We start from the raw sequence: 55210 nt of genomic DNA on the forward strand, positions 1-55210 counted from the left end.
CCGTAGACCGACTGGCCCCGCGTCAGCGTCTGCTGGCCGCGCTGGATGAAGCTATCAGCGAAAAACTGGACCCGGCGCACCACATCGACGCCGTCGAGAGCAAGCTGTTCGGCATTGGGGCAGAGAGCTACACCGTGGGCTCAAACGAGTTCTACATGGGTTACGCCACCAGCCGCCAGACCGCGCTGTGCCTGGATGCCGGCCACTTCCACCCAACCGAGGTGATCTCCGACAAAATCTCCGCCGCCATGCTCTACGTGCCGCGTCTGCTGCTGCACGTCAGCCGCCCGGTTCGCTGGGACAGCGACCACGTGGTGCTGCTGGATGACGAAACCCAGGCCATTGCCAGCGAAATCATCCGCCACGACCTCTTTGACCGCGTACACATTGGCCTCGACTTCTTCGACGCCTCCATCAACCGCATCGCGGCGTGGGTTATCGGCACCCGCAACATGAAGAAAGCCCTGCTGCGCGCGCTGCTGGAGCCTGTCGCCGCCCTGAAACAGCTGGAAGAAAACGGCGACTACACCGCGCGCCTGGCGCTGCTGGAAGAGCAGAAATCCCTGCCGTGGCAGGCGGTGTGGGAGATGTACTGCCAGCGTCACGATGCGCCTGCGGGCAGCCAGTGGCTGGACAACGTGCGGGCATATGAGGAAGACGTGTTGAGTCAGCGCGGGTAACTGCCCCCTCACCCCTGCCCTCTCCCCAAAGGGGAGAGGGAGCAAACCATCCCCTCTCCCCTTTGGGGAGAGGGTTAGGGTGAGGGGTTCAACCTCACCGCGATAACTGGAAATGAAAACTATGCAGACCATCACCACTTCCTGGTTCGTCCAGGGCATGATCAAAGCCACCTCTGACGCCTGGCTCAAAGGCTGGGATGAGCGCAACGGCGGCAACCTGACGCTACGCCTGGACGACGCGGATATCGAGCCATTTGCCGCCGATTTCCACCAGAAGCCGCGCTATATCGCCCTGAGCCAGCCGATGCCGCTGCTCGCCAACACGCCGTTTATCGTCACCGGTTCCGGGAAGTTCTTCCGCAACGTCCAGCTCGACCCGCAGGCCAACCTTGGCGTGGTGAAAGTGGACAGCGACGGTGCGGGCTACCACATTCTCTGGGGTCTGACGGACGACGCGGTACCGACATCCGAACTCCCGGCGCACTTCCTCTCCCACTGCGAGCGCATCAAGGCGACCAATGGCAAGGACCGCGTGATCATGCACTGCCACGCCACCAACCTGATCGCCCTGACCTACGTGCTGGAAAATAATTCTGATTTCTTCACCCGCAAACTGTGGGAAGGCAGTACCGAGTGTCTGGTGGTGTTCCCGGACGGCGTCGGCATTCTGCCGTGGATGGTGCCGGGCACCGACGAAATCGGTCAGGCAACCGCAACGGACATGCAGAAGCACTCACTGGTGCTGTGGCCGTTCCACGGCGTCTTCGGCAGCGGCCCGACGCTGGATGAAACCTTCGGCCTGATCGACACCGCTGAGAAATCCGCGGAAGTGCTGGTGAAGGTCTATTCCATGGGCGGCATGAAGCAGACCATCACCCGGGAAGAGCTGATCGCCCTGGGCAAACGCTTTGGCGTCACCCCCATGCAGTCGGCGTTAGATCTGTACCAATAACAACATCGCGCCCCGCTCATTGAGACGGGGCGAAAACCACCTGCAATCCCTACAACTAACTCAAGTCAGTGGAGTAAAAGCAATGAAAATAAAAGCAAGCTTGATCCTCACCGTTGCCGCTCTGGCGTTGTCCGGTTCCGCTTTAGCAGAAGTGAAAATCGCCCTGGTGGCGAAGTCCTTAGGAAATGGATTCTTCGAGGCAGCGAACGTCGGCGCGCAGGAGGCGGCCAAAGAGTTAGGCGATGTGAAAGTGATTTATACCGGCCCGACCACCACCACGGCGGAAGCGCAGATCGAGGTGCTGAACGGGTTGATCGCCCAGGGCGTGGATGCGATCGCGATTTCCGCGAACGATCCGGACGCCGTCGTGCCGGTGCTGAAAAAAGCGATGCAGCGAGGCATTAAGGTTGTGTCGTGGGACTCCGGGGTGGCGAAAGCCGGACGCCAGATCCACCTCAACCCGTCCAATAATGCCCTGATTGGCGAAACCAACGTGAAGCTCGCCGCCGACGCGCTGAAAGCGCTGAATGTCGAGAAAGGCGACGTGGCGGTGCTGAGTGCCACGCCAACCTCCACCAACCAGAATACCTGGATTGCGGAGATGAAAAAGGTGCTGCCGAAGTACCCGTCCGTCAATCTGGTGACCGTGGCCTACGGAGACGATCTCTCTGACAAAAGCTACCGCGAAGCGGTCGGCTTGCTGAAAACCTACCCCGAACTGAAAGTGATTGTTTCGCCATCGTCCGTGGGCATCGTGGCCGCTGCGCAGGCGGTGAAGGACCAGGGCAAGATTGGCAAAGTGTACGTCACCGGTTTAGGCCTGCCGTCCGAGATGGCGGGCGCGGTGAAGTCCGGCGCGAGCAAGAGCTTTGCCATCTGGAACCCGATCGACCTCGGCTATGCGGCAACCTACCTGGCGGATGACCTGGTGAAAGGCACGGCCACGAAAGGTGAGGCCAGCATGGGCAGACTGGGCAAAGTGAAGCTGGATGCTGACGGCAACGGCGCGATGGCCGAGCCGTTCGTCTACGATGCCAGCAATATTGATAAGTTCTCGAAAATCTTTTGATGCAATTTGTAGGCCGGATAAGCGTAGCGCCATCCGGCAAAAGGCGGGTGGCGCTGCCGCTTACCCGCCCTACAAATTCCTCTGTCCAGGAGAACTATCATGACCCCATTGCTACAGCTTTCTGGCATCACCAAGGTGTTCCCCGGCGTGCGTGCTCTTGAGAACGTGCAGCTTGCGCTGTGGCCCGGCAAAGTGACGGCGCTTATAGGCGAAAACGGCGCGGGCAAGTCGACGCTGGTCAAAGTGATGACCGGCATTTACCAGCCCGACGAGGGCGAAATTCTCTATAAAGCGATCCCCGTTCATCTCCCGACGCCGGAGTCGGCGCATAAAATGGGCATCACCGCCATTCACCAGGAAACCGTGCTGTTTGATGAACTCTCGGTCACCGAGAATATTTTTGTCGGTCAGTACCTTCACAAAGGCTTCCTGAAAAAGCTCGACTGGCCGGAAATGCACCGCCGGGCGCAGGCGATCCTCACGCGGCTGGAAGTGCAAATCGACCCGCGCGCGACGCTGAAAACCCTGAGCATCGCCCAGCGTCACATGGTGGCGATTGCCCGCGCGCTGTCGTTTGAGGCGCAGGTGGTGATCCTCGATGAACCGACGGCGGCGCTGTCGCAGCATGAAATCCTCGAGTTTTACCAGATTGTGGAGCGCTTAAAGCAGGAGGGCAAAGCCATCCTGTTTATTTCCCACAAGTTCGACGAGATTTTTGAGCTGGCCGATCACTACACTATTTTGCGCGACGGCGCGTTCGTCGGTGCAGGTGCAATAAATGAGATCACCGAGGAGCGCATGGTGTCGATGATGGTCGGGCGCGCCATTACCCAAACTTTCCCTAAAATCGACTGCGAAAAAGGCGAGACGGTGCTGGAGGTGAAAAACCTCTGCCATCCGACCGAGTTTGCGCATATCTCGTTCTCCCTGCGTAAAGGGGAAATCCTCGGCTTTTACGGGCTGGTGGGGGCCGGGCGTACCGAGCTGATGCAGGCGCTTTCCGGCGTCACGCGGCCATCGTCCGGGGAAATTATCCTCAACGGACAGCCCCGGCGCTTCCGCCAGCCTGCGGATGCGATCAAAGCCGGTATCGTCTGCGTGCCGGAAGAAAGACAGAAACAGGGGGCGATTATCGCCCTGCCGATTGCCCAGAACATCAGCCTGCCTCAGCTCAGCAAGCTCAATCCGAACGGTGTGCTGCATGACGACCGTGAATGGAAGCTGGCGGACGAGTACGCCAAACGCCTGCAAGTGAAAGCCTTCAGCTGGAAGCAGGCGGTGGAGACCCTCTCTGGCGGCAACCAGCAAAAGGTTGTGATCGGCAAATGGCTGGCGACGCACCCTGACGTGATTATCCTCGATGAGCCGACAAAAGGCATCGATATCGGCTCAAAAGCAGCCGTGCATCAGTTTATGTCCGAGCTGGTCAGTCAGGGGCTGGCGGTAATTATGGTCTCGTCCGAACTGCCGGAAGTGATGGGCATGGCGGATCGCATTATCGTCATGCACGAGGGGCTGATGGTGGCCGAGTACCAGGCGGGAGACGCGACGGCGGAAACCATCGTCAGCGCCGCCAGCGGTGCAAAACAGGAGGCGGCATAATGCTTAGCTCACTCTTAAAACACCGCGAAGCCCTGCTGGGCGCGGTGATTATCCTGATGATCGTCGCCATTGGCAGCCGCGTGCCATCGTTTATCGCGCCGGGCAACCTGGTGGAGATGTTTAACGACACCGCCATTCTGATCGTCCTCGCGCTCGGGCAGATGATGGTGCTGCTCACGAAAGGCATCGACCTGTCGATGGCGGCCAATCTGGCCCTGACCGGGATGATTGTCGCCCTGATTAATTTCCATTACCCGGACGTGCCCGTCTGGGCGCTGCTGATCCTTGCCAGCGTGCTTGGGCTGCTGATGGGCGCGATAAACGGCCTGCTGGTGTGGAAGCTGGGCATTCCGGCGATTGTGGTAACGCTCGGCACTATGAGCATCTACCGCGGAATGATCTTTTTGCTCTCCGGCGGCGGCTGGGTGAACTCAAACCAGATGGGTACAGATTTCCTCGGCCTGCCACGTGCGTCAGTGCTGGGCTTGCCGGTGCTGAGCTGGTGCGCCATCGCCGCGCTGCTGCTGGTGGGCTACTTCCTGCGCTACAGCCGCACCGGACGAGCGCTCTACACCGCAGGCGGTAATGCCACGGCAGCGTACTACACCGGGATCAACGCCGGAAAAATGCAGTTCATTAGTTTCTGCCTTTCCGGTCTGCTGGCCGGGTTCTGCGGCTACCTGTGGATATCGCGCTTTGCCGTTGCGTATGTTGACGTCGCTAACGGTTTTGAATTGCAGGTGGTGGCAGCCTGTGTGATTGGGGGGATCAGCACCATGGGCGGCACCGGGCGCGTGCTCGGCTGTCTGTTTGGCGCACTGTTCCTCGGGGTGATTAACAACGCCCTGCCGGTGATCGGCGTCTCCCCGTTCTGGCAGATGGCGATTTCCGGCACGGTAATTGTGATAGCGGTGCTGCTGAACGAGCGCGGCAATAAACGTAAAGGCCGATTGATACTGCGCGATGCGGCGCTGGCACGTCAGAAACTGGCGGTGAAATCATGAGCAAAATGATGACATCTGAAGCAATCAAACCCACTTCTGCGCCGGGCATCTTCCAGCGTCTGCTGTGCTGGGAGGGGTTCCTGCTGGCGGTGACGCTGGCGGTGTTTGTGGTGAACGCGCTCGCCTCACCCTACTTCCTCAATATCTGGAACCTCTCCGACGCGACGTTCAACTTCACCGAAAAAGCGATCATCGTGTTGCCGATGGCGATGCTGATTATCGCCAGGGAAATTGACCTGTCGGTAGCCTCCACCATCGCGCTCAGCTCCACGGTGATGGGCTTTTGCGCGGCGGCGGGCGTCGATACGCCGCTGCTGGTCTGCGTCGGATTAGGCGTCGGGCTACTGTGCGGGCTGTTCAACGGCATTCTGGTGACGCGCTTTAACCTGTCGTCCATCGTCATCACCATCGGCACCATGAGCCTGTACCGCGGGATCACCTACATCCTGCTCGGGGACCAGGCGCTGAACAGCTACCCGGAGAGCTTCGCCTGGTTCGGCCAGGGCTACGTCTGGGGCGCGCTGTCGTTTGAGTTTGCGCTGTTTATCGTGCTGGCCGCTCTGTTTGCCTTTGTGCTGCACCGCACCAACTTTGGCCGCCGCACCTACGCCATCGGCAACAACCCGACCGGCGCGTGGTACTCCGGCATCAACGTGAAGCGCCACAATCTGATGCTGTTCGCGCTGGTGGGACTAATGTCCGGCCTGGCGTCAGTGCTGCTTACCTCGCGTCTGGGCAGCACTCGCCCGACGATTGCGATGGGCTGGGAGCTGGCGGTGGTGACGATGGCGGTGCTCGGCGGCGTCAATATTCTCGGTGGGTCCGGCAGCATGGTGGGCGTGATTATCGCCGCCTTCCTGATGGGGCTGGTGACCTTCGGCCTGAGCCTGCTCAACGTGCCCGGCATTGTGATGTCGGTGATTATCGGCGCGATGCTGATCGTGGTGATTTCGCTGCCGATTATTACCCGCCGGATGATGCAGCGAAGACGGAATTAAATTGCCCCTCACCCCTGCCCTCTCCCCTGAGGGGAGAGGGTGAAAAGCCGCACCAAGCAGTCCCCTCTCCCCTCCGGGGAGAGGGTTAGGGTGAGGGGAACGGATTACCTCAAAAGCATATTAAGGAGAATTATCATGAGCTTTATGTTGGCACTCCCCAAAATCAGCCTGCACGGCGCGGGCGCGATCGGCGATATGGTCAATCTGGTGGCAAACAAGCAGTGGGGAAAAGCGCTGATTGTCACCGACGGCCAGCTGGTGAAGCTGGGCCTGCTCGACAGTTTGTTTTCCGCGCTCGACGCCCATCAGATGTCGTATCACCTGTTCGATGAAGTATTCCCGAATCCGACGGAAGCGCTGGTGCAAAAAGGCTATGCGGCATATCAGGATGCAGAGTGTGATTACCTGATTGCCTTTGGCGGCGGCAGCCCGATTGATACCGCCAAGGCAATCAAAATCCTCACCGCCAACCCCGGTCCGTCAACCGATTATTCCGGCGTCGGCAAGGTGAAAAACGCGGGCGTGCCGCTGGTAGCGATCAACACCACCGCAGGCACGGCAGCGGAGATGACCAGCAACGCGGTGATCATCGACGCCGCGCGTCAGGTGAAAGAGGTGATCATCGACCCGAACATCATCCCGGATATCGCCGTGGACGATGCCAGCGTGATGCTCGATATTCCGGCCTCCGTAACCGCCGCAACCGGCATGGACGCGCTAACCCACGCCATTGAAGCTTACGTCTCCGTGGGCGCACACCCGCTAACCGATGCCAACGCGCTGGAAGCCATTCGCCTGATCAACCTCTGGCTGCCGAAAGCGGTCGAAGACGGTCACAACCTGGAAGCGCGCGAGCAGATGGCCTTTGGGCAGTATCTGGCGGGCATGGCGTTTAACAGCGCCGGGCTGGGGCTGGTGCATGCTCTGGCGCACCAGCCGGGCGCGACGCACAACCTGCCGCACGGCGTCTGCAACGCCATCCTGCTGCCGATCATCGAAAACTTTAACCGCCCGAACGCGGTCGCCCGATTCGCCCGTGTGGCACAGGCGATGGGCGTTGACACGCGCAGCATGAGCGACGAAGCGGCCAGCATGTCCGCCATTCAGGCGATTCGCGATCTGAGCGCCCGGGTCGGCATTCCGTCCGGATTTAGCCAGCTCGGCGTCACCAAAGCCGATATTGAAGGCTGGCTGGATAAAGCGCTCGCTGACCCGTGCGCGCCGTGCAACCCACGTACCGCCAGCCGCGATGAGGTCCGCGAGCTGTACCTGGAGGCATTATGATCCGCAAAGCGTTTGTGATGCAGGTAAACCCGGATGCGCACGAGGAGTATGCGCGCCGCCACAACCCGATCTGGCCTGAGCTGGAAGCGGTACTGAAAGCCCACGGCGCGCACCACTACGCCATTTACCTCGACAAAGCCCGCAACCTGCTGTTTGCGACAGTGGAGATTGAATCGGAGGAGCGCTGGAACGCGGTGGCAAACACCGACGTCTGCCAGCGCTGGTGGAAACATATGGCTGACGTTATGCCGTCTAACCCGGACAACAGCCCGGTGAGTGCGGAGCTGAACGAGGTGTTTTACCTGTACTGAGCCATGGCCCGGCATATTGTGTCGGGTCGCGTTATTTAACCGGCCAGTTATAAACAGCGCTATTACCGTTGTCGTCGATTAACTCCCCCTGCACCTGCCCGGAGAAGGGGGCATTGGCGGCAAAGGCGTAGCGCTTCTCCCCGAAGGGGGCAACCATCATGTCGGGTAGTTGTGTCACCGGATACAGCTTTTCGCCTGCCTTAAAGTTAATGCCCGCAAAAGAGACAAAGTAAGGCGAATCATTATGACAAACCAGCACAGAACCCTCGCGATGAAAGGTTAATCGCGCCCACGCGCTTTCTGGATTGTTGAGCGACGCCGGACGCCAGAATATTTTCATCTGTGTATTCATCGTCAGCACCATGCTTTGTTGTTGTGTGGCAACACTTCCGGTAGGCGGGATTTCATAGATGTTCAGCCAGAATGCCGATTCCCGGTCAGTGGGCATACGCGCTTTGTTGTGCATGATACGTAGCCCTTGTACGCCCTTAGGCTCCAGACGAAACAACGGCGGCACCGCAACAAACGGCGTTTTAACACTTCCCGGTTCGCGATTGATATCGCCATCATCCACCCAGGTTTGCACGACTACCGGCCACGGATTGGTATTCACCAGCATCAGACTCTGTTGCGCTTCGCCTTCATGAAAAATCACACGCGTTGCGGAGGCAATAATGCCCGCTGCGCAGGGCCAGGACACAAGCATCCATAGCAATAACAGAGAAATACGCATCATTGCACTTTCACCCAAACATACGCCCTGGCATCTACCTTACCGGCAGCGATCGCCTCGTCAGGTAAACGCACCAGTGAAGCATTAAAGTTAATCAGGTAGTCCTGGGTATTCCCTGATCCTGCAATTCGGGTTGCCCCTACATTGACGGGATACCAGCCACCGCTATTGCCCGTTGCGCAACTGGTGGTCGTACAGCGATCCCAACCGAGGAACTGGCGAACTATACCGTCGCTGGCATTAGCAATCTGTATCCCTACTCCCCTTGCCATACCGGTTTGTCCGTAATTCTCGGAAAGGAGATGGCTCACCCCGCCGCTGCTGTTTACCAGCCCAAGAGTTTGCGCGGCGAGAAAGCTTTCGTAAGGCACCTGTAACCCCAGCGCCGTCTGGTTTTGCGCCACACCGCCGACGGCTGTATTTTCACAACGAACCGTCACGCTGAAATTGGCTTGCGCCGCTTTGCCGCTTTCCAGCTCAGTTCGCGAAATAGAAGGGAACACGACCACAAGCGTGACGTTTTTCGCCACGCACGTAGCGATGGTGGTCAGCGTTGAGACAGGTGCCGTTCCCATGTTTAACGCCATCCAGTTATCGTAACCCCACCCGGTGTAACTGGTTGCCGAGTCTCCGGAATCACAGTAAGCATCGTTATTTTTACTGCCCGGCGAACAAAAACTGACGTAGCCATTGGGCTGATTACAGCTATAGCTGCCGCTACTCACCGGAGCGCCACACCAGGTTCCGGCTCCCGTGTTGGTGGGAACATCTGCGCTGAGACGAATCGCCTCGGCGCGAATGGGGCTAAAATCCTTGACCCGAATATAAATTTTTTTGCCATCGTCTGAGACCGCGTAACGGGTCATCGGTATCCGTTGATAATTTCGGGTAAACACAGTGCCTGAGTTAAGGTGCGTTAAACGCACCCCGACTTTTTTAAATAAGGTGCCGTAAACATTCGGATTACCGCTTGCCTGCCCCATATCCCAGTAGCCGCCGTAACGGTCATCCCCGTTAGTGGCAATGATTTCGAAGATGTTATTTTTATCGCTAATATCGCAGACCCACAAAATATTATCGGGGCTGCTATAGAGCGGATTATCAGAGAAGCGCACCACGCTACTAGCCAAAACTGTACCTTCCGGCTGAACGTCAATGCTGCTGACATTGATACGCCCCAGCGCAAGCCCTGTCCCCATTCCGTCCTCTTCGGTGTGCTCGAATTTTGGCCCTTTTTCGCACTGGGCAAACGCCGCCACGCTCATCAGGCAAAATGCCGCGACGACAAAACGTAGTCTGTTCATGATTTCCTCCCTGGTGGGCTTAACGGCAAGGCAACGTTAATACCCGTAACGGTTCCGACGGCTGCGTATTTTGCCAGGCTATTCGACAGCTTTCCTGCTGGGCCTCCCCCCACTTAATCCGCAATATGCCTTTCTCGTCGCTGGCGCGAAAATAGAGCTGACTCGCCTGCCCCATCATGCCAATGCTGTTGTCATACTCATCGTAAACGGCGGCCCCCATCGGGATAACCTCACCTTTCAGCCTCTGCGCAGTGATCAACATGGCCTGTCCCTGAAGCGTGGTGTAGCGCAGGCGAACCATCGCCCCGGCGAATGGCGCAACACGCTGAACCGATGTCTGGAGTTCCACATCGTCGGCCATGTCTTGCGGGTCCAGGCTGACAGTATTGAACTGATAAGGCACCAACGATGGTGCAAGCGCATAGCCAAACGCGTTCACCTGTGCCCCTTGCCCGCCGGATATCCGTGCGCCATCCGCACCGGGTGCTTCAATTAATGCGAAGGTGTCACCAAGATACGGTCCCGGCGTGATACCTCCACGATGCAATACCAGTGCCCCCTGTAACGATGCCGACGCCTGCCAGTAATCGCTGGAGGAAGACCACGACGCGCCGCCGCTGGCCCAAGGGAAATTCTTCTGAAAATTTGCTCCCCAGACGGACTGCTCCCCGCGATCGTTTGTGGCGTAGTTGAGGCTGTAGCTCAGCGGATCGCGCTCACCCATCACCCCGCTAAGCGTCGACTGATAATCTCCGCCGTCATCATCACTATGGTTAGCGCTAATCGAAAGCATTGGCGAGTAGCGACTCTGCCCAAGCGGAATAGAAAACGATAATGACCACAGCGTTTGCGTTTTTGCCTGCCAGGCGTCGCTCCAGTCGACGGCGTTCCCCATGCCGTTTTGTGAAGATGGGGTGATTCGTCGGGTGCGCGCCGCCGTAAGGTTCACCGATATGCCGTAGGCAAATGCCTTACTCCAGCTGGCCTGAAGCTGCTTATCGCGGCTTTTCTGGTCGCGATAGTCCTGTGAAGAGAAGGAAAGATTAATATTACCCAACCAGTCCAGCGCCTGGCTGGCCGAAAGCTCAACCCTGGAGCGCTGCCGCCAGGTGGAGGATTGCCACTCCTCATTATGCGCAGCGCGTGAACCGAGCACATCGTACAGCTCAGCATAGCCGCCTGTAGAGTAGCGGTAGCCCGCCAACGCAACCGACGTCCCCGTCTGTGGAAAATGTTTACTGTAGTTGAGCCTGGACATCCAGCCGGTTTGGTAATCGTCGCTGTTCAGCCGTGCGCGCGAGAAAGTGCTGTCCATCCCCCATGCGCCCAGCGTGGAACTGTAAACGCCGCCGAGCATAAACGCCTGATAGCCGTTTGCCAGTTGATTGCCCGCATTGATAGTGAGCGCATTCGTTACCCCGTGCTGCCAGACAATTTCACTGAATTCGTCATTGTTGCCCACGTCCCGCACGCGCCCCACTGTCGCACTGTATTCCGAAAACCCCGCGCGCATGGATTCCGCCAGCGCGGAAAAGGGTACGTTAAACGTACTTTCACTCCCATCCGCTTCCGTGACAATGACGTTCAGATCGCCTGCGTAATTAGTGGGATAAAGATCGTCAATCGCAAACGCACCGGGCGCGACCGTGGTTTCATAGAGCGTGTTGTTGCCCTGGCGAATGGTTACTTTGGCGTTGGTTTGCGCAATCCCACGCACCACTGGCGCGTAGCCGCGCTGAGATTCCGGACGCATTCGGGTATCGGAGGTGAGCTGCACGCCGCGAAAGCTGATCCCGGAAAAAAATCTGCCGTCGGTGTAGCCTTCGCCAATCATCATTTCACTGCGCAGCGGCACAATCGCTCGCTGGACATAGCGCCGCGTTGTTGTCCAATGGCTGCCCAGATCGCTGTCATAGTTGAGCGCAGACTGCTGACGATAGCGCCACAGTCCCAGATTTAACCCGCCATTCAGGTTCAGGTAAGTGGAGTCTGTCGTGCCACCGCCATCCTGCTTTTGCGTGACGTGGTACTGGTTAGCCATGTAGTTGAGAAAGAGCATACTTTCTCCGGACTCCAGGCTCTCTTCACGTATTCCTCCTCGCGGCAGTTTATCCAGCAGGGTTTGTGGTACCGAAAAATCAACACGCATTTGCGACATCACGCTGCTCACCGTGATGCCGGGAAAAAGCGCATTGTCCGGACGATAGCAGCCTTCTCCAGGCTCTTCCGGCAACGATTTCAGCCCAATCTTTTTTAAGGTACCCCAGCTAAAACACGGCATTACGCGATGTTCCACGGCTGTAAATACGATGTCATCCCTCGCGGCCAGCGTACCGTTAACATATAGATCCAGTGTATAACTGCCGGGCTTGATCATTGAATCCTGGTTTAACTGTTCAATATCAACCTTATTCAGGCCAGACCCGCGAAGTAGCGACGCGTCAAAGACATACGCTTCTTGCGCTTGCACGAAAGAGGCGCTGATTAACGTCAGCGTCGAGACAAACAGACAACACCGGGGATACGCGCGATGTCGGAGCATAAAACCCTCCCTGCCCACTCTTTCCATGTCGACGTCTAGCGAGGCAGCGTGAAGGTGTGGCTCACCGCCGTGCCATAATCATTCATGGCGTAAACCGTGACAGATGTGGCCACCGGATCGGTTAAAACCCAGCGTGTGTCGCCAAATGGTGGAATCATCACCGATTGGCCAACCGCCGTAGATTTCTCACCTCGGGTTAACAGCGCGTTGCGCAGTGAAATATGCCATGGCGTAGGGTTTTGTAACGTCAGCATATTTCCTTTACGCTGCACCTGAAGTTGCGTCAGAGCCTGACTGGCGTCGCCGCGCAGACCGGGCGGGCGATAAAATACTTTGAGCCGGCTTTTTACAATCAATGCCAGGCGATTCTGTGCAAGATCGGACGATTTAATGGCGGGATATTGCAAATAATTAAACCAGAACACGGACTCGCGATCCTGTGGGAGCTGTTGGGTCTGCCCTGTAAATTTTAGCCGCAGCGCATGACCATTCAGCGCATTAATCCGAAATATTTGTGGCGTGACGATAAAAGGTGCATCCGCTGTGTCTGGCGTTGAATCTGGGTTATTTTTATCCAGCCACACCTGCACCAGCATCGGTGTATCACCATTGTTAGAAAATTCTACAACCTTATCTTTTGCATCAGCAGAATAAATTATTCTATTACCTTTAAGAATAACACTGGAAGATGCTATGTTCGATATAAAAATAGAAGACAAAAATGCCATTACAGCAATAAAACAGCATTTATTAGTGTACAGCATATACACCTCCCTAATTAATAGGGAATAAATGGCGCTACGTTAAGTAGCGCCTAAAAGAGTTACAAATAGGTAATTGCGAACTGTGCTTGCGCTTCTACTGCTCCGGCCGTAGCCCCGCCAGCAGAAGAGTAGTAACGTGCAGCCATATCAAAGGAGACAGAGTCTGGACCGCTCGTTCCACCTACCGTCTGCATAGACGTTTTTGCTATGCCGCTGGTGAAGTCCAGCTCGGTCGTGCCTTCAAGTAGCTGAATAGCAACGTTCGTCGCCGGGCTTGCCGCCGCGATATTTTTTAGGTTGTTACCGTCCAGATAATTACTGACAAAACGTACGCCTGCCGAAGATGACGACGTCGCAGTAACATCGCAGCCGCTCAACGTCACAGTGAAAGGCGTTTGCCCTGCGCTGGACCCCGCGGCCGTCAGCTCGCTTTTACTGACGGCAGGCAACAGGACAACCGGATAAGAATCGGTGCCATTAATTTTTATGGTACAGGTTTGATCGGTAACTTCTCCTAAAAAACGTACGGTATTATTTGCATAGACAGCGCCACTTACTCCGACAGATACAATAAATGCTACCAGCACTCTTTTTTTCATTTTTATTGTCTCCTTTACATGCCCTTATCGTTATAAGAGCCAATGCGCGAATAATGATTATTTCTTAGAACAAACATACCCCTATAAAAATTATGTGTAAATATATTTCAGAGGTTAACAAATCATAAAAATAAGCAGCCCTGCGAAAAAACAAGGTAATCACACATAAATTCCATGAATAACAAAAATAGGTTAACAGGATAAAGTATCGCCATTAAACGTGACGTCTCCCACCTAACCCAATGAATTCTCGCATAAACGAACAATTAGTCTTTCATATTTATTTATAATCCAAATGATTAAATATTCTAAAAACTGTATTAAACTTAAATTAAAGTACAAAGAACAATTCACGCCATAAATGATTTAATGGTCGAATATATTTAATATGGATATTTTGTTTTATGATCTTAGTCTCATTTTATCGCCCCGCTGTCGTCTTACCGGCAGCGGGTTTGCCGCTGTTTAGCTTTGTTCCGCCACCAGCAGCGCGTGCGTATCTGGCTCCAGCGCCTTAAAGATATGCGGCTGGTCAGCGGGATAGCAAATGTAATCCCCCGGGCCGAGCTCTTCCGCCGCGTCGATCAGGCCGACCATCGCCCGCCCCTGGGTCACGATAATATGCTCAACCGACCCTGGCGGATGCGGCTGGGAAATACGGTCTGCCCCCGGCTGAGTCAGCAGCAGGTAGATATCACGACGCGCCCCCGGCGGACACGCCGCGAGCAAAATCGCCTCGTAGTTCGCCTGCCCGGCGACAACTTTTGTGCCCTCGCCGCGGCGGATCACCTGCGTGACGGGCTGCTGTGGCTCCAGTAACCGGGCAAACGGAATATCCAGCGCCACGCAAAGCGACCAGAGCGTTTCCAGGCTAGGGTTGCCGTTGCCAGACTCCAGTTGTGAAAGCGTGGATTTAGCGATCCCGGCACGGCGGGCAATTTCCGCCAGCGAAAGTCCGGTTCGCAGGCGTTCGCGCACCAGGCTTCTGGCGATTACGCTGATTGGCTGCGTCATAATAACGGCCTCATTCTCTCTATAACGAACGAATCGTTCGCCTTGTAAAACGTTTTTGATGCGTTCATTATAATGGAAATACGTTCGATATGGCTAAAATGGTATGAAGAATCATCTCTCTTGCCTGAAAGGCGACACGATAAAAGCGATCGTCCTGGTCTGCCTCGCGGTGGGCGTGGTCGGCATGTCTTATGGCTCACTGGCGATGGCCTACGGCTTCCCGCTGTGGGTGCCGTTTGTTCTCTCCCTCACGGTGCTGGCAGGCGCATCCGAGTTTATGTTTATCGGCATCGTGGCGAGCGGCGGCAATCCGCTGGCGGCGGCCGCAGCCGGTTTACTGGTAAACGCGCGCCATGTGCCGTTCGGCGTGACGGTGCGTGACCTGGTGGGCAAGCGCGGCCTGAGCTTTCTGGGCTGTCATATCATGAACGATGAAAGCGTGGTGTTTGGCCTGTCGCAAAAAACCGCCGAGCAGCGTAAAGCGGCCTACTGGCTGTGCGGGTTAGGCGTGGCAATCATCTGGCCGCTGGGCGCGGTGCTGGGGGCGATGGTCGGCAAGCTACTGCCAGACCCGGAAACCATCGGGCTGGACGCGGTGTTCCCGGCGATCCTGCTGGCGTTAGTGGTGCCGGCATTTAAAAACCGTACCACGCTGATCCGCGCCTGTAGCGGCGCGGTGTTGTCGCTGGCCGCCGTACCGTTTGCGCCGGTTGGCCTGCCGGTGCTGCTCTCTTTGCTCGGCCTTGCCGCGAGGAAAAAATAATGGAAAACATGACGGTCTTTATTCTCGGCATCGCCATTCTTTCTGCCGGAACCTATCTGATGCGTCTCGGCGGGGCAAAACTCGGCAGCCGGCTGGCGCTTTCTGAACGGTCGCAGGCGCTGCTTTCAGATGCGGCTACCGTTTTGTTGTTCTCCGTCGCGCTGGCGACAACGTTTTATGAAGGGGACCATTTTGCCGGGATGGCGCGCGTGCTGGGGGTGGGGTTCGCGGTGTTTTTGGCCTGGCGCAAAATGCCGTTAATTGTGGTGATCGTCGCGGCGGCGGTGGTGACGGCGCTGCTGCGTCTGGCGGGCATAAACTAAAAAAGCGCCCCAGGGGCGCTCTTTCGACGGTACTGCGAAATTATTTGTTCAGTTCAGCGGTCATGTGTACGCGGTTACCGGTGAATGCCTGAGTAATTTTGTAGGATGACGCGCCCGCTTCCTGAGCCTGTGCGGCGATTTTAGCTTCTGCACCGTCCAGCGTAGAGGCGGATGCGGTCACAGTCTGCGCAGCGAAAGAACCGAAAGATGTTGCCAGAGCGATTACTGCGACAAAAGTTTTGATGCTTTTCATGAGATAAATCCTTTCGTTAAGTTGTTTAGATAAGGCGCCGTGCCTTGATGAGATAAATATTAGACCTCATCATGAACAACTAAAAGCGGAAGGATTTGCTATACTCATTCAAAATTACTGATCAACTATCAATCGCTGCGGATGGGTGTAAATAGTTGCTCTACCCGGCTTGCAGAACCCCACCAGCGTCAGGTTGCAGCGCTCCGCCACTTCCACCGCCAGCGTGGTTGCCGCTGACACCGCAAACAGAATTTCCACGCCGCACATGGCGGACTTTTGCACCATCTCATAGCTGGCGCGGCTGGAGACTAACGCCGCGCCCTGCTGCCAGACGTTGCTTTCCCGAGCGCGGCGACCTAACAGCTTATCCAGCGCGACGTGGCGGCCCACATCTTCATGACCGCCGGCAATGTTGCCTGACGGCAATATCCATGCCGCCGCGTGGGTACAGCCGCTGAGCTGACCGATGGGTTGCACGTCGTTCAGGTGCTCAAGCGCCCGATCAAGGTGCGCCAGATTGAACGTCTGGGTGAACGGCAGCGGGATAATGGGTTTGCCGATATCGTTAAGCTGTTCAACGCCGCACACGCCGCAGCCGGTACGTCCGGCCAGCGCCCGGCGGCGCTCTTTCAGCCCCATAAAGCGGCGGCTGGAGAGTTCGATTTGCACTTCAAGACCATTACAGGCATGAACCACATCCATGCCGTAGATCTCCTGCGGATGCGCAATGATGCCTTCCGAGAGGGAAAAACCTATGGCGAACAGCTCCAGATCTTTCGGCGAGGCCATCATCACCACATGCGAAATACCGTTGTAAACCAGGGCAACGGGGACCTCTTCCGCCAGAAAATCCGGCGTGGCATGTGAAATGTGAGGCGGTCTGTGTACCGACAGTTCCACAATGCCCGCAGGCAGTGGCGACGCGTGGGTAGCACGGTTTTGTTTAAACACGACGGTATTCCTGAACAACCACGGAAGTGAGCCTGCTATTGCACCACAAACAGCGGACCTTACGCATAGTATGGATCAACTTTTCAGCATCCATTCTCCTACTCAATTCGGAGGGGTGCAACCGGTCATCTGCTACACACCCTTAACATCCGCAGAGAGAAATGTGATTGATATCACACTTTATAATCAATGCCGTGATAATACGTTCACTTTGTTTTAACGCCGTTGGAACAGGCGTACCGACATTGTGGTATTCTGGGCTTATCCCTCGGAGAAATGAGGGATTAACGCAAATTTTTCTCCTTTGCGGTTAATTCTCAACCGCAAAGTAAAACTACATAGCAATGTCGTAATGAACCAAGGAGTGACCCATGCAGGTCAGCAGAAGGCAGTTCTTTAAGATCTGCGCTGGCGGTATGGCAGGCACCACGGCGGCGGCACTGGGCTTTGCGCCCGGCGTAGCGCTGGCGGAAACTCGGCAGTATAAACTGCTGCGCACCCGCGAAACCCGTAACACCTGTACGTACTGCTCCGTCGGCTGTGGGCTGTTAATGTATAGCCTCGGCGACGGTGCGAAAAACGCCAAAGCATCTATTTTCCACATCGAAGGCGATCCGGATCATCCGGTCAACCGTGGTGCGCTGTGTCCGAAAGGGGCCGGTCTGGTAGATTTTATCCACTCCGAAAGCCGCCTGAAGTTTCCTGAGTACCGCGCTCCCGGCTCTGACAAATGGCAGCAAATCACCTGGGAAGAGGCGTTCGATCGCATCGCTAAGCTGATGAAAGAAGACCGCGATGCCAACTTTATTGCGAAGAATGCCGAAGGCACCACCGTTAACCGCTGGCTCTCCACCGGCATGCTGTGTGCTTCAGCGTCCAGTAACGAAACCGGCTATTTAACCCAGAAATTTACGCGCGCACTCGGTATGCTCGCGGTCGACAACCAGGCGCGTGTCTGACACGGACCAACGGTAGCAAGTCTTGCTCCAACATTTGGTCGCGGTGCGATGACCAACCACTGGGTCGACATCAAGAACGCCAACCTTATTGTGGTGATGGGCGGTAACGCCGCTGAAGCGCACCCTGTCGGGTTCCGCTGGGCGATGGAAGCCAAAATCCACAACGGCGCGAAGCTGATTGTGATCGATCCCCGCTTTACGCGTACAGCGTCAGTGGCGGATTTCTACACCCCTATTCGTTCAGGTACTGACATCACTTTCCTGTCAGGCGTATTGCTGTACCTGATGACCAACGAAAAATATAACCGCGAGTACACCGAAGCCTATACCAACGCCAGCCTGATCGTGCGTGAGGATTACCACTTCGAAGATGGCCTGTTCAGCGGTTATGACGCCGAAAAACGCAGGTACGACAAAACCAGCTGGAACTACGAGCTGGACGAAAACGGCTTTGCGAAGCGCGACACCACCCTGCAACACCCGCGCTGCGTGTGGAACCTGCTGAAAGAGCACGTGTCCCGCTATACGCCAGAGGTTGTCGAAAACATCTGTGGGACGCCGAAGGCGGACTTCCTGAAGGTGTGCGAGTTGATTGCGGAAACCAGCGCGAAAGATAAAACCGCGTCGTTCCTGTATGCACTCGGCTGGACGCAGCACTCCATCGGCGCGCAGAACATCCGCACCATGGCGATGGTTCAGTTGCTGCTCGGCAACATGGGGATGGCAGGCGGCGGCGTTAACGCCCTGCGCGGTCACTCCAACATTCAGGGTCTGACCGACCTTGGCCTGCTGTCTCAGAGCCTGACGGGTTACATGAACCTGCCGAGCGAGAAACAGACTGACCTGCAAACCTATCTGACGGCCAGCACGCCAAAACCGCTGCTCGAAGGCCAGGTAAACTACTGGGGCAACTATCCGAAGTTCTTCGTCTCGCTGATGAAAGCCTTCTACGGCGACAAGGCGACGGCGGAAAACAGCTGGGGCTTTGACTGGCTGCCGAAGTGGGACAAAGGGTACGACGTCCTCCAGTACTTCGAAATGATGCACCAGGGCCAGGTCAACGGCTATATCTGCCAGGGCTTTAACCCGGTGGCGTCGTTCCCGAACAAGAACAAGGTAGTCGAGTCTCTGTCGAAACTGAAGTACCTGGTGACGATTGACCCGCTCAATACCGAAACCTCGACGTTCTGGCAGAACCACGGTGAGTCGAACGATGTCGACCCGTCGAAGATTCAGACCGAAGTGTTCCGTCTGCCGTCCACCTGCTTCGCGGAAGAGAACGGCTCTATCGTCAACTCTGGCCGCTGGTTGCAGTGGCACTGGAAAGGTGCGGACGCCCCGGGCATCGCCCTGAACGACGGCGAGATCCTGGCCGGTATCTTCTTACGCCTGCGTAAAATGTACGCGGCTGAAGGCGGCGCAACGCCTGAGCCGGTGCTGAACATGACCTGGAACTATTCGACGCCGGAAAACCCTGCGCCGGAAGAAGTGGCCATGGAGAGCAACGGTAAGGCGCTGGCGGACGTTATCGACCCGGCGACCGGCACCGTGCTGGCGAAGAAAGGCGATCAGCTCAGCACCTTCGCACACCTGCGTGACGACGGTACGACGTCAAGCGGCTGCTGGATCTTTGCCGGTAGCTGGACGCCGAAAGGCAACCAGATGGCCAACCGCGATAACGCCGACCCGTCGGGCCTCGGTAATACGCTGGGCTGGGCATGGGCATGGCCGCTTAACCGCCGCATCCTCTATAACCGTGCCTCTGCTGACCCGCAGGGCAACCCGTGGGATCCGAAGCGTCAGCTACTCAAGTGGGACGGCGCGAAATGGGGCGGCGTGGATATTCCGGACTACAGCACTGCCGCACCAGGCAGCGATGTCGGGCCGTTTATCATGCAGCCTGAAGGGATGGGGCGACTGTTTGCTATCGATAAGATGGCGGAAGGTCCGTTCCCGGAACACTATGAGCCGTTTGAGACGCCGCTGGGTACTAACCCGCTGCACCCGAACGTGGTCTCTAACCCGGCAGCCCGTATCTTCAAGGGCGATTTTGAAGCGCTGGGTAAAAAGGACAAGTTCCCGTATGTCGGCACCACCTACCGTCTGACCGAGCACTTCCACTACTGGACCAAGCACGCGCTGCTTAACGCCATCGCGCAGCCGGAACAGTTTGTGGAGATCGGCGAGAAGCTGGCGGACAAGCTCGGCATCGCCCATGGCGATACCGTGAAGGTCTCCTCTAACCGCGGCTACATCAAAGCCAAGGCGGTGGTGACCAAGCGTATTCGCACGCTGAACGTTCATGGTCAGCAGGTGGATACCATCGGCATCCCAATTCACTGGGGTTATGAGGGCGTGGCGAAGAAAGGGTTCATTGCGAATACCCTGACGCCGTTCGTCGGTGATGCGAACACGCAGACGCCGGAGTTTAAGGCCTTCCTCGTGAACGTGGAAAAGGTGTAACGGAGACGACTTATGGCTTATCAATCTCAAGACATTATCCGTCGTTCCGCGACTAACGGTTTCACGCCCGCGCCTCAGGCGCGGGACCACCAGCAGGAAGTGGCGAAGCTTATCGACGTGACCACTTGTATCGGCTGTAAAGCCTGTCAGGTGGCTTGTTCAGAGTGGAACGACATCCGTGACGAAGTGGGTCACAACGTCGGGGTGTACGACAACCCGGCGGACCTGACCGCCAAGTCCTGGACGGTAATGCGTTTCTCGGAAGTGGAACAGAACGACAAACTGGAATGGCTTATCCGCAAAGACGGCTGTATGCACTGTGCGGATCCGGGCTGCCTGAAGGCGTGTCCGTCAGAAGGGGCTATCATTCAGTATGCCAACGGCATCGTCGACTTCCAGTCTGAGCAGTGTATTGGCTGCGGCTACTGCATCGCGGGCTGTCCGTTCGACGTGCCGCGCATGAACCCGGAAGACAACCGCGTCTACAAATGTACGCTGTGCGTTGACCGCGTAAATGTCGGTCAGGAGCCAGCCTGCGTGAAGACCTGCCCAACCGGCGCTATCCACTTTGGCTCTAAAGAGGATATGAAAACGCTGGCGGCAGAGCGCGTGGGCGAGCTGAAAACCCGTGGTTACGATAACGCGGGCCTGTACGATCCGGCCGGGGTTGGCGGTACGCACGTGATGTACGTGCTGCACCACGCCGACAAGCCGAATCTGTACCATGGCCTGCCGGAGAACCCGGAAATCAGCGCCACCGTGAAGTTCTGGAAAGGTATCTGGAAACCGCTGGCCGCGGTCGGTTTTGCGGCCACCTTTGCAGCGAGCATCTTCCACTACGTCGGCGTTGGTCCGAACCGCGCGGAAGAGGAAGACGATAACCTGCATGAAGAGAAAGACGAGGTGCGCAAATGAGAAAACGTGACACCATCGTGCGCTACACCGCGCCGGAACGCATCAACCACTGGGTCACCGCCTTCTGCTTCATGCTGGCGGCGATAAGCGGGCTGGGGTTCTTCTTCCCCTCCTTCAACTGGCTGATGCAGATACTGGGCACGCCGCAGCTGGCGCGCATCCTGCACCCGTTCGTGGGTGTGGTGATGTTTGCCTCGTTTATCATCATGTTTTTCCGCTACTGGCACCATAACCTAATCAATCGGGATGATATCTTTTGGGCGAAGAATATTCGTAAGATCGTCGTCAACGAGGAAGTGGGTGATACCGGGCGTTATAACTTCGGCCAGAAATGCGTATTCTGGGCGGCGATTATCTTCCTGGTCCTGTTGCTGGTGAGCGGCGTGATCATCTGGCGTCCGTACTTTGCGCCTGCTTTCTCAATCCCGGTGATCCGATTTGCGCTGATGCTGCATTCATTTGCCGCAGTGGCGTTAATTGTGGTTATCATGGTGCATATCTACGCCGCCCTTTGGGTGAAAGGCACCATTACCGCGATGGTGGAAGGATGGGTAACCAGTACGTGGGCGAAGAAACATCACCCGCGCTGGTACCGTGAAGTCCGCCAGAAACAGGAAAAGTCATCTGAATGAGTATTCGCATAATCCCGCAAGATGAGCTGGGGTCGAGCGAGAAACGCACGGCGGATTATATTCCGCCGTTGTTGTTCCCCAGACTCAAGAACCTCTACAACCGCCGCGCAGAGCGTCTGCGCGAGCTGGCAGAGAACAACCCGCTGGGCGATTTTCTGCGTTTTGCCGCGCTGGTCGCCCATGCGCAGGAAGTGGTGCTATACGACCACCCGCTGCAAATGGATCTGACCGCACGCATCAAAGAAGCCAACGCGCAGGGCAAGCCGCCGCTGGACATTCACGTTCTGCCGCGCGACAAGCACTGGCATAAGCTGCTGCATTCGCTGATTGCCGAGCTGAAGCCCGAAATGAGCGGCACGGCGCTGGCGGTCATTGAGAACCTGGAAAAAGCCTCAGAGCAAGAGCTGGAAGAGATGGCGAGCGCGCTGTTTGCCTCCGACTTCTCGCTGGTGAGCAGCGATAAAGCGCCGTTCATCTGGGCTGCGCTGTCGCTCTACTGGGCGCAAATGGCGAGCCTGATCCCGGGTAAAGCCCGCGCTGAATATGGCGAAGCGCGCCAGTTCTGCCCGGTGTGCGGCTCGATGCCGGTCTCCAGCATGGTACAGATTGGTACGACGCAGGGGCTGCGCTACTTGCACTGCAACCTGTGTGAAACCGAGTGGCACGTGGTGCGCATCAAGTGCAGCAACTGCGAACAGACCCGCGATCTGAACTATTGGTCGCTGGAAAACGAAGACGCGGCGGTGAAAGCCGAAAGCTGCGGCGACTGCGGGACCTACCTGAAGATTCTGTATCAGGAAAAAGACCCGAAAGTCGAAGCGGTAGCCGACGATCTCGCCTCGCTGATCCTGGACGCGAAGATGGAGCAGGAGGGCTTTGCCCGTAGCTCGATCAACCCGTTCCTGTTCCCGGGGGAAGGGGAGTAATTTCCACTAAAGCCCGGCGAGCCTCTATGCAACCGGGCAATTTACTGCGATAGGGCTGGGATGACATGTTGAGGGTCGTTAGCAATGGCGCGCAATAGCGCTTTAGCGGGGCCTGTAGGTGAGCGTCTGCCTTGTTCCCAGTTACGCAACGTATCAACGCTAACTGAGATTAAGTTCGCGAATTTACTCTGCGACAACCCGGACGCCTGACGAATTTCTTTTATTTTCATCGCATCAATTTGAAACGTACGCGACGGCTCTCGTTGGCCTTCGGCAATTTCGTTGATTTGCGCAATGCTTTGGGTTAATCGCTCAAACAGCGCCTTATCCATTTACCACCTCTCAATCATCTTTTTCAGTATGGCTTTTTCACCCGCGGAGAGGTCATCTTTGATCCCTTTGCGATAGATGAGCAGCAACCTGATTTCACACTCACGCGTACGGTGAAAATAGATAACTCTGACTCCACTACGCTTTCCCTTACCGCCAGCAAGCCAGCGAATCTTTCGCAAGCCTCCCGTATTCTGGATCAGATCGCCGTAATCCGGTTGCGTTGCCAGGAATATTTGGAACCTATGATATTCGTCGTCATCCAGTAACGTTTTGACGTCTTCTGTAAAAATATCCGTTTCAATGAATAGCATAAATCATACGCCATTGGCTTATAGTAGCAAACATCCAATGTACGTCAATGACGTACCCCTAGCTGATTACGTTAATGGGATACGCTGAATAAAGCGAAGTATAATTCCTGCTACGTTGTGTATTTGCGAGCCGCTTTCCAGACGACTGCTACTCCTCCTCGTTCCCGCCCTCTTCATACGCGCCATACGGCTTCGCAGGCAGAACGATATAGGTGCCTTCAAACACCGCGCCTGGCGTTTCATCGCCGAACAGCTCAACCTGCATTTGTACGCGTGCTTTACGCCCACGCGCCAGACGGTCGAGATCGCCGCCCAGTGCACCCAGGTCAGCTACCGCGCTCGGCTTGCCGCTGATCGGCGCGCTGTAGCGGATATGGGCATCGGCCAGAATAATGGTGCCGCCGAGATGACGTTCGCGCAGCATCAGCCAGATCAGTCCCCAGCCGGTGAGCGTGGCGAGTGAAAACAGGCTACCGGCAAACAGGGTATGGTGTGGGTTCTGGTTGCCGGTTTCCGGCATGGTGGTAATAAATTTTTGCCCGGTATATTGCTGAATACGCACGCCCATTTTTTCACTGAGCGGAATGTGCTGATACCACGCCTGCTGGAGCTGCCCGCACCAGTCGGCACGATGGAGAATATCGTCCAGGGTGGCGATGGGTTTGATCATCAAAAAGTGACGAATCGGCGTAGTTTGCGGGGCGGTGATTTCCCCCTGATTCACGAAACCAAGCTTGGCAAAGAACTCAACGGCATCTTCACGGGCGCTACAGGTGACGCGCTTGACCCCTTCCTGACGGGCGACGGATTCCAGCGTCATGGCCATCAGCGTTCCAAGGCCTTTGTCCTGCACGGAGGGGTGAACGGCCATAAAGCGGATTGAAGCTTCGTTGTCGGCATTGATATACAGACGCCCCACGGCAACGAGGTTGCCCTCTTCATCAACCACCATCTGGTGGTGCGCCATCGCGTCCCAGGCGTCGCGTTCAGACCCTTTCGGTTGATGCAGTGGCTTGCGCAGCATTTCCCAGCGGAAATGGTAATAAACCTCTAACTCTTCTTCCGTTTGCGGTACTCGAAGGTGATACATAGCTGTACTCTCTCTTGTTACCCGCGGCCAGGCCGCCAGTTGGCTCATACCTGGAGCCAGAATGTGACGGGGCCATCGTTCACCAGCGAAACCTGCATATCCGCAGCGAATCGTCCGGTTTGTGTATTCATGTCCTGTTGGCGACAGCGCTCAACAAAGTACTCGTAAAGGGCTTCTGCGCGATCCGGTGCCGCGCCCTTCGAAAAACTCGGCCGCATGCCGCGTTCGGTATCCGCAGCCAGCGTAAACTGGGACACCACCAGCACGCTGCCGCCCGCCTGCTGAACGTTCAGGTTCATCTTGCCTTCCGCATCGCTGAAAATGCGGTAGCCCAGCACGCGCTCACACAAGCGGTTGGCTTTTTGTTCGTCGTCATCCTTTTCGACACCCAGGAGCACCAAAAGTCCTGGGCCGATTTCACCCGTCACCTCATCCGCCACGGTGACGCTGGCACGGGTTACGCGCTGAATCAATGCAATCATGGTTGGTCTGCTTCTTGTTGTTTTTCAGCTTCTGCTGCTTTTTTAAGTTCGCGGTAGACCCCGAGAGTGACAGTTATTTCGGCGCCAAGCAAGACGATGCACCACGTCCAGTAGACCCAGACAAACAAAATGGGGATCACCGCCAGTACGCCGTAAATCAGCTGATAAGAGGGGAACATGGTGATATAAAGCGCGAATCCTTTCTTGCCCAACTCAAAGAGCAACGCCGCGACCAGCGCACCCACCACGGCATCCCGGTTGGGTACACGCGTAGTTGGCACCACGCTATAAAGCAGCCAGAACGAAAGCCACGATAAAATCAGCGGGAAGATGCGCAGCACGTTATCGATCACGCTGTTTAAATCGCTCGCCCAGCGCAGCGAAAGAAGGTAGGAGCTGATCGCCAGGCTCGCCCCCGCCAGCAAGGGGCCGAGGGTTAAAATCATCCAGTAGACGGCAAAGGAATAGACCTTTGGGCGGACTTTTTTGCTCCGCCAGATAGTGTTGAGCGCACTGTCGATGGAGTACATCAGCAGCAGCGCGGTAACAATAAGCCCACACGCCCCCACCGCCGTCATCTTGCTGGAGTTAGCGACAAACTGTTCAATGTAGTTCTGGATCACATCGCCGGTGGCAGGAATAAAGTTTGCGAAAACAAAATGGCGAAGCTGCATGCTCACATCGGCAAACATCGGAAACGCCGAAAAAAGCGCAAAAATTACCGCCACCAGCGGAACCAGCGAAAGCAAGGACACGTAAGCGAGATTGCCCGCCAGCGTGGTCATGTTGTCCTCATCAATGCGATGCCAGAGGAGTTTCAGCCACGCCCTCAGCGGGCGCGTGTGGTGATTGGCTTTTTGATGAACGGTTTTTAGCATAACTGCTTCGCAAAGTAGTTCGGTATCGTCTCTTTTCCGGTCACCAGAATGGAGGTGATACCTAACTGATTAGCCCCTTCTATATTATCGGCGTTGTCGTCAAAAAAGACCGCATCCGCTGCCGTGAATCCTTCTTCCTGCAATACCGCCTGATAGATGCGCGCCTCAGGTTTACGCATCCCCATCTCCTGGGAGAGATACACTTTATCTGCCGCCGCGTGAATTTCCGGGTATTCATCCGGCCAGAAGGTGGTATGCAGGCGGTTGGTATTAGACAGCACGACAACGCGATGCCCCTGCTCGCGCAGCTTGTGCATGATGTCGATCACTTCGGGGCGGATCGCGACAAATATAGCCTGCCAACCGTGGGAAAATTGCTCGTAGCTTAACGAGAGACCCATTTCCTGACAGAAACGCTCTGCGAACGCTTCGTCGCTGATCTCACCGCGCTCGTGCAAATGGAAAGTCTCACCCATCGCGAAATTCTGCTTTAACGTCGCCAGCGGAACACGGCTAAAATCGCTCCATGCGCCCAGCACCCGGTTAAAATCGATATCGACGATTACATTTCCTAAGTCAAAGATATAAAGCATGTTTATCTCCTTTCGCCGTGGAAAAGTAACTGTAGCGGGAAAGAGAAAGTTTAGCTATGCGCCAGATTCAGCTTAGAGAAAGGAAAGGCCCGAATCGCAATATCGGGCCATAAGACGATCAGCCAGCCTGCTGCTCTTCTCCGGAATTCACTTCGACAACCTCAACCTTGCTGGATTTTAGGTGACTTTGCAGCGCCGGGCCGGGCAGCTCATCGGTGAACAGTGCCGTCGCCTGCGCCACGTTGCCAATTTCAACCGCCGCGGAGGCGTGGTATTTCGTATGATCGGCCGCCAGTAAAATGTGGCGGGAGTGGGCAATCATGGTTTTCACCACGCTGGCTTCGTTAACGTCAAATTCCATCATCGCGCCGTCGTGCTCTATCGCCCCCACGCTGGTCACGAGGTAGTCCGCCCGGAAGCCAGACACAAACGCCGTTGCCGCAGGCCCGATAATGCCGCCGTTATGCGGGCGCAGCGTACCGCCAGGTACCATCACCTCAAAACGCGGGTTCTTATAAAGAATGTGCGCCACCCGCAGGCTGTTGGTGATGATGCGCAGATGATTATGATTAAGCAGTGCCCGGGCAACGTGCTCCACGGTCGTCCCGATAGTGATAAAGATGGTCGAGCCATCCGGGATATAGTCCGCAATCGCTTCGGCAATCGCCCGTTTCTCTTCGGTAAGCGAAACTTCACGCTGTTCGAACGCCGTATTGACCACGCTGGATGCCCTGCCCGCACCGCCGTGATGACGGGTGATCAGCCCCTGCTCGCTGAGCTTACGGATATCCCGGCGCACGGTTTGCGTCGACACATCCAGCAGCTGCGCCAGTTCATCAATGTTCATATAGCCGCGATCGGCAATCAGCGTCAGCAGCTGATCGTGACGCGGGTTGCCGGTCAGTTCGGTAAGGCTCATGGGCTGTCCTCTGAAAACCATCACGCCCCGCATTTTATACAAAAAGTGACAAAAAAGAGCGGGTTTGATCACAGTCGGGTATACCCGCGCGCCCGCCGGGCTTTGTGCATTTCAGTGCTGCGACGGCGCTGGCAAAACGCACGGCGTCTGCGGCGGGCAATTTCTGCCCCAGGCTGACCGCCAGCGCACCGTGGAACACGTCGCCCGCGCCGGTGGTATCAATGACGTTCACTTCAAAACCAGGCTGATGACATAGCGCGCCGTTTTCCAGCCAAAAACAGCCGTCTCGCCCCTGCGTGACATACACATGTCCATTTGTGAGCATTTGTGCTTTTTTTAATGCGTCTTCTGTTTCATCCAACTGCGTTAAACGCCGCAGCCCAGGCGCAGAGAAGGCCGCGTGATCGCTTAAGGCGATCAGCTCCGCGATATCCTGCGGGGTAACATCCGCATCCAGCAACGTCGGAACGCCCTGCTGACGGGCCAGTGTAAATGCCTGTTTTGCCCCGTCATGCCAGCGCACGTCGGCTAAGACAATATCCCACTGAGAGAAGTCGATTTCATGCAGCCAGCCTGCCTCGGCGGGCAGATCGGGGCTGGGGTAGTTGGCAATCACTCTTTCCCCACCTGCGTCCACCAGCACCGCCGATTGCGACGATCGGGCTCCCTTAACTACGCGCGTATAGCGGGTGTTCACCCCCAGGGATTCCAGCTCCGCAAGCAACCGTCTGCCGGTATCGTCGTCCCCCACCCGACCAATAAAATCCACTTCCGCGCCCAGTTTCGCGGCTGCCACTGCCGCCGTTGCCGCCGGGCCGCCGCCCACTTCCGTGTAGTCTTTTGCGACATATTTCCCACCTTCTTTTGGTAAATCATCGAGATACCAGATGCGATCCAGCACGGTAATGCCGACACAAAGGATGCGAGTCATGGTGATTCCTTCTGCGATTTCTGATGCCTTCATTTTAATTTCACCAAATGTTTAAAAAGTGACCCGTGTCAATTTTTTGACTATAAATTACAAATACGATCAAAAACAGACACCACAAACGCGCAAAAATTGACACGATGTGACAGGAGAGAGGCATGTCAGCAATCGCATTTATCGGCTTAGGACAGATGGGCGCGCCCATGGCGAAGAATCTGTTGAAACAGGGCCACCAGCTTAACGTTTTTGATGTGAACCCGCAGGCGGTTCAGGCGCTGGTAGAGAGCGGCGCCCGGGCGGCGGCAACGCCCGCACAGACAGCAACGGATGCCGAATTCGTGATCACTATGCTGCCAAACGGCGACCTGGTGCGCAGCGTGCTGTTCGGCGAGCACGGCGTGTGCGAAGGATTATCCCGCGACGCGCTGGTCATTGATATGTCCACCATTCACCCGCTGCAAACCGACGCGCTGATCCGCGACATGGCTGAGCAAGGCTTCAGCCTGATGGACGTGCCCGTCGGGCGCACCTCTGATCATGCCATCGCCGGTACGCTACTCCTGCTGGCAGGCGGCACGGCAGAGCAGGTTGAGCGTGCCACCCCCGTCTTAATGGCGATGGGTAATGAACTGATTAACGCCGGCGGGCCGGGAATGGGCATCCGCGTCAAGCTCATCAATAACTACATGAGCATCGCCCTGAACGCCCTTTCCGCCGAGGCCGCCGTACTGTGCGAAGCGCTTGGCCTCTCCTTTGACGTGGCGCTCAAGGTGATGAGCGGCACACCTGCGGGCAAAGGCCACTTCACCACGTCATGGCCGAACAAGGTGCTGAAAGGGGATCTTTCACCCGCCTTCATGATCGACCTTGCGCATAAGGATCTGGGGATCGCCCTCGACGTGGCCAACCAGCTGCATGTCCCAATGCCGCTGGGCGCGGCTTCACGAGAAGTTTACAACCAGGCACGCGCCGCCGGGCGCGGGCGCGAAGACTGGACAGCCATTCTTGAACAGGTTCGCGCATCTGCCGGGCTGAAAAAATCACACTGATACGAAAGGACTGAGGAATGACGATGTACACCCTGAAAGATATCACCCGACCTTCCGGCGGTTTTGCGATGCTGGCCGTGGATCAGCGCGAAGCGATGCGCCTGATGTTTGCGGCGGCAGGCGCGCCGGTACCGGTAACCGACCAGCACCTGACCGATTTTAAGGTCAACGCGGCAAAAATTCTGTCGCCGTACGCCTCTGCCATTCTCGTCGACCAGCAGTTCTGCTATCGCCAGATTGTCGAGCAGCGGGCCGTGGCCAAAAGCTGCGCGATGATTGTGGCAGCCGACGAGTTTATTCCGGGGAACGGTATTCCGGTCGACAGCGTGGTGATCGACAAGAGCATTGACGCGCAGGCGGTCAAACGCGACGGCGGCAAGGCGCTGAAGCTGCTGGTGCTGTGGCGCAGCGATGAAGATCCGCAGCAGCGCCTGGAGATGGTGAAAGCGTTCAATACGCTGTGCCACGACAACGGGCTGTTGAGCATTATCGAGCCGGTTGTGCGTCCACCGCGCCGCGGCGCCGCGTTTGACCGCGAGCAGGCGATTATCGATGCGGCCAAAGAGCTGGGCGACAGCGGTGCCGACCTCTACAAAGTGGAAATGCCGCTGTTTGGTAAGGGCACGCAGCAGGAGCTGCTGGCGGCCTCGCAGAAGCTGAACGAGAACATCGCCATGCCGTGGGTGATCCTCTCCTCCGGCGTGGACGATAAGTTATTCCCGCGCGCGGTGAGCGTGGCGATGCAGGCGGGGGCATCGGGCTTTTTAGCCGGTCGCGCCGTCTGGTCCTCTGTGATTGGCCTGCCGGACACCGAGCTGATGCTGCGTGATATTTCCGTACCAAAACTTCAGCGTCTGGGTGAGATCGTCGACGAAATGATGGCTCGCCGTTAAGAAAGGATCCGAACATGAAATGGTTTAATACCCTGAGCCATAACCGCTGGCTCGAACAAGAGACCGACCGCATTCTTGATTTCGGTAAAAACGCCGCCGTACCGACCGGTTTTGGCTGGCTGGGCAATAACGGGCAGGTGCGTAGCGATATGGGCACCCATCTGTGGATCACCGCCCGCATGCTGCACGTTTACGCGGTGGCGGCGAACATGGGACGTCCTGGTGCGTACGCCCTGGTTGAGCACGGCATTAATGCCCTGAACGGTCCGCTGCGCGACAAGCAGCACGGTGGCTGGTACGCCTGCGTAAACGATGAAGGCGTGATTGATGCGTCCAAGCAGGGCTATCAGCATTTCTTCGTCCTGCTGGGCGCGGCGAGCGCCGTCACCACCGGCCATCCGCAGGCACGCAAGTTGCTGGACGACGCCATCGAGGTGATTGAGCGCTACTTCTGGAGCGAACAGGAGCAGATGTGCCTGGAGTCCTGGGATGAAGCCTTCAGCAAAACGGAAGATTACCGCGGCGGTAACGCCAACATGCACGCCGTGGAAGCCTTCCTGATCGTTTATGACGTGACCCACGACCGTAAATGGCTCGACCGCGCCCTGCGCATCGCCTCGGTGATTATTCACGACGTGGCGCGCAAAGGGGAGTACCGCGTTAACGAGCATTTCGACACCAACTGGAACCCGATCCGCGACTACAACATCGATAACCCCGCCCACCGCTTCCGCGCCTACGGCGGCACGCCGGGGCACTGGATTGAGTGGGGTCGCCTGATGCTGCACCTGCGCGCCGCCCTGGAAGCGCGCTTTGAAACCCCGCCGGAATGGCTGCTGGAAGATGCGAAAGGCCTGTTCCACGCCACCATCCGGGACGCCTGGGCACCCGACGGGGCCGATGGATTTGTCTATTCCGTGGGCTGGGACGGCAAGCCAATCGTCCGCGAACGCGTGCGCTGGCCAATCGTCGAAGCGATGGGTACGGCTTACGCGCTCTACACCGTCACCGGTGAGGCGCAGTACGAAGCCTGGTATCAGAAGTGGTGGGATTACTGCATCAAGTACCTGATGGATTACGAAAACGGTTCATGGTGGCAGGAGCTGGACACCAATAACGAAGTGACCACCAAAGTCTGGGACGGCAAGCAGGATATTTACCATCTGCTGCACTGCCTGGTGATCCCCCGCCTGCCGCTGGCGCCGGGCTTAGCGCCTGCCGTAGCCGCCGGATTACTGGATAGCCTGGCCAAATAATAAAGACGGAGTTTTTATGCGTACCCTACACAATATTGACCTGAAAAATAACGAAAGTGGTTTTACCCTGCGCTGGCAGGACCGTCTGATTTTATCCCACTCTGCGGATGCCCCTTGCCTGTGGATCGGCGCAGGTGAGGCGGATATCGAGATGTTTCGCGGCAACTTCAGCATCAAAGACAAGCTCAACGAAAAGATTGCCCTGACGAACGCGACCGTTACGCAGCAAAGCACGGGCTGGGCAATCCGCTTTACCCGCGGCGACGCGGTGAGCGCGACGCTGCTGGTCGGCGTGGATGCTGAAGGCCGTCTGGAGCTGAAGCTGAAAAATGACGCCGCCAGCCATAACCGCATCTGGCTGCGGCTGGCAGCTCAGCCTGACGATCATATTTACGGCTGCGGCGAGCAGTTCTCGTATTTCGATCTGCGCGGCAAGCCGTTTCCGCTGTGGACCAGCGAGCAGGGCGTGGGCCGCAATAAGCAGACCTATGTCACCTGGCAGGCCGACTGCAAAGAGAACGCGGGCGGCGATTACTACTGGACCTTCTTCCCGCAGCCTACCTTCGTGAGCACCCAGAAGTACTACTGCCACGTGGATAACAGCTGTTATATGAACTTCGACTTCAGCGCGCCGGACTTCCACGAGCTGGCGTTCTGGGAAGATAACGCCACGCTGCGCTTCGAATGCGCAGAAACCTACGTCGATCTGCTGGAAAAACTGACCGGCCTGCTGGGGCGTCAGCCTGAACTGCCGGACTGGGTTTACGACGGCGTGACGCTGGGTATTCAGGGTGGCACCGAGGTGTGTCAGCAGAAGCTCGACGCCATGCGCGAGGGCGGCGTGAAGGTGAACGGCATCTGGGCGCAGGACTGGTCCGGCATCCGCATGACCTCCTTCGGCAAACGCGTGATGTGGAACTGGAAGTGGAACAGCGCGCTCTATCCGCAGCTTGATGAGCGGATTGCGCAGTGGAAACAGGAGGGCGTGCAGTTCCTCTCCTATATCAACCCGTACGTCGCCAGCGATAAAGATCTCTGCGAAGAGGCGGCGAAACGCGGCTATCTGACCAAAAACGCCAACGGCGAGGATTACCACGTTGAGTTCGGCGAATTCTACGCGGGCGTTATCGACCTGACCAACCCGGCAGCCTACGGCTGGTACAAAGAGGTCATCAAAAAGAACCTGATCGAACTGGGCTGCGGCGGCTGGATGGCCGATTTCGGGGAATATCTGCCGACCGATACCTTCCTGCACAACGGCGTTAGCGCGGAGATCATGCATAACGCCTGGCCTGCCCTGTGGGCGAAATGTAACTACGAAGCGCTGGAGGAGACCGGCAAGCTCGGGGAGATCCTGTTCTTCATGCGCGCGGGCTACACCGGCAGCCAGAAGCACTCGGTGATGATGTGGGCGGGGGATCAGAACGTCGACTGGAGCCTGGACGATGGTCTGGCGTCCGTCGTACCGGCGGCGCTGTCTCTGGCGATGACCGGGCACGGGCTGCACCACAGCGACATTGGCGGCTATACGACGCTGTTCGAGATGAAGCGCAGCAAAGAGCTGCTGCTGCGCTGGTGCGACTTCAGCGCCTTTACGCCGATGATGCGTACCCACGAGGGCAATCGCCCTGGCGACAACTGGCAGTTCGACGGCGACGCCGAAACCATCGCCCACTTCGCGCGCATGACCACCGTGTTCACCACTCTGAAGCCGTACATCAAAGCGGCGGTTGCGCAGAACGCGAAAAGCGGCCTGCCGGTGATGCGTCCGCTGTTCCTGCACTACGAGGACGACGCGCGCGCCTACACGCTGAAATACCAGTACCTGTTTGGCCGCGATCTGCTGGTGGCGCCGGTTCATGAAGAGGGACGCCGCGACTGGTCGCTCTATCTGCCGCAGGACAGCTGGGTCAATGCGTGGACGGGGGAAATCTGCCGGGGCGGTGACGTGACCGTTGATGCCCCGCTCGGCAAACCGCCGGTCTTCTATCGCCAGCAAAGCGAATGGGCAGATCTGTTTAGCACCTTACGTCATATCTGATAAGGCTCGCCCGCGGGGAAATCTGCGGGCAGACGGAGAACAATAATGAGTCAACATACTTCTGACCCGGCAACCCTGCGCCTGCCTTTTAAAGAAAAACTCGCCTACGGGATGGGCGATCTCGGCTCTAACATCCTGCTGGATATCGGCACGCTGTATCTGCTGAAGTTCTACACCGACGTGCTGGGACTGCCCGGTACCTACGGGGGGATTATCTTCCTGATTGCGAAGTTTTTTACCGCCTTCACCGATATGGGCACCGGGATCATGCTCGACTCTCGGCGCAAGATTGGCCCGAAAGGGAAATTCCGCCCGTTCGTGCTGTATGCAGCCTTCCCTGTGACGCTGCTGGCGATTGCCAACTTCGTCGGCACACCGTTTGAGATGACCGGCAAAACGGTGATGGCAACGGTGCTGTTCATGCTGTACGGCCTGTTCTTCAGCATGATGAACTGCTCTTACGGCGCGATGGTGCCCGCCATTACCAAAAACCCGGACGAGCGAGCCTCGCTGGCGGCCTGGCGTCAGGGCGGCGCCACGCTCGGCCTGCTGCTCTGTACGGTGGGCTTTGTCCCGGTGATGAACCTCATTGAGGGCAATGACCAGCTTGGCTACATCTTTGCCGCCACCCTCTTCTCGCTGTTCGGGTTGTTCTTTATGTGGTGGTGCTATAAGGGCGTAACCGAGCGTTACGTTGAGACGCAACCTGCTAACCCGGCGCAGAAACCGGGGCTGTTGCAGTCGTTTCGCGCCATCGCCGGGAACCGTCCGCTGTTTATCCTGTGCATCGCTAACCTGTGCACGCTGGGTGCCTTTAACGTCAAACTCGCCATTCAGGTCTACTACACGCAGTACGTGCTGAACGACCCGATCCTGCTGTCGTACATGGGCTTCTTCAGCATGGGCTGTATTTTTATCGGCGTCTTTATGATGCCCGGCGCGGTGCGGCGCTTTGGTAAGAAAAAGGTCTACATCAGCGGGCTGGCAATTTGGGTGGCAGGCGATCTGCTTAACTACTTCTTCGGCGGCGGCTCGGTGAGCTTTGTGGCGTTCTCCTGCCTGGCGTTCTTCGGTTCTGCGTTCGTGAACAGCCTGAACTGGGCGCTGGTCTCCGATACCGTGGAGTACGGCGAGTGGCGCACCGGCGTACGCTCCGAGGGGACGGTCTATACCGGCTTTACCTTCTTCCGCAAGGTATCGCAGGCGCTGGCGGGCTTCTTCCCGGGGATCATGCTTACGCAGATTGGCTATGTGCCCAACGTGGTGCAATCCGCCGGCACGGTTGAAGGGCTGCGGCAGCTGATATTTATCTACCCGAGCCTGCTGGCGGTCATCACCATCGTGGCGATGGGCTGCTTCTACAACCTCAACGAGAAGATGTATGTGCGCATCGTGGAAGAAATTGAGCTGCGCAAACGTACGGCATAAATGACGTGATTGAGCGCCCTGCGGGGCGCTTTGAGGATCGACCATGACACACAATACTGATCCGTTAACCCTGAAATTGAGCCTGCGAGAGAAGTGCGCCTACGGGATGGGCGATTTTGGCTCGAACCTGATGCTGTGTATTGGCACGCTGTATCTGCTGAAGTTTTACACGGACGAGCTGGGCATGCCCGCGTTCTACGGCGGCATCATTTTTCTGGTCGCCAAGTTCTTTACCGCGTTTACCGACATGCTGACCGGGGTGCTGCTGGACTCCCGGCGTAATATCGGCGCGCGGGGGAAATTCCGGCCATTCATTCTCTACGCCTCCGTCCCGGTGGCGCTGGTGGCCACGGCGCAGTTTATGGCCAACGACTTTAGCCTGACGGTGAAAACGGCCCTCGCCACCGTGCTCTTCATGATGTTTGGCCTCTGCTACAGCCTGATGAACTGCGCCTACGGTGCAATGGTTCCGGCCATCACCAAAAACCCGAACGAGCGCGCGCAGCTTGCGGCGTGGCGTCAGGGCGGCGCAACGGTAGGACTGTTGCTCTGCACCGTCGGCTTTATGCCGATTCAGGCGCTGTTCGTCAGCCAGCCCTCACTCGGCTATCTGGTGGCCGCGCTGGTGTTCGTCACCGGGGGGCTGTTCTGCATGTGGTGGTGCTACAGCGGGGTTAAAGAGCGCTACGTCGAGCTTACGCCCGATCACCATAAGCCCGGCATTCTGAAATCATTCTGCGCGATTTTCCGCAATCCGCCGCTGCTGGTGCTGTGCATCGCCAACCTCTGTACCCTCGCCGCGTTTAACATCAAGCTGGCGATTCAGGTCTATTACACCCAGTATGTGCTGAACGATCTGCATCTCCTGTCGTGGATGGGCTTTTTCAGCATGGGCTGCATTCTGATTGGCGTGTTTCTGGTGCCCGGTGCGGTAAAGCGCTTTGGCAAGAAACCGGTCTATCTGGGCGGACTGGCGCTGTGGGCGGTGGGCGACGTGCTGAATTTCTTCTGGGGGACCAGCTCCCTGCTTTTCGTGCTCTTTTCCTGCATGGCCTTCTTTGGCACGGCGTTTGTGAACAGCCTGAACTGGGCGCTGGTGCCGGATACGGTTGATTACGGCGAGTGGAAAACCGGGATTCGCGCCGAAGGGTCGGTGTATACCGGCTATACCTTCTCGCGCAAAATCTCCGCGGCGCTCGCCGGTTTTCTGCCCGGCATCATGCTGACCCAGATTGGCTACGTTCCCCATGCCGTGCAGAGCGCGGGCACGCTGCTGGGTTTGCGTCAGCTGATTTTCCTCTGGCCGTGCGGCCTGGCGATCGTTGCTGCCGTGACCATGGGGCTGTTTTATAAACTCAACGAAGCGCGCTTCGCCTTTATTATCGAGGAGATTGGAAAACGGAAAAAACAGACAGCAAATACCCCTGAGATAACCACCAACAATAAAGCGTCAGCAGTCACTTTATAACTATAAATCCGGCCAATATGTCCTTCCTGTTAATCAGGAGGGAGGCCTTTCTGTACCTGATACATGGACAAATTATGAATAGAATCATCACCGTACTGATCGTGTCGTCTGTGTCCTGCCCGGTTTTTGCCGGGGCCTATGTCGAAACGCGCGAAGCGTACAATACGGCCTCTGAGCTGCACGAGGTGATCCTGCGTGCGGGCTATAACTTCGATATGGGCGCGGGGCTGATGTTCACCAACGCTTATAACGTGGGGAAATGGGACGAACTGAAGCACAGCTATAACGAAATCGAGGGTTGGTATCCGCTCTTCAAACCGACCGACAAACTCACCTTCCAGCCCGGCGGGTTAATTAACGACAGCAGCGCAGGATCGGGTGGAGCACTCTATTTAGATACTAACTATAAATTTACGGACTGGTTTAATCTGACGTTCCGCTATCGCTATAACCATAACAATTACGATACGCCGGACTATAACGGGCAGATGGATAAAAACGACACGCACGAATTCGCCAACTACTGGAATTTCAAAGTGACGGATGCGTTTTTCTACACCTTTGAGCCGCACTTTTTCCAGCGGGTGAATGATTACCACAGCAAAAATGGCAAAGATCATCACTGGGAAATTACCAACAAGTTCAGCTATAAGATCGACAGAAACTGGCTGCCGTATCTTGAGCTACAGTGGCTGGACCGATGGAATGATTACAACCGCGAGCAGTACCGGATTCGGTTAGGGTTACGTTATTCCTTCTAATAAAAAAGCCGCTGATCGCTCAGCGGCTTTTCGTTGCCGGGTGGCGCTTGCGCTTTACCCGGCCTACGGCATAACCGAATTACTCTTCTTTCGCACCGCGCATAGCACGTTTACGATCGTTCTCGGTCAGGTGACGTTTACGGATACGAATTGACTGAGGCGTCACTTCTACCAGTTCGTCATCATCGATGAATTCCAGAGCCTGCTCCAGCGTCATCTTGATCGGTGGAACCAGAACCGTTGCTTCGTCAGTACCGGACGCACGCATGTTGGTCAGTTTCTTACCGGTCAGGCAGTTTACCGTCAGGTCGTTAGAACGGCTGTGAATACCGATGATCTGGCCTTCGTAAACTTCAGCACCGTGACCCAGGAACAGCTTACCGCGATCCTGCAGACCGAACAGCGCAAACGCAACCGCTTTACCCTGACCGTTGGAGATCAGTACGCCGTTGTTACGCTGGCCCACTTCGCCCGGACGGATGTCGTCATAGTGGCTGAAGGTGGAGTACAGCAGACCCGTACCGGAAGTCATGGTCATGAACTCAGAACGGAAGCCGATCAGGCCACGGCTTGGGATCACGTAGTCGAGACGTACGCGGCCTTTGCCATCTGGATTCATGTTTTTCAGGTCGCCTTTACGCTCACCCAGTGCCTGCATGACAGAACCCTGGTGCTGCTCTTCAACGTCCAGCGTTACGTTTTCGAATGGCTCTTGTTTACGGCCATCGATTTCGCGGAAGATAACTTTCGGACGGGATACCGCCATCTCGAAACCTTCACGACGCATGTTCTCAATCAGAACAGACAGGTGCAGCTCACCACGACCGGAAACGCGGAATGCATCAGCGTCTTCGGTTTCTTCAACGCGCAGCGCAACGTTATGCACCAGCTCTTTGTTCAGGCGGTCAAGGATCTGACGAGAGGTAACGAACTTACCTTCTTTACCACAGAACGGAGAGGTGTTGACGTTGAAGAACATGGATACGGTTGGTTCATCAACGGACAGGGCTGGCAGCGCTTCGACGTTCTGCGGATCGCAGATGGTGTCGGAGATGTTCAGTTCACCCAGACCGGTAATAGCGATGATGTCGCCCGCTTCAGCGATGTCGCTCTCGATACGCTCAAGACCCAGGTGAGTCAGTACTTTACCGACTTTACCGTTACGGGTTTTGCCTTCGCTATCGATGATAGTGACCTGCTGGTTAGGCTTCACTTTACCGCGCTTGATACGACCAATGCCGATTACGCCAACATAGTTGTTGTAGTCGAGCTGGGAGATCTGCATTTGCAGGGTGCCTTCCAGGTCAACGTTTGGCGCAGGAACGCGGTCAACAATCGTCTGGTACAGCGGAGTCATGTCTTCCGCCATGTCTTCGTGATCCAGACCGGCGATACCGTTCAGCGCAGACGCATAAACGATAGGGAAGTCCAGCTGTTCGTCGGTCGCGTCGAGGTTAACGAACAGGTCGAAGACCTGGTCAACAACCCAGTCAGGACGCGCGCCAGGACGGTCAACCTTGTTGATCACAACGATAGGTTTCAGGCCGTGGGCAAATGCTTTTTTGGTCACGAAGCGCGTTTGCGGCATAGGGCCATCAAATGCGTCAACCACCAGCAGCACGGAATCCACCATGGACATCACGCGCTCAACTTCACCACCGAAGTCGGCGTGCCCTGGGGTATCAACGATGTTGATACGGTAGTCATTCCATTTGATAGCGGTGTTTTTGGCGAGGATGGTAATCCCACGCTCTTTCTCCAAATCGTTGGAGTCCATCACACGCTCTTGAGTTTCGGCACGAGCATCAAACGTACCGGACTGCTGTAGCAGCTTGTCAACCAGGGTAGTTTTACCATGGTCGACGTGCGCGATGATGGCGATATTACGCAATTTTTCGATCACAACTTTGCCTCAGGCATTTAGAAATAGCGCGTTATTGTACACGGATTAATCGCACTACAAAACAGGATCACAAACATCCCCCGCAAACAAGTATTGCAGAGATGCTTTGTGATCGCTTTCACGGAGCGGTAAAAGGGCACTTTAACGTAAATTGCACCAATATGGTGCTCAATGTTCACACTGAAGCACTATAATGGTGCAACGAATCCAATGTGGTGCAGCCCTTCTGCACTATGGTGCGCATGATAACGCCTTTTTGGGGTGTTTTAAAAGTTGGCACAGATTTCGCTTTACAGAAATACAGTAAAAATATGGCAGCCCAGCCGATTTGAAGACCTCGTTACCACGACGACAATGACCAATCTGGAGAGTTAAGTATGTCCGCTGAACACGTTTTGACGATGCTGAACGAACATGAAGTGAAGTTTGTTGATCTGCGCTTCACCGATACCAAAGGTAAAGAACAGCACGTCACGATCCCTGCTCATCAGGTGAACGCCGAATTCTTTGAAGAAGGCAAAATGTTTGACGGCTCCTCCATTGGCGGCTGGAAAGGCATTAACGAATCCGACATGGTTCTGATGCCAGATGCAACCACTGCGCTCATTGACCCGTTCTACGAAGAACCTACGCTGATCATCCGCTGCGATATCCTGGAACCTGGCACGCTGCAAGGCTATGACCGTGACCCACGCTCCATCGCAAAACGCGCTGAAGAGTACCTGCGTTCTACCGGTATTGCAGACACCGTTCTGTTCGGGCCAGAGCCAGAGTTCTTCCTGTTCGACGACATCCGTTTTGGTGCTTCCATTTCTGGTTCCCACGTCGCTATCGATGACATCGAAGGCGCATGGAACTCTTCCACCAAGTACGAAGGTGGTAACAAAGGTCACCGTCCGGGCGTGAAAGGCGGTTACTTCCCGGTTCCTCCGGTCGATTCTTCACAGGACATCCGTTCTACCATGTGTCTGATCATGGAAGAGATGGGCCTGGTTGTTGAAGCGCACCACCATGAAGTGGCAACGGCTGGCCAGAACGAAATCGCCACCCGCTTCAACACCATGACCAAAAAGGCGGACGAGATTCAGATCTACAAATACGTTGTACACAACGTTGCGCACCGTTTCGGTAAAACCGCGACCTTCATGCCAAAACCCATGTTTGGCGACAACGGTTCCGGCATGCACTGCCACATGTCCCTGTCCAAGAACGGCACTAACCTGTTCTCTGGCGACAAGTACGCGGGTCTGTCCGAGCAGGCGCTGCACTACATCGGTGGTGTTATCAAACACGCTAAAGCGATCAACGCCCTGGCGAACCCAACCACTAACTCCTACAAGCGTCTGGTCCCTGGCTACGAAGCACCAGTAATGCTGGCGTACTCTGCCCGTAACCGTTCTGCTTCTATCCGTATCCCGGTGGTTGCGTCTCCGAAAGCGCGTCGTATCGAAGTGCGCTTCCCGGACCCGGCGGCTAACCCATACCTGTGCTTCGCAGCACTGCTGATGGCCGGTCTGGACGGTATCAAGAACAAGATCCACCCGGGCGAAGCCATGGACAAAAACCTGTACGACCTGCCGCCAGAAGAAGCGAAAGAGATCCCACAGGTTGCCGGCTCTCTGGAAGAAGCCCTCCAGGCGCTGGACGCAGACCGCGAGTTCCTGACCGCTGGCGGCGTGTTCACCGATGAAGCTATCGACGCTTACATCGCGCTGCGTACCGAAGAAAACGACCGCGTTCGCATGACGCCGCACCCGGTTGAGTTCGAACTGTACTACAGCGTTTAATTGATTTGTTTTACCCGGCGCATACGCGTCGGGAGTCGTTGCCGTGGAAACTTTAGCCCATCTTCGGATGGGCTTTTTTCTCCACCAACAACCTGATCTCACGCGCTTTTTACCTCTAAAACGCTATACTGCACTAAAATAGTGCAACGACTCCAGGAGACTGCTGAATGGCAACTGGCACGCTGCCCGATGCTGGGCAGATCCTCAATTCTTTAATTAACAGTATTTTGCTGGTCGACGACGAGCTGGCGGTGCATTACGCCAACCCGGCGGCGCAGCAGCTGCTCGCCCAAAGCGCCCGTAAACTGTTTGGCACGCCGCTGCCAGAACTGCTGAGCTATTTCTCGCTGAATATTGGCCTGATGCAGGAGAGTTTGCAGGCGGGTCAGGGCTTCACCGATAACGAAGTGACGCTGGTGATTGACGGACGCTCGCATATTTTGTCCCTCACCGCACAGCGTCTGCCAGATGGCATGATTCTGCTGGAAATGGCGCCGATGGATAACCAGCGTCGTCTCAGCCAGGAACAGCTTCAGCATGCGCAGCAGATTGCGGCGCGCGACCTGGTGCGCGGGCTGGCTCATGAGATTAAAAACCCGCTGGGCGGCTTACGCGGTGCGGCACAGCTCCTGACCAAAGCGCTGCCAGACCCTGCCCTGGCGGAGTATACCAACGTCATTATTGAGCAGGCGGACCGTCTGCGTAACCTGGTCGATCGTCTGCTCGGGCCACAGCAGCCGGGGATGCACGTTTCAGAAAGCATTCACAAAGTTGCGGAGCGAGTGGTGAAACTCGTCTCTATGGAGCTGCCGGATAACGTCACGCTGGTGCGTGATTACGACCCAAGCCTGCCGGAGCTGGCGCACGATCCGGACCAGATTGAACAGGTGCTGTTGAACATTGTGCGTAACGCGTTGCAGGCGCTGGGCCCGGAGGGGGGCGAAATTATTCTGCGTACCCGCACCGCGTTCCAGCTGACGCTGCACGGTGTGCGTTATCGTCTGGCGGCACGTATTGATGTGGAAGATAACGGGCCGGGGATCCCGCCGCATCTCCAGGACACCCTGTTCTACCCGATGGTCAGCGGTCGCGAAGGCGGCACCGGGCTGGGGTTATCCATAGCCCGAAATTTGATTGACCAACACTCCGGCAAAATTGAATTTACCAGTTGGCCGGGACATACCGAGTTTTCGGTTTTCCTGCCGATTAAAAAATAAAGGTGACGTTTATGCAACGAGGGATAGTCTGGGTAGTCGATGACGATAGCTCCATCCGTTGGGTGCTTGAACGCGCGCTCACAGGAGCGGGATTAAGCTGCACGACGTTTGAGAGTGGCAGCGAGGTGCTCGACGCACTCACCACCAAAACGCCGGACGTTCTGCTCTCGGATATTCGCATGCCGGGAATGGACGGACTGGCGCTCTTAAAGCAGATCAAACAGCGCCACCCTATGCTTCCGGTCATCATAATGACCGCCCACTCCGACCTGGATGCTGCCGTCAGCGCGTACCAGCAGGGCGCGTTTGATTACCTGCCAAAACCGTTTGATATCGACGAAGCCGTTGCGCTGGTTGAGCGCGCTATCAGCCACTATCAGGAGCAACAGCAGCCCCGCAATGCCCCCGACTTTGGACCAACGACGGACATCATCGGTGAAGCGCCAGCCATGCAGGACGTGTTTCGCATCATCGGGCGTCTGTCGCGTTCGTCTATCAGCGTCTTGATTAACGGTGAATCAGGGACCGGTAAAGAGTTGGTCGCACACGCCCTGCATCGCCACAGCCCGCGGGCGAAAGCCCCCTTTATCGCCCTGAACATGGCAGCGATCCCTAAGGATTTAATTGAATCTGAGCTGTTCGGCCACGAAAAAGGGGCATTTACCGGAGCCAATACCATTCGTCAGGGACGCTTTGAACAGGCTGACGGCGGCACGCTTTTCCTGGATGAAATCGGCGATATGCCGCTGGATGTACAGACCCGACTGTTGCGCGTGCTGGCAGATGGACAGTTTTACCGCGTGGGCGGGTATGCGCCGGTGAAGGTGGACGTACGCATTATCGCCGCGACGCACCAGAACCTGGAGCTGCGCGTACAGGAGGGGAAATTCCGTGAGGATTTATTCCATCGTCTGAACGTGATCCGCGTCCACCTGCCGCCGCTGCGCGAGCGTCGGGAAGATATCCCGCGTCTGGCGCGCCATTTCCTGCAGGTGGCGGCCCGCGAGCTGGGCGTGGAAGCCAAGCAGCTTCATCCGGAAACGGATGCCGCCCTCACCCGTCTGGCGTGGCCGGGCAACGTGCGTCAGCTGGAAAACACCTGTCGCTGGCTGACGGTGATGGCCGCCGGCCAGGAAGTGCTGATTCAGGATTTACCGGCAGAACTGTTTGAAGCCACCGTGCCCGAGAGCACCTCAGGACATACGTTGCCGGACAGCTGGGCAACGCTGCTGGCGCAGTGGGCAGATCGCGCGCTGCGTTCCGGTCATCAAAACTTGCTCTCTGAAGCACAGCCTGAAATGGAGCGCACGCTGTTGACCACCGCGCTTCGTCATACCCAGGGCCACAAACAGGAAGCGGCTCGCCTGTTGGGATGGGGTCGAAACACCCTGACGCGCAAGCTGAAAGAGCTGGGAATGGAGTGATCTTACTCCGCTGTGTAAAGGTTACTAATTGAGCGCAAAGTGCCGTTATTTTGCGCTTTACTGTTCCGATGAGTTTTGTATGATCGTGCCCGGAAACTGGGGGGAGCATCATGCTGGAATCATTAGTGACCTTACTTTCGAGCGGTGCAGCAGAAAGCCACACGCCACAAACTGCCGTTGCGGCGGTATTGTGTGCGGCACTGGTTGGGCTGTTTAGCTAACGAGCTGACGATGAAAAGCCGGGTGGCGGCTTCGCCTTACCCGGCCTACATAAGTGCGAGTTGTAGGCCGGGTAAGCGAAGCGCCTCCCGGCATTGCAACTTAAATCACGCGCGAGAACTGCTGTAAACGTGCTTTCTGGCGCAGATAGGCATCGAAGCACATGCAGATATTACGAATCAACAGACGCCCCTTCGGCGTGACGACCACCGCGCTCTCCGACACATCCACCAGCCCGTCCTTCGCCAGCGGCGCAAGAAGCTTCAGGTCTTCGGCAAAGTAATCGCTGAATTGCAGATCCCATTGCGACTCCACCTCGCGGAATTCGAGACGGAAGTTGCAGATAAGCGCCTTAATCACATCACGACGGATGCAGTCGTCGCGCGTTAACGCAATGCCGCGCCACAGCGCGTTGCCCGTTTCATCAACCTGCTGGTAATACAGCTTCAGCTCTTTTTGGTTCTGGGCGTAGCAGTCGCCAATCATGCTGATAGCGGAGACACCCATTCCGAGCAGATCGGTATCTCCCTGGGTGGTGTATCCCTGGAAGTTACGGTGGAGAACACCTTCGCGCTGGGCAATCGCCAGTTCGTCGTCAGGGCGGGCAAAGTGATCCATCCCGATAAACTGATAGCCGGTTTCGGTCAGCGAGGCGATGGTCTCCTGCAAAATGTCCAGCTTCTGCTGGGCGGAAGGCAGATCCGCATCTTTGATTTTGCGCTGCGCGGCGAACAGCGTCGGCAGGTGCGCATAGTTAAAGACGCTCAGACGGTCCGGGTTGAGCTCAGCCACGCGTTTAAGCGTGTAGGCGAAGCTCTCCGGCGTCTGCTTCGGCAGGCCGTAAATCAGGTCTATATTCGTTGAGGTAAAGCCGATTTCACGCGCATGGTTGAGTAAGGCAAAGATAAACGCTTCATCCTGCTCGCGGTTGACCAGGCGCTGTACTTCTTTGTTGAAGTCTTGTACACCCATACTCAGGCGGTTGAAGCCTTCGGCGCGTAAATGATCCAGCACATCCAGCTCGATTTCACGCGGATCGACCTCGATCGAAATTTCAGCGTCGTGGTTAAAACTGAAATTGCCGCGCAGTAGCGCCATCAGGCGGCTGATCTGCGCTTTATTCAGATAGGTTGGCGTACCGCCGCCCCAGTGAAGCTGGCTGACGTGACGGCCTTTAAACAGCGGTGCGCGGTGCAGAATTTCCTGTTCAAGCGCATCGAGGTATTGATCGGCTTTGTGCTGCTGGCGGGTAACGATCTTATTGCAGCCGCAGAAGTAGCAGAGCTTGTGGCAGAACGGAATATGGACGTAGAGCGACAGCGGGCGCTCGGGATAGCGCGCCACAGCTTGCTGAAAATCCGCCTCGCCGAAAGCGTCAGAAAACTCCAGCGCGGTGGGGTATGAGGTATAACGCGGCCCGGAATAGTTATATTTCTGGATCAGGGCCAAATCCCAGTCGATAGATGGTACAGACATGCTCACTCCTTCCGTTGGTGTCGCGTTCGTATACGGCGGCCCGTTCTGGTCCCGTTGCGGGCCATCATTCGGGTGCGCAGCCACTTCTGTCGCCGCGACAACCGCCGTAGTTTAACGAATAACCACACCAGATAACATATAACCGGAAGGGTTATAAGCAGGACGAGTGTACCTGCCGGGTGCAAATGTTAGTTTCCACCTTTCAGCAGACGCATCATATCTTCCTGCTTTTCGTCTTCCTCTTCGTCTTCTTCATCATCGTAGGACAGACCCAGCTTCTGCATCAGTTCATCAATGCGATCCAGTTTGGCATCTACCCAGGACTGCTCTTCAGCGGTCAGGGTTTCACCCTCTTCAAGACGTTCCAGCAGCGCATCCAGGCGCTCATCGTTCTCCAGCATATCCAGCTCAGCCTGCGGTGAAAGCATAGGTTTCTCGCTCTTTGGTTTGTGCTGCTTAGTGACCGGCGTGTCTGTCACGCCCAGTGGAATGGGAGTTTTACTGCCGATACGAGGATCTTTCTGCTGTTTGCCTTTTGCAGAAGCGCCTGCGGCACCGCCACCGTTAGCACGGCTACCCGCAGTATGGCCACGATGCTTTTTATCGCGTTTGCGATCGCGCGCTTCCTGATTCAGTTCTTCGCGCGTTTTGCGGCGGGCTTTTGCAGGGCGTTTCGCGCCCGCAGCGGAGGTCGGTTTTTTCATGATGTTTTATCTTTAAGTCGTTTTCTTCAGTATAGAATTGCGGCGAAATCTAGCAGAAAGCAAGCAAAGAAAAAAGGCGACAGAGCAATCTGTCGCCTTTTTTCCTGACTCACAACCCTTAACGGGTCAGACATTCCCTGTTTGCCTTCAACAAACCCTGTTTATCCCTTGGCTACTACCGTCCGTGATACGGTTCCGTTTCCTGTTAAAAACGCCTCCAGGCGCCGGTCGTCCTGACAATCCTGAGTCTTCGCCTCCTGGCGCTCCTGACCCTTATCCTTAAGTCGTTTTCCTGCTGGCATCCTCGCCTTGACGCACACTTTACCTTGTTCTCTTAAACTAACAAGCAACGAAAAGGTACTAAACCGGATTTTCAGATAATTACTCATTAATAACTCTTTGAATTTTAATATTTTGAGTTTTTTAGCGCCTGCGATTTCTCTTAAATTTCTCATACGCTTAAGGGCAGATCTCTTACATTCCGTAAGGCTTTCACTTACACGTCAATGACGAAGGGAAAAGCCTTTTGCCCGCATTCAGGTATAATCCCCCGCAGATTACGATTTTTGGAGACGACCACGTGACTACCTGGAACTACCAACAGACGCATTTTGTCACCAGTGCGCCCGATATTCGCCACCTGCCCTCAGACACAGGGATTGAAGTGGCATTTGCTGGCCGCTCCAATGCGGGAAAATCCAGCGCCCTGAATACACTGACCAATCAGAAAAACCTGGCGCGTACCTCAAAAACACCTGGCCGTACTCAGCTGATTAACCTGTTTGAAGTGGCTGAAGGCAAACGCCTGGTCGATTTACCGGGCTACGGTTACGCGCAGGTACCGGAAGAGATGAAGATCAAATGGCAGCGTGCGCTGGGTGAATACCTGGAAAAACGCATGTGTCTGAAAGGTCTGGTGGTGCTGATGGATATTCGACACCCGCTAAAAGATCTCGACCAGCAGATGATTGACTGGGCGGTGGCAAGCGATATTGCGGTGCTGGTGCTGCTGACAAAAGCGGATAAGCTGGCGAGCGGCGCGCGCAAGGCGCAGGTGAACAAGGTGCGTGAAGCGGTGCTGGCATTCAACGGTGATGTACAGGTTGAACCGTTCTCCTCGCTGAAAAAGCAGGGTGTGGACAAACTGCGACAGAAGCTAGACAGCTGGTTTAACGATCTGGAACCGGCGACAGAAGCGGAAGCAGAGTAACAACAGGCGCGGCGATGACCGCGTTTTTTTCGCCCGAAACTTTCCTTCCCGCAATAAAAAACGCCCCAGTCATTACTGACTGGGGCGGCTAAAATATTCAGCCAAATCCGATTACGTGAAGTAAAAGGTCTGAAAGATAGAACATCTTACCTCTGTACCCTACGTCGTTAACTCTACTCTTTTTTTGTCTCTTGAAAAAGCACTTTTTGTAGTTTTTTTTCATTCTTTACATAGGGAATTCTAATGATCGTCACAAAACGCGCGTACTTATGTTGCTTACTTACATAAAACGCGCGTTATTCCGATAACGCTTAGTGAGCCTGATCCCAGTTTTCGCCGCTACCCACTTCCACCAGCAACGGAACGTCCAGCTTCATGCTGTTTTCCATCAGTTCATGGATCTTCTGAGAGACCTTTTCCAGGTCGTCTTTATGGACTTCAAATACCAGTTCATCGTGTACCTGCATGATCATTTTCACGCGCGGTTTCTCTTTTTCCAGCCAGGCATCAACGGCGATCATCGCGCGTTTGATGATATCTGCCGCAGTGCCCTGCATCGGGGCATTGATAGCAGCACGTTCAGCGCCAGCACGGCGCGCGGCGTTGCTGGATTTGATGTCCGGAAGGTAAAGACGACGGCCATCCAGCGTTTCAACGTAGCCTTTATCTTTCGCCTGCGCGCGGGTACGCTCCATATATTCCAGCACGCCCGGATAGCGCTCAAAGTAGAGATCCATATACTTCTGCGACTCTTTACGCGGAATGTTGAGCTGGCGTGAAAGGCCAAATGCGCTCATGCCGTAAATAAGGCCAAAGTTAATCGCTTTAGCGCTACGACGCTGTTCGTTTGTCACGCTGTCCAGCGGCAGGCCAAACACTTCGGCAGCTGTTGCCCGGTGGATATCCTTCCCTTCGGCAAATGCCGTCAGCAGGCCTTTGTCACGCGACAGGTGCGCCATAATACGCAGTTCGATTTGCGAGTAGTCTGCGGAGACAATCAGATAATCCTCTGGCGCAATGAAAGCCTGGCGTATACGGCGGCCCTCTTCATTACGCACCGGAATGTTTTGCAGGTTAGGATCGGTTGACGAAAGTCGCCCGGTCGCCGCTACAGCCTGGTGATAGGAAGTATGTACGCGGCCCGTTTTCGGGTTAATCATCAACGGCAGTTTGTCGGTATAGGTCGATTTCAGCTTCGCCAGACCACGGTACTGCAGGATAACTTTTGGCAGCGGATAGTCCAGCGCCAGCTCTTCCAGCACCTCTTCAGAGGTTGAAGGCGCGCCGCCCGGCGTTTTCTTCAGCGGTTTAATACCCTGCTTTTCAAACAGGATGGTTTGCAGCTGTTTCGGTGACGACAGGTTAAATGCCTCTCCAGCAAGCTCATGCGCTTTCTGTTCAAGCTCGGTCAGGCGCTGCGCCAGCTCGCCAGAGTGATTATGCAGCACCGTTGGGTCGATTTTGACGCCGTTACGCTCAATGCGGGACAGCACAGGCACCAGCGGCATCTCAATGTTCTGGAAAACATTCAGCGGCCCTTCGTGCTTCTGCAATTTCGGCCACATTTTGAGATGGAGCTGTAGCGTGACGTCAGCGTCTTCCGCGGCGTAGCGGCCTGCTTCTTCCAGCGCGATCTGGTTAAAGGTCAGCTGATTTTTGCCCTTACCGGCAATTTCTTCAAAGGTGATGGTTCTGTGTTTCAGCCAACGATCGGATAAGGAATCCATATCATGGCGGCCCGCCACGCTGTCCAGAATGTAAGATTCCAGCATGGTGTCAAAAGCGATACCACGCAGTTCAATGCCGTAGTTTTGCAGAATACCGCGGTCGTACTTCAGGTTTTGCCCGACCTTCAGCGCTTTCTCGTCTTCCAGAATCGGCTTCAGCAGTTCTAAGGCGCGCTCGCGCGAGATCTGCTCCGGCGCATCCAGATAGTCATGCGCTACCGGAACATAGGCTGCCATACCCGGCTCCGTCGCGAATGACAGACCTACCATATTGGCAGATATGTTATCGAGACTGTCCGTTTCGGTATCGAACGCAAATACCGGTGCTTTTTTCAGCTTTTCAATCCAGGCGACGAGCTGCGACTCTTCAAGGATGGTTTCATAGTTATCGAATGAGAGCGCTGCCGCTTCTTCTTCTGCCTGCTCTTCGGCATCGACAACGATAGTTTCTTTCGGCTTCGCCGCAGCTTTTGCCCCTTTCGCCTGAAGCCATTTCCCGGCTTCGACATCCGTGGTCCAGCGTTTAAATTCGTATTTTCTGAACAGGCCAAGCAGTTCTTCTGCGGCGGGTTCCTGCACTTCAAGCTGGTCGCAGGTAAGCTCCAGCTCGACGTCGGTTTTGATGGTGGCTAACTGATAAGAGAGGTAAGCCACCTCTTTGTTATCGGCGAGCTTTCCGGCCATGGTTTTTGCACCACGGAAGGTAAGTCCGGCAATTTTGTCGGACTCAGCGTACAGCGTATCCAACCCACCTAACCCTTGCAGCAGCGCCTGAGCTGTTTTTTCGCCCACGCCCGGCACGCCAGGGATGTTATCCGAGGAATCCCCCATCAGGGCGAGGAAATCAATAATGAGTTCTGGCGGCACGCCATATTTGGCAACCACTTCTTCCGGGCCAAGAATGGTGTTGGTCATGGTATTAATCAGCGTGATCCCAGGTGTTACCAGCTGCGCCATGTCTTTATCACCGGTACTGATCAGCACCGGGCGGCCAGCCTTTTCAGCTTCGCGCGCCAGGGTGCCAATAACGTCGTCAGCCTCAACGCCCGAGACAGCCAGCAAAGGCAGCCCCATCGCTTTGACCATAGCGTGCAGCGGTTCAATCTGCGCACGCAGATCGTCAGGCATGGGAGGACGGTGAGATTTGTAATGCTCAAATAATTCATCGCGGAAGGTTTTCCCCTTCGCATCAAACACCACGGCCGCATGGGTTGGGTGGTATTGCAGAATCAGGCTGCGTAGCATATTCAGCACGCCGTACATTGCGCCGGTAGGTTCCCCTGCGCTGTTGGTCAGAGGAGGAAACGCATGATACGCCCGATAAAGGTAAGAAGAGCCATCGACGAGTATAAGTGGGTTTTCTGGGATCTGAACCATAATGTCCGTGCCTTTAATTAATTTATGGGTAAAGGATGCCACAGAAGGATGAAAACATCAGGTTTTAGCGCTTTATACAGAAAAAGATTTTGCGATCGTGAAGATCGCTCGCAAAAACAAACTGTGGATAAGTTTGTGCATATTTTTAATACAGGTGAATAACAGTTCTATAAAACTGATACTGAAAACTTATTTATCAAATAAAATCAATTAGTTGAAATTAGATCACTTAAGATCCCACCCCGCTGATGGTTATTTAGTCTATGTGGATATAAGACGTAAGCACCCTGTCTATATAGAAAATTTCGCTGCATGGCAGGAAAAGCCGCAGCCTCTTCGTGCGAAAGCGCCCTGGTCTGGGCCAATATCTGATAAGATCGGCGCCCAGCACCGGATAGCCGGCTGCTTAATTACAGCTAACTATCTGAAAAAATTCATTATGTCGAAAATACTCGCTGCGATAACCTTATTGCTAAGCGTCATTTTAACTATTCTGGTTACCATCGCCTGTTCTGTGCCAATCATCGTTGCCGGAATAATTAAGCTCCTGCTGCCCGTCCCTCCGGTATGGCGTGCAGTGTCTGCTTTTTGTAATTTTATGATGTACTGCTGGTGTGAAGGGCTGGCGATCCTGTTGTATCTGAACCCCTGGTTAAAGTGGGACGTTCAGGGCCTTGAGAAGCTGAATAAAAAGAACTGGTATCTGCTGATCTGCAATCATCACAGCTGGGCCGACATCGTTGTATTGTGCGTGCTGTTTCGCAAACATATTCCGATGAACAAATACTTTCTGAAACAGCAACTGGCATGGGTGCCTTTCATTGGTCTGGCCTGCTGGGCGCTGGATATGCCGTTTATGAAACGCTATTCACGCAGCTATCTGATTCGTCATCCGGAACGCCGCGGTATGGACGTGGAAACTACGCGCCGTTCTTGCGAGAAGTTTCGCGCGCATCCCACCACCATAGTTAATTTCGTCGAAGGTTCGCGCTTTACCGAAGAGAAGCGCCAGCAGACTCGCTCTCCGTATCAGCACCTGTTGCCGCCAAAGGCAGCGGGTATCGCAATGGCCCTCAACGTGCTGGGTGAGCAGTTTGATAAATTGTTGAACGTAACGCTCTGCTATCCGGAAAACGACAGGACGCCGTTCTACGATATGCTCAGCGGCAAGCTGACGCGTATCGTAGTCCGCGTTGATCTGTTGCCCATCGATACGGAACTGCACGGTGATTACGTTAACGATAAAAACTTCAAACGTCGTTTCCAGCTTTGGCTCAATACACTCTGGAAAGAGAAAGACGAACAGATAGCGGAGTTAAAATCTTCATACAAAAACGCCGGTCAATGACCGGCGTTTTCTTTATGTTTGTTACTTCATCTCAACCAGGTGTTTCACGGTATCAGCGTACTGTTGTACGAAGATATCCATACTGGTGGTGTCCATACCACGCATATTTACCTGGTATTTACCGTTAACATACATCGCTGGCACGCCCTGCAACTGGAAGTCAGCGGCAGCTTTTTCCTGCTGTGCCACGAGAGATTTCACCACAAAACTGTTCCAGGCAGCGTCGTAGTCTTCACCTTTCACACCGGCATCAACAAACACTTTACGGATATCTGCCGTAGTTTGTACGGTCTGGGTTTTCTGTACGGCTTCAAACATAGGCGCGGTGATCTTATCTTCCACACCCAGCGCAATCGCAACCGCCCATGCCTGAGTCAGATCTTTACCCAATGGGCCAAGGAACTCAACGTGGTATTTCGTCATTTTGGTGCCTTCCGGCAGCTTTTTCTTCACGTTGTCAGAAACATGAAGTACCTGCTCAAACTCGTAGCAGTGCGGGCAGTAGAAGGAGAAGAACTCCAGCACCTGAGGCTCGCCAGCTACAGGCTTGTCCAGCGTAATGTACTGCTTGCCGTCGGTAAACTGCGCAGCAGTTGCGCTAAATGCCAGAATCATACCAGCCAGCGCCAGCCAAATTTTTTTCATGATTAACTCTCTCCTGGGTGTGTCCAATTAATACATCGGCGTTAATTGCAGAGGGGGTTCCTGTAGAACCTTAACCTGCTCGGTAAATGTGGATATCTGGTTGCGCCAGTAATCCTCCCCGGTAAGCCAGGGGAAATTTCGGGGAAAAGCCGGGTCTTCCCAACGCCTGATTAACCACGCGAGATAATAAACAAATCGCATCGCACGTAAAGGCTCTATCAGGGCAATTTCGTCTGAATTAAAGGGGCTAAATTCTTCATAAGCTTCAATTATGGTCTCAAGCTGCATGCGCTGCTCGGCTTTATCACCGTTGAGCAGCATCCACAGATCCTGCACCGCAGGTCCCATACGAGCGTCATCAAGATCGACAAATAGCGGGCCGTCGCGCCAGAGAATATTCCCGGCGTGGCAGTCACCGTGCAGGCGTAGAGCGGTAATATCATCCCGCCAGCAGGCTTTTACAGCATCAATAAGCTTATCGGTCGCCGTGAGGAAATTATCCTTAAGCGCCTTTGGGATCAGCGCCGATGTTTCGAATACCTCTCGCGGCTCAATAAGATATTCCTGAACACCAATCGTCGGTCGGGCAACAAACGATTTTTTACGTCCCGTCTGATGAATGCGCCCCAGATAACGGGCAACCCATTCCATCTGATCGATATTATCTGCCTCAAACTGTCTTCCGCCCAGGCTCGGAAATACCGCGTAGTAAAAACCCTGATGGGTCAGCAGCGTTTGGTTATTAAATTTGAGCGGTGCCGCAACGGGAACATCGTCATCCAGCAGATCGTGGGCAAACTGATGCTCTTCCTGAATTTGTTCTGCGGACCAGCGTTGTGGCCGGTAAAACTTTACGACAAAGCGCTGGCGCTCTTCGTCCTGAAATTGGTAGACACGGTTTTCGTAGCTGTTTAAAGGGGTTAACCCGGAATCCACCCGAATACCCTGCTCGAACAGCGCATCCATAATGGTATCCGGGTGTAGTGTCTGGAAAGTAAAAGCCTGGTCGTTCATCCGATCATCCGGAAATTATACGAATGATTCAGGATATCATCTTGTGGCGATTTCGGTGGCTCCGCTTACAAGCTTTTACTCTTTAATTACGCCTCGGGCGCGCAGTAATGCGGTTTTAAAATCCTCTTCATAATCTTTCTGAATACCAGGAATAACAGCATCTTTAGCCGAGTCACGCATTTTGAGGTGGTAGATCAGGATGTCGTCAGAAAGGTCTGCCAGTTCGCCATCAAAACCTGACTCTTTCGCCAGTTTCTGTAAAAATTGCATCAGATTCAGCTCTGGCTCTTTTTGCCAGGCCGGCTGGAGAAGCTCAATGACTTCATTAAGACGTTTACATTTCATGGTAGTGCTCCTTTCATTTAGAGAGACACGTTAGCAGGGTCAATCCCACAATAAAAGAGGCGATATTCGTGAATCAATGCCAGGAAATCATCGGGGTCGTTCTTGCCGGAGGCAGGGCAACGCGAATGGGCGGAAAAGATAAAGGTCTTCAGCTCCTGAACAACACCCCCTTATGGCAGCATGTTGCTGATACCCTGGCAAATCAGGTGTCGTCGATGGCGATCAGCGCTAACCGACATGTTGATATTTACCAGCGCAGTGGATATCCGGTTTATCAGGATAAGCTTGTGGACTACCCCGGCCCGCTGGCGGGAATGCTTTCCGTTATGCAGCAGTCGCATGGAGAGTGGTTTCTCTTTTGTTCATGTGATACGCCCTTCATCCCGTCCTGTCTGGTTGAACGTCTGGTGCAGCGGTGCGAGGGTGCTCCCGTCGTCTGGGTACACGACGGCGAACGCGACCATCCGACGATCGCATTGATTAATCGCTCGTTAATATCTGCGCTGGAAGATTACCTGGCCGCAGGAGAGCGACGCGTCATGGTATTTATGCGCCAGTCGGGAGGGCATTCCGTTGATTTCAGCGACATGAAATCGGCGTTTGTGAATGTAAACACGACGGAAGATTTGCAGATGATGCAGGAGAAGAAATGATACCCGTATTAGCGATCTCTGCCTGGAGCGGCACCGGGAAGACTACGCTGCTAAAAAAGCTGATACCTGCACTTTGCGCTAAAGGTATTCGTCCCGGATTGATTAAGCACACGCACCATAACATGGATGTCGATAAGCCGGGGAAAGATAGCTATGAGCTGCGTAAGGCTGGCGCTGCACAAACGATGGTGGCGAGTAACCAGCGCTGGGCGTTAATGACAGAAACTCCGGATGAAGCACCGCTGGATCTCGCTTATCTTGTCAGCCGGATGGATCATTCCACGCTGGATCTGGTGCTGGTTGAGGGGTTTAAGCACGAGGCTGTTGCGAAGATCCTGCTGTTCAGAAACGGTGCCGGGCATGATGTAAGTGAGTTAACGCTGGATGAACATGTGATTGCTGTGGCCAGTGACGCTGCGTTGACGCTGGAAGTACCGGTTCTGGATTTGAATAATGTGGAGGGGATTGCAGAGTTTATTTTGGCGTGGTGTGCAGTCTGAAATCTGCCGGGTGACGGCTTCGCCTTACCCGGCCTATCGTTTTTCGACGTACAAACGCAAAAAGGCCATCCTTGCGGATGGCCTCTTCACTTGTTTGATGCCTGGCAGTTCCCTACTCTCACATGGGGAGACCCCACACTACCATCGGCGCTACGGCGTTTCACTTCTGAGTTCGGCATGGGGTCAGGTG

General features: G+C 55.5%; 53 protein-coding genes and 1 rRNA gene (1 of these 54 running past the window's edge). 29 read left to right on the plus strand and 25 right to left on the minus strand.

Annotated elements, in window-relative coordinates:
- From rhaA to rhaM, 8 genes are all read left to right on the plus strand, one after another.
- Positions 1-680, plus strand: the 3' portion of a protein-coding gene (gene rhaA, locus ACNQ0T_RS17105; RefSeq protein WP_417930263.1) for an L-rhamnose isomerase. The gene continues 580 nt to the left of window position 1, outside the view; the window shows 680 of its 1260 coding nt (coding positions 581-1260); its start codon lies beyond the left edge, outside the window; it ends in the stop codon at positions 678-680.
- Between the two features lie 121 nt (positions 681-801).
- A complete protein-coding gene (gene rhaD, locus ACNQ0T_RS17110; protein ID WP_022649818.1) occupies positions 802-1632 on the plus strand; it encodes a rhamnulose-1-phosphate aldolase in 831 nt (276 codons plus the stop codon).
- A gap of 82 nt (positions 1633-1714) precedes the next feature.
- Entirely contained in the window at positions 1715-2701 is a 987-nt protein-coding gene (gene rhaS / locus ACNQ0T_RS17115) for a rhamnose ABC transporter substrate-binding protein (protein WP_023298909.1), read from the plus strand.
- A 99-nt stretch (positions 2702-2800) separates the two neighbouring features.
- Complete coding sequence (locus tag ACNQ0T_RS17120; protein ID WP_023305095.1) at positions 2801-4303, plus strand: sugar ABC transporter ATP-binding protein; 1503 nt, start codon at positions 2801-2803, stop codon at positions 4301-4303.
- Positions 4303-5307 (plus strand): ABC transporter permease, encoded by a 1005-nt coding sequence (locus tag ACNQ0T_RS17125; RefSeq protein ID WP_023305096.1) that lies wholly within the window; start codon positions 4303-4305, stop codon positions 5305-5307. Before ACNQ0T_RS17120 ends, ACNQ0T_RS17125 begins: the two co-directional genes overlap by 1 nt.
- Complete coding sequence (locus ACNQ0T_RS17130; protein ID WP_063152739.1) at positions 5304-6305, plus strand: ABC transporter permease; 1002 nt, start codon at positions 5304-5306, stop codon at positions 6303-6305. The genes ACNQ0T_RS17125 and ACNQ0T_RS17130 overlap by 4 nt, the downstream gene beginning before the upstream one ends.
- A gap of 135 nt (positions 6306-6440) precedes the next feature.
- The gene (gene fucO, locus ACNQ0T_RS17135) at positions 6441-7589 is read left to right on the plus strand and encodes a lactaldehyde reductase (RefSeq protein ID WP_154850599.1); all 1149 of its coding nucleotides are present in this window, start codon (positions 6441-6443) and stop codon (positions 7587-7589) included.
- A complete protein-coding gene (rhaM, locus tag ACNQ0T_RS17140; protein WP_417930264.1) occupies positions 7586-7900 on the plus strand; it encodes an L-rhamnose mutarotase in 315 nt (104 codons plus the stop codon). Before fucO ends, rhaM begins: the two co-directional genes overlap by 4 nt.
- Positions 7901-7931: 31 nt before the next feature.
- On the opposite strand, the gene ACNQ0T_RS17145 is transcribed toward rhaM, so the two are convergent.
- The 6 genes from ACNQ0T_RS17145 to ACNQ0T_RS17170 form a co-directional block, all read right to left on the minus strand.
- Positions 7932-8636 (minus strand): molecular chaperone, encoded by a 705-nt coding sequence (locus tag ACNQ0T_RS17145; RefSeq protein ID WP_022649825.1) that lies wholly within the window; start codon positions 8634-8636, stop codon positions 7932-7934.
- Positions 8633-9937 carry a fimbrial protein gene (locus ACNQ0T_RS17150; RefSeq protein WP_417930265.1) on the minus strand — a complete coding sequence of 435 codons (1305 nt, stop codon included), beginning with the start codon at positions 9935-9937 and terminating at the stop codon, positions 8633-8635. The genes ACNQ0T_RS17145 and ACNQ0T_RS17150 overlap by 4 nt, the downstream gene beginning before the upstream one ends.
- Positions 9938-9956: 19 nt before the next feature.
- The gene (locus tag ACNQ0T_RS17155; RefSeq protein ID WP_417930266.1) at positions 9957-12479 is read right to left on the minus strand and encodes a fimbria/pilus outer membrane usher protein; all 2523 of its coding nucleotides are present in this window, start codon (positions 12477-12479) and stop codon (positions 9957-9959) included.
- A gap of 35 nt (positions 12480-12514) precedes the next feature.
- Positions 12515-13243 (minus strand): molecular chaperone, encoded by a 729-nt coding sequence (locus ACNQ0T_RS17160; protein WP_022649828.1) that lies wholly within the window; start codon positions 13241-13243, stop codon positions 12515-12517.
- A gap of 59 nt (positions 13244-13302) precedes the next feature.
- Positions 13303-13842, minus strand: coding sequence for a fimbrial protein (locus ACNQ0T_RS17165; RefSeq protein WP_022649829.1), 540 nt, complete (start codon positions 13840-13842; stop codon positions 13303-13305).
- Positions 13843-14307: 465 nt separating this feature from the next.
- Positions 14308-14856: a helix-turn-helix domain-containing protein gene (locus tag ACNQ0T_RS17170; protein ID WP_022649830.1), complete on the minus strand. Its 549-nt coding sequence runs from the start codon at positions 14854-14856 to the stop codon at positions 14308-14310.
- A 103-nt stretch (positions 14857-14959) separates the two neighbouring features.
- Between ACNQ0T_RS17170 and ACNQ0T_RS17175 the strand changes: the two genes are divergently transcribed.
- Both ACNQ0T_RS17175 and ACNQ0T_RS17180 read left to right on the plus strand, forming a co-directional pair.
- On the plus strand, positions 14960-15619 hold the full coding sequence (locus tag ACNQ0T_RS17175) for an AzlC family ABC transporter permease (protein ID WP_003861971.1): 660 nt from the start codon (positions 14960-14962) through the stop codon (positions 15617-15619).
- Complete coding sequence (locus ACNQ0T_RS17180; RefSeq protein WP_022649832.1) at positions 15619-15942, plus strand: AzlD domain-containing protein; 324 nt, start codon at positions 15619-15621, stop codon at positions 15940-15942. The genes ACNQ0T_RS17175 and ACNQ0T_RS17180 overlap by 1 nt, the downstream gene beginning before the upstream one ends.
- 40 nt (positions 15943-15982) lie before the next feature.
- On the opposite strand, the gene ACNQ0T_RS17185 is transcribed toward ACNQ0T_RS17180, so the two are convergent.
- Both ACNQ0T_RS17185 and fdhD read right to left on the minus strand, forming a co-directional pair.
- Positions 15983-16195, minus strand: a complete 213-nt coding sequence (locus ACNQ0T_RS17185; protein WP_003861966.1) for a DUF1471 domain-containing protein — start codon at positions 16193-16195, stop codon at positions 15983-15985.
- Between the two features lie 114 nt (positions 16196-16309).
- Entirely contained in the window at positions 16310-17146 is an 837-nt protein-coding gene (fdhD, locus tag ACNQ0T_RS17190; protein ID WP_063150745.1) for a formate dehydrogenase accessory sulfurtransferase FdhD, read from the minus strand.
- Positions 17147-17517: 371 nt separating this feature from the next.
- On the opposite strand from fdhD, the gene fdnG reads away from it, so the two are divergent.
- The 4 genes from fdnG to fdhE are packed head-to-tail and all read left to right on the plus strand — an operon-like array spanning position 17518 to position 23041.
- A complete protein-coding gene (fdnG, locus tag ACNQ0T_RS17195) occupies positions 17518-20568 on the plus strand; it encodes a formate dehydrogenase-N subunit alpha (protein ID WP_096216868.1) in 3051 nt (1016 codons plus the stop codon).
- A gap of 12 nt (positions 20569-20580) precedes the next feature.
- Positions 20581-21483: a formate dehydrogenase subunit beta gene (gene fdxH, locus ACNQ0T_RS17200; protein ID WP_003861960.1), complete on the plus strand. Its 903-nt coding sequence runs from the start codon at positions 20581-20583 to the stop codon at positions 21481-21483.
- On the plus strand, positions 21480-22115 hold the full coding sequence (gene fdoI, locus ACNQ0T_RS17205) for a formate dehydrogenase cytochrome b556 subunit (protein WP_006808711.1): 636 nt from the start codon (positions 21480-21482) through the stop codon (positions 22113-22115). The genes fdxH and fdoI overlap by 4 nt, the downstream gene beginning before the upstream one ends.
- Positions 22112-23041: a formate dehydrogenase accessory protein FdhE gene (fdhE, locus tag ACNQ0T_RS17210; protein WP_022649835.1), complete on the plus strand. Its 930-nt coding sequence runs from the start codon at positions 22112-22114 to the stop codon at positions 23039-23041. The genes fdoI and fdhE overlap by 4 nt, the downstream gene beginning before the upstream one ends.
- Before the next feature lie 41 nt (positions 23042-23082).
- On the opposite strand, the gene nadS is transcribed toward fdhE, so the two are convergent.
- The 8 genes from nadS to ACNQ0T_RS17250 all read right to left on the minus strand — a co-directional run bounded on the left by nadS (position 23083) and on the right by ACNQ0T_RS17250 (position 28578).
- Positions 23083-23373, minus strand: a complete 291-nt coding sequence (nadS, locus tag ACNQ0T_RS17215; protein ID WP_032626927.1) for a NadS family protein — start codon at positions 23371-23373, stop codon at positions 23083-23085.
- Positions 23374-23685, minus strand: coding sequence for a hypothetical protein (locus tag ACNQ0T_RS17220; RefSeq protein ID WP_022649837.1), 312 nt, complete (start codon positions 23683-23685; stop codon positions 23374-23376).
- A gap of 148 nt (positions 23686-23833) precedes the next feature.
- Positions 23834-24775 (minus strand): fatty acid biosynthesis protein FabY, encoded by a 942-nt coding sequence (gene fabY, locus ACNQ0T_RS17225; protein WP_022649838.1) that lies wholly within the window; start codon positions 24773-24775, stop codon positions 23834-23836.
- Between the two features lie 44 nt (positions 24776-24819).
- Complete coding sequence (dtd, locus tag ACNQ0T_RS17230; RefSeq protein WP_015569909.1) at positions 24820-25257, minus strand: D-aminoacyl-tRNA deacylase; 438 nt, start codon at positions 25255-25257, stop codon at positions 24820-24822.
- Positions 25254-26135 (minus strand): virulence factor BrkB family protein, encoded by an 882-nt coding sequence (locus ACNQ0T_RS17235; protein ID WP_023298923.1) that lies wholly within the window; start codon positions 26133-26135, stop codon positions 25254-25256. The genes dtd and ACNQ0T_RS17235 overlap by 4 nt, the downstream gene beginning before the upstream one ends.
- Complete coding sequence (gene yihX / locus ACNQ0T_RS17240) at positions 26129-26728, minus strand: glucose-1-phosphatase (protein WP_003861947.1); 600 nt, start codon at positions 26726-26728, stop codon at positions 26129-26131. The genes ACNQ0T_RS17235 and yihX overlap by 7 nt, the downstream gene beginning before the upstream one ends.
- Positions 26729-26846: 118 nt before the next feature.
- On the minus strand, positions 26847-27647 hold the full coding sequence (locus ACNQ0T_RS17245; RefSeq protein WP_023298924.1) for a DeoR/GlpR family DNA-binding transcription regulator: 801 nt from the start codon (positions 27645-27647) through the stop codon (positions 26847-26849).
- A 34-nt stretch (positions 27648-27681) separates the two neighbouring features.
- Entirely contained in the window at positions 27682-28578 is an 897-nt protein-coding gene (locus tag ACNQ0T_RS17250) for a sugar kinase (RefSeq protein WP_324286071.1), read from the minus strand.
- Positions 28579-28733: 155 nt separating this feature from the next.
- Between ACNQ0T_RS17250 and yihU the strand changes: the two genes are divergently transcribed.
- From yihU to ompL, 7 genes are all read left to right on the plus strand, one after another.
- Positions 28734-29624 carry a sulfolactaldehyde 3-reductase gene (gene yihU, locus ACNQ0T_RS17255; protein WP_417930267.1) on the plus strand — a complete coding sequence of 297 codons (891 nt, stop codon included), beginning with the start codon at positions 28734-28736 and terminating at the stop codon, positions 29622-29624.
- A gap of 17 nt (positions 29625-29641) precedes the next feature.
- Complete coding sequence (gene yihT, locus ACNQ0T_RS17260) at positions 29642-30517, plus strand: sulfofructosephosphate aldolase (RefSeq protein ID WP_023298926.1); 876 nt, start codon at positions 29642-29644, stop codon at positions 30515-30517.
- A 14-nt stretch (positions 30518-30531) separates the two neighbouring features.
- On the plus strand, positions 30532-31773 hold the full coding sequence (yihS, locus tag ACNQ0T_RS17265; RefSeq protein WP_022649846.1) for a sulfoquinovose isomerase: 1242 nt from the start codon (positions 30532-30534) through the stop codon (positions 31771-31773).
- 16 nt (positions 31774-31789) lie between these two features.
- Positions 31790-33814, plus strand: coding sequence for an alpha-glucosidase (locus tag ACNQ0T_RS17270; protein ID WP_417930268.1), 2025 nt, complete (start codon positions 31790-31792; stop codon positions 33812-33814).
- A gap of 45 nt (positions 33815-33859) precedes the next feature.
- Positions 33860-35242, plus strand: coding sequence for an MFS transporter (locus ACNQ0T_RS17275; RefSeq protein ID WP_022649848.1), 1383 nt, complete (start codon positions 33860-33862; stop codon positions 35240-35242).
- Positions 35243-35285: 43 nt separating this feature from the next.
- On the plus strand, positions 35286-36710 hold the full coding sequence (locus ACNQ0T_RS17280; protein ID WP_022649849.1) for an MFS transporter: 1425 nt from the start codon (positions 35286-35288) through the stop codon (positions 36708-36710).
- A 74-nt stretch (positions 36711-36784) separates the two neighbouring features.
- A complete protein-coding gene (ompL, locus tag ACNQ0T_RS17285; RefSeq protein ID WP_032626918.1) occupies positions 36785-37471 on the plus strand; it encodes a porin OmpL in 687 nt (228 codons plus the stop codon).
- Positions 37472-37550: 79 nt separating this feature from the next.
- On the opposite strand, the gene typA is transcribed toward ompL, so the two are convergent.
- Positions 37551-39374, minus strand: a complete 1824-nt coding sequence (typA, locus tag ACNQ0T_RS17290) for a ribosome-dependent GTPase TypA (protein WP_022649851.1) — start codon at positions 39372-39374, stop codon at positions 37551-37553.
- A 377-nt stretch (positions 39375-39751) separates the two neighbouring features.
- Between typA and glnA the strand changes: the two genes are divergently transcribed.
- The 4 genes from glnA to ACNQ0T_RS17310 all read left to right on the plus strand — a co-directional run bounded on the left by glnA (position 39752) and on the right by ACNQ0T_RS17310 (position 44023).
- Positions 39752-41161, plus strand: coding sequence for a glutamate--ammonia ligase (glnA, locus tag ACNQ0T_RS17295; RefSeq protein WP_003861925.1), 1410 nt, complete (start codon positions 39752-39754; stop codon positions 41159-41161).
- Positions 41162-41328: 167 nt separating this feature from the next.
- Positions 41329-42378: a nitrogen regulation protein NR(II) gene (gene glnL / locus ACNQ0T_RS17300; protein ID WP_003861923.1), complete on the plus strand. Its 1050-nt coding sequence runs from the start codon at positions 41329-41331 to the stop codon at positions 42376-42378.
- A gap of 11 nt (positions 42379-42389) precedes the next feature.
- Entirely contained in the window at positions 42390-43802 is a 1413-nt protein-coding gene (glnG, locus tag ACNQ0T_RS17305) for a nitrogen regulation protein NR(I) (protein ID WP_038416956.1), read from the plus strand.
- A 110-nt stretch (positions 43803-43912) separates the two neighbouring features.
- Positions 43913-44023, plus strand: a complete 111-nt coding sequence (locus ACNQ0T_RS17310; protein WP_017382667.1) for a YshB family small membrane protein — start codon at positions 43913-43915, stop codon at positions 44021-44023.
- Between the two features lie 100 nt (positions 44024-44123).
- On the opposite strand, the gene hemN is transcribed toward ACNQ0T_RS17310, so the two are convergent.
- The 3 genes from hemN to ACNQ0T_RS17325 form a co-directional block, all read right to left on the minus strand.
- The gene (gene hemN, locus ACNQ0T_RS17315; protein WP_048966006.1) at positions 44124-45497 is read right to left on the minus strand and encodes an oxygen-independent coproporphyrinogen III oxidase; all 1374 of its coding nucleotides are present in this window, start codon (positions 45495-45497) and stop codon (positions 44124-44126) included.
- 188 nt (positions 45498-45685) lie between these two features.
- On the minus strand, positions 45686-46201 hold the full coding sequence (gene yihI / locus ACNQ0T_RS17320) for a Der GTPase-activating protein YihI (RefSeq protein WP_022649854.1): 516 nt from the start codon (positions 46199-46201) through the stop codon (positions 45686-45688).
- Between the two features lie 161 nt (positions 46202-46362).
- A complete protein-coding gene (locus ACNQ0T_RS17325) occupies positions 46363-46590 on the minus strand; it encodes a hypothetical protein (protein ID WP_022649855.1) in 228 nt (75 codons plus the stop codon).
- 191 nt (positions 46591-46781) lie between these two features.
- On the opposite strand from ACNQ0T_RS17325, the gene yihA reads away from it, so the two are divergent.
- On the plus strand, positions 46782-47411 hold the full coding sequence (yihA, locus tag ACNQ0T_RS17330; protein ID WP_003861913.1) for a ribosome biogenesis GTP-binding protein YihA/YsxC: 630 nt from the start codon (positions 46782-46784) through the stop codon (positions 47409-47411).
- 311 nt (positions 47412-47722) lie between these two features.
- On the opposite strand, the gene polA is transcribed toward yihA, so the two are convergent.
- Positions 47723-50515 (minus strand): DNA polymerase I, encoded by a 2793-nt coding sequence (gene polA, locus ACNQ0T_RS17335; protein ID WP_417930269.1) that lies wholly within the window; start codon positions 50513-50515, stop codon positions 47723-47725.
- Between the two features lie 439 nt (positions 50516-50954).
- Here polA and ACNQ0T_RS17340 point away from each other — a divergent pair, with 439 nt between their 5' ends.
- Positions 50955-51863 carry an acyltransferase gene (locus ACNQ0T_RS17340; protein WP_022649857.1) on the plus strand — a complete coding sequence of 303 codons (909 nt, stop codon included), beginning with the start codon at positions 50955-50957 and terminating at the stop codon, positions 51861-51863.
- A gap of 21 nt (positions 51864-51884) precedes the next feature.
- On the opposite strand, the gene dsbA is transcribed toward ACNQ0T_RS17340, so the two are convergent.
- The 3 genes from dsbA to ACNQ0T_RS17355 all read right to left on the minus strand — a co-directional run bounded on the left by dsbA (position 51885) and on the right by ACNQ0T_RS17355 (position 53867).
- The gene (gene dsbA, locus ACNQ0T_RS17345) at positions 51885-52508 is read right to left on the minus strand and encodes a thiol:disulfide interchange protein DsbA (RefSeq protein ID WP_022649858.1); all 624 of its coding nucleotides are present in this window, start codon (positions 52506-52508) and stop codon (positions 51885-51887) included.
- A 27-nt stretch (positions 52509-52535) separates the two neighbouring features.
- On the minus strand, positions 52536-53522 hold the full coding sequence (locus tag ACNQ0T_RS17350) for a serine/threonine protein kinase (protein ID WP_022649859.1): 987 nt from the start codon (positions 53520-53522) through the stop codon (positions 52536-52538).
- Between the two features lie 75 nt (positions 53523-53597).
- The gene (locus ACNQ0T_RS17355; RefSeq protein ID WP_003861904.1) at positions 53598-53867 is read right to left on the minus strand and encodes a YihD family protein; all 270 of its coding nucleotides are present in this window, start codon (positions 53865-53867) and stop codon (positions 53598-53600) included.
- Between the two features lie 68 nt (positions 53868-53935).
- Here ACNQ0T_RS17355 and mobA point away from each other — a divergent pair, with 68 nt between their 5' ends.
- Both mobA and mobB read left to right on the plus strand, forming a co-directional pair.
- A complete protein-coding gene (gene mobA / locus ACNQ0T_RS17360; protein WP_022649860.1) occupies positions 53936-54520 on the plus strand; it encodes a molybdenum cofactor guanylyltransferase MobA in 585 nt (194 codons plus the stop codon).
- Positions 54517-55020, plus strand: coding sequence for a molybdopterin-guanine dinucleotide biosynthesis protein MobB (gene mobB, locus ACNQ0T_RS17365; RefSeq protein ID WP_022649861.1), 504 nt, complete (start codon positions 54517-54519; stop codon positions 55018-55020). Before mobA ends, mobB begins: the two co-directional genes overlap by 4 nt.
- A gap of 99 nt (positions 55021-55119) precedes the next feature.
- Here the strand turns inward: mobB and rrf are convergent.
- Positions 55120-55210: ribosomal RNA gene (gene rrf / locus ACNQ0T_RS17370) — 5S ribosomal RNA — on the minus strand; the annotation flags it as partial.

The organism is Enterobacter cloacae complex sp.6700776 (assembly GCF_048284255.1).
Classification (GTDB): Bacteria; Pseudomonadota; Gammaproteobacteria; order Enterobacterales; family Enterobacteriaceae; genus Enterobacter; species Enterobacter intestinihominis.

Excerpts from the sequence above, each read along its gene's own strand:
- rhaD (WP_022649818.1), top strand. The coding sequence starts at position 802 with ATGCAGACCATCACCACTTCCTGGTTCGTCCAGGGCATGATCAAAGCC.
- rhaS (WP_023298909.1), top strand. The coding sequence starts at position 1,715 with ATGAAAATAAAAGCAAGCTTGATCCTCACCGTTGCCGCTCTGGCGTTG.
- ACNQ0T_RS17120 (WP_023305095.1), top strand. The coding sequence starts at position 2,801 with ATGACCCCATTGCTACAGCTTTCTGGCATCACCAAGGTGTTCCCCGGC.
- ACNQ0T_RS17125 (WP_023305096.1), top strand. The coding sequence starts at position 4,303 with ATGCTTAGCTCACTCTTAAAACACCGCGAAGCCCTGCTGGGCGCGGTG.
- ACNQ0T_RS17130 (WP_063152739.1), top strand. The coding sequence starts at position 5,304 with ATGAGCAAAATGATGACATCTGAAGCAATCAAACCCACTTCTGCGCCG.
- fucO (WP_154850599.1), top strand. The coding sequence starts at position 6,441 with ATGAGCTTTATGTTGGCACTCCCCAAAATCAGCCTGCACGGCGCGGGC.
- rhaM (WP_417930264.1), top strand. The coding sequence starts at position 7,586 with ATGATCCGCAAAGCGTTTGTGATGCAGGTAAACCCGGATGCGCACGAG.
- ACNQ0T_RS17145 (WP_022649825.1), bottom strand. The coding sequence starts at position 8,636 with ATGATGCGTATTTCTCTGTTATTGCTATGGATGCTTGTGTCCTGGCCC.
- ACNQ0T_RS17150 (WP_417930265.1), bottom strand. The coding sequence starts at position 9,937 with ATGAACAGACTACGTTTTGTCGTCGCGGCATTTTGCCTGATGAGCGTG.
- ACNQ0T_RS17155 (WP_417930266.1), bottom strand. The coding sequence starts at position 12,479 with ATGCTCCGACATCGCGCGTATCCCCGGTGTTGTCTGTTTGTCTCGACG.
- ACNQ0T_RS17160 (WP_022649828.1), bottom strand. The coding sequence starts at position 13,243 with ATGCTGTACACTAATAAATGCTGTTTTATTGCTGTAATGGCATTTTTG.
- ACNQ0T_RS17165 (WP_022649829.1), bottom strand. The coding sequence starts at position 13,842 with ATGAAAAAAAGAGTGCTGGTAGCATTTATTGTATCTGTCGGAGTAAGT.
- ACNQ0T_RS17170 (WP_022649830.1), bottom strand. The coding sequence starts at position 14,856 with ATGACGCAGCCAATCAGCGTAATCGCCAGAAGCCTGGTGCGCGAACGC.
- ACNQ0T_RS17175 (WP_003861971.1), top strand. The coding sequence starts at position 14,960 with ATGAAGAATCATCTCTCTTGCCTGAAAGGCGACACGATAAAAGCGATC.
- ACNQ0T_RS17180 (WP_022649832.1), top strand. The coding sequence starts at position 15,619 with ATGGAAAACATGACGGTCTTTATTCTCGGCATCGCCATTCTTTCTGCC.
- ACNQ0T_RS17185 (WP_003861966.1), bottom strand. The coding sequence starts at position 16,195 with ATGAAAAGCATCAAAACTTTTGTCGCAGTAATCGCTCTGGCAACATCT.
- fdxH (WP_003861960.1), top strand. The coding sequence starts at position 20,581 with ATGGCTTATCAATCTCAAGACATTATCCGTCGTTCCGCGACTAACGGT.
- fdoI (WP_006808711.1), top strand. The coding sequence starts at position 21,480 with ATGAGAAAACGTGACACCATCGTGCGCTACACCGCGCCGGAACGCATC.
- fdhE (WP_022649835.1), top strand. The coding sequence starts at position 22,112 with ATGAGTATTCGCATAATCCCGCAAGATGAGCTGGGGTCGAGCGAGAAA.
- nadS (WP_032626927.1), bottom strand. The coding sequence starts at position 23,373 with ATGGATAAGGCGCTGTTTGAGCGATTAACCCAAAGCATTGCGCAAATC.
- ACNQ0T_RS17220 (WP_022649837.1), bottom strand. The coding sequence starts at position 23,685 with ATGCTATTCATTGAAACGGATATTTTTACAGAAGACGTCAAAACGTTA.
- fabY (WP_022649838.1), bottom strand. The coding sequence starts at position 24,775 with ATGTATCACCTTCGAGTACCGCAAACGGAAGAAGAGTTAGAGGTTTAT.
- dtd (WP_015569909.1), bottom strand. The coding sequence starts at position 25,257 with ATGATTGCATTGATTCAGCGCGTAACCCGTGCCAGCGTCACCGTGGCG.
- ACNQ0T_RS17235 (WP_023298923.1), bottom strand. The coding sequence starts at position 26,135 with ATGCTAAAAACCGTTCATCAAAAAGCCAATCACCACACGCGCCCGCTG.
- yihX (WP_003861947.1), bottom strand. The coding sequence starts at position 26,728 with ATGCTTTATATCTTTGACTTAGGAAATGTAATCGTCGATATCGATTTT.
- ACNQ0T_RS17245 (WP_023298924.1), bottom strand. The coding sequence starts at position 27,647 with ATGAGCCTTACCGAACTGACCGGCAACCCGCGTCACGATCAGCTGCTG.
- ACNQ0T_RS17250 (WP_324286071.1), bottom strand. The coding sequence starts at position 28,578 with ATGACTCGCATCCTTTGTGTCGGCATTACCGTGCTGGATCGCATCTGG.
- yihU (WP_417930267.1), top strand. The coding sequence starts at position 28,734 with ATGTCAGCAATCGCATTTATCGGCTTAGGACAGATGGGCGCGCCCATG.
- yihT (WP_023298926.1), top strand. The coding sequence starts at position 29,642 with ATGACGATGTACACCCTGAAAGATATCACCCGACCTTCCGGCGGTTTT.
- yihS (WP_022649846.1), top strand. The coding sequence starts at position 30,532 with ATGAAATGGTTTAATACCCTGAGCCATAACCGCTGGCTCGAACAAGAG.
- ACNQ0T_RS17270 (WP_417930268.1), top strand. The coding sequence starts at position 31,790 with ATGCGTACCCTACACAATATTGACCTGAAAAATAACGAAAGTGGTTTT.
- ACNQ0T_RS17275 (WP_022649848.1), top strand. The coding sequence starts at position 33,860 with ATGAGTCAACATACTTCTGACCCGGCAACCCTGCGCCTGCCTTTTAAA.
- ACNQ0T_RS17280 (WP_022649849.1), top strand. The coding sequence starts at position 35,286 with ATGACACACAATACTGATCCGTTAACCCTGAAATTGAGCCTGCGAGAG.
- ompL (WP_032626918.1), top strand. The coding sequence starts at position 36,785 with ATGAATAGAATCATCACCGTACTGATCGTGTCGTCTGTGTCCTGCCCG.
- glnA (WP_003861925.1), top strand. The coding sequence starts at position 39,752 with ATGTCCGCTGAACACGTTTTGACGATGCTGAACGAACATGAAGTGAAG.
- glnL (WP_003861923.1), top strand. The coding sequence starts at position 41,329 with ATGGCAACTGGCACGCTGCCCGATGCTGGGCAGATCCTCAATTCTTTA.
- glnG (WP_038416956.1), top strand. The coding sequence starts at position 42,390 with ATGCAACGAGGGATAGTCTGGGTAGTCGATGACGATAGCTCCATCCGT.
- ACNQ0T_RS17310 (WP_017382667.1), top strand. The coding sequence starts at position 43,913 with ATGCTGGAATCATTAGTGACCTTACTTTCGAGCGGTGCAGCAGAAAGC.
- hemN (WP_048966006.1), bottom strand. The coding sequence starts at position 45,497 with ATGTCTGTACCATCTATCGACTGGGATTTGGCCCTGATCCAGAAATAT.
- yihI (WP_022649854.1), bottom strand. The coding sequence starts at position 46,201 with ATGAAAAAACCGACCTCCGCTGCGGGCGCGAAACGCCCTGCAAAAGCC.
- ACNQ0T_RS17325 (WP_022649855.1), bottom strand. The coding sequence starts at position 46,590 with ATGAGTAATTATCTGAAAATCCGGTTTAGTACCTTTTCGTTGCTTGTT.
- polA (WP_417930269.1), bottom strand. The coding sequence starts at position 50,515 with ATGGTTCAGATCCCAGAAAACCCACTTATACTCGTCGATGGCTCTTCT.
- ACNQ0T_RS17340 (WP_022649857.1), top strand. The coding sequence starts at position 50,955 with ATGTCGAAAATACTCGCTGCGATAACCTTATTGCTAAGCGTCATTTTA.
- dsbA (WP_022649858.1), bottom strand. The coding sequence starts at position 52,508 with ATGAAAAAAATTTGGCTGGCGCTGGCTGGTATGATTCTGGCATTTAGC.
- ACNQ0T_RS17350 (WP_022649859.1), bottom strand. The coding sequence starts at position 53,522 with ATGAACGACCAGGCTTTTACTTTCCAGACACTACACCCGGATACCATT.
- ACNQ0T_RS17355 (WP_003861904.1), bottom strand. The coding sequence starts at position 53,867 with ATGAAATGTAAACGTCTTAATGAAGTCATTGAGCTTCTCCAGCCGGCC.
- mobB (WP_022649861.1), top strand. The coding sequence starts at position 54,517 with ATGATACCCGTATTAGCGATCTCTGCCTGGAGCGGCACCGGGAAGACT.